The sequence below is a fragment of the Acinetobacter sp. AL9 genome (assembly GCF_041464035.1).
In the GTDB taxonomy this organism is placed as follows: domain Bacteria; phylum Pseudomonadota; class Gammaproteobacteria; order Pseudomonadales; family Moraxellaceae; genus Acinetobacter; species Acinetobacter towneri.
The window spans coordinates 1-57,671 of sequence record NZ_JAYFSK010000013.1; the positions used below are offsets into that span (position 1 = coordinate 1).

Below are 57,671 nucleotides of genomic sequence, written 5' to 3' on the forward strand. Positions count from 1 at the left end.
ATGCGCGTCGTAAATTCCATGAACTGCATGTGACCAAAAAAAGTCAGGTCGCTGAACAGGCATTAGTGCTGATTCAGAAACTGTATGCGATAGAAGCAGAACTCAGGAAAAAGACCGATGGTACAGCAGAACAGCGCCGCGAATACCGACAACAGCATAGTCAACCGGTGATGCAACAACTGTATGAATGGCTCAACCAACATCAACTGACTGTGCCATCGAGTTCTCCAACCGCCAAGGCGATCAATTACACTCTGAAGCGTTGGCCAGCTTTAAGCCGCTATCTGGATGATGGCAATCTACCGATTTGCAATAACTGGGTGGAAAACCAGATGCGCCCCTGGGCGTTGGGACGTAAGAACTGGTTATTTGCAGGTTCGCTGCGCAGCGGTCAGCGAGCAGCCAATATTATGACTTTAATCCAGTCAGCAAAGCTGAATGGGCTGGATCCCTATGCCTATTTAAGTGATGTGCTGAAAAGGTTGCCGACACATAAAGTGACTCAGATTGAAGAATTGCTACCACACCGCTGGAAACCTGAACCGAATTAAAAAATAGGCATGGGGTTCAGCGGACGCTTACTTTCTAAGTGACTTAGGCAACAATCCACAATCAAAATACCTAAGCAATAACTTGATTGATAAAAAAACGGAACCGAAGTTCCGTTTTCTATCTTAGATCATCTACAAGTTTTAAGCGGCTTGCACAGGCACACCACTATGAAAACGGAACAGATCATCTGGACTTAAAATAAGATTCTTTTCCACTTCACGTATATGCTGAATTCGCCCCTGAATATCTTCTTCAGGGTTTTTCAGTTTTGCTGTTTTTGCTACATCCAAAGCCAGTGCCAAATAATCTTCATAATGCCGTGATTCTGATTTCAGTAAATAACGGTAATACTTACCTAATTCTTCATCTACCAATGGCGCAAGCGCATAAAACCGCTCGCATGAACGTGCTTCTACAAAGGCACCTATCACCAAAACATCAATTAGTGCTTCAGGTTCATAGGTACGGATTTCTTTACGTAAACCGCCTGCATAACGCCCTGCACTTAAACCCTGCCACATTTGCCCACGCTTTGCCATGAACTCTAGCACCTGCTCATAATGCAGCATTTCTTCGCGTACCAACTGTGCCAGTTTGACCTGCAAATCGGTAAAAAAGCTGTAACGAAACATCAGATTCATGGCTGTGCCTGCTGCTTTTTTCTCACAGTTAGCATGATCTTGCATCAAAATATCTAAATTATTTAATGCTTCGTTCAACCATTCTTTGGGTGTTTCGCAGCCTAAAAATGCTATCACAGGCTGCATCAATTCATCATAATTTATGCTGGACATAACGTTTCAAATTTTATCTTTCAATTTTAAATATGCAGATTAACGCGCTGCATCAATCGCAGCTTTCATGCGTTTAACAGCCTGTTCCAAGCCGACAAATACAGCATCACCAATTAAAGCATGACCAATATTTAACTCATGGATGTGTTGAATAGCGGCAATTGCACCTACATTGTCCAAGTTCAAGCCATGCCCTGCATTAATCACTAAGCCACGGCTAGCTGCATATTCTACGCCCTGAACAATACGGGTCAATTCGGCTTGCTGTGCAGCTTCATTTTCTGCATTGGCATACGCGCCTGTATGAATTTCAATGGTCGGTGCACCACATGCAACGGCCGCATCAATTTGTGCAAGATCTGCATCAATAAACAGTGACACATCACAGCCAATTGCTGTTAATTCCTGAGTAGCGGCCTTAACTGCTGCAAAATTGCCTACTACATCCAAACCACCTTCAGTGGTTACTTCTTCACGGCGCTCAGGTACCAAACATACATGCTGTGGACGAATTTCTTTGGCAAACTCGATCATTTCTTCAGTAACTGCCATTTCCAAATTCATACGAGTTTTTAGCAACGGACGCATACGACGCACATCATCATCCTGAATATGACGACGGTCTTCACGCAAATGCAAAGTAATCCCCTCTGCACCCGCCTGTTCACAAACTAATGCGGCCTTCACAGGGTCTGGATAGTTCGTGCCACGCGCTTGTCTTAAAGTTGCCACATGGTCAATATTGACACCGAGTAAAGCCATAATAGGTTCCTACATTACGCTTGGGTTTGAGAATTCTGAATCCACAATTGGCGACTTTTTAAAGGTCGATCACCCAACAGTGAACTAATCATTTGTCGATACAGCCGAGACAGTAATTGTAACTGCTCTGGGTTAAAATCCCTACCTTTTTCATAGTCGCACATACTGAGGATCTGTGCGCCAAGCAAATTGGCTCGTGAAGCTTGTGTAGTAGGGATAAAACCATCATTCAGTTGAAAATGATAATGTAGATTGGGCTGAATCGGCTCTTGATTCGCATCGACTGAAAAATCAATCGCATAGCCTAATTCTTCCAATAATGCATGTTCAAACTGACGTAAAATTTGTCTTAAAAATAGATTAGGATTTTCTTGACTAGATAAATGTTGTAAATGCGCCAAAGTCTGGTGATATTGCACAAAAGTTTCAGGCATTTCCACTTCGGCAGAACACAAGCGCAACACAATTTCATTTAAATAAAAGCCTGAAAAAAATGCATCACCAAAGAAAAAAACGGGTTGATTGACAATTTCCAGCTTAGTGAAATTTTTAAGGTCTGATTTTCCCGAAGCTTGTATGCGAATCGGTTGATATTGTGGCGGTGGCATTTGTCTTAAAATACCATCGACCCGCCCATGTTCGCGGGTAAACAAATGCACAATATGGCTACGTTCGCGGTATTTTCGATGATGGATTAAATAACCATGCAAGATTTCATTACGCATGATTGCGTCAATTAATCCTATTCTTTAGAGGATTCTTGTTTGGATTTTTCTTCGTCATCACCATCTGGAATGACAGCACCAACTACAGCAGCAGTGCCTTTCACCACACCTTTTGTGGTTTTGTAGGCGACTTTTACGGGAACTGTCACAACTTTGTGAATACAACCTTGCAAGACAAACATACATGCCACAATGGCCAACACTTTCATCATCACAGTTCCCTTTTCGTCAAACTTAGATATCACTATATCCTAAGCTTTTTAATGCACGTTCGTCATCAGACCAACCACCTTTGACTTTCACCCAAAGCGTCAGCATGATTTTTTGCTCGAACATTTTTTCCATGTCGACCCGTGCATCCATACCAATTTTTTTCAGCTTCGCGCCTTTTTCACCAATCACAATGGCTTTTTGACCTGGGCGATCTACAAAAATAGTGGCATCAATATAGGTACATGGCGCTTTCATACGACCCGTTTTTTCATTTAAAACCGCATCTTCAGTTTTAAATGATTCGATTTGCACGGTTAAATCGTAAGGCAGTTCTTCGCCCAATTGGCGCATGATCTTTTCACGGATAATTTCAGATGCCAAGAAACGTTCTGAACGGTCTGTGATTTGATCTAGCGAGTACAACGGTGGCTGGAATGGCAAATAGCGTTCAATCGTGTCACGCAAATGATCTAGGTTCGCGCCGCGCAATGCCGATACAGGTACAATTTCGGCAAAGTTCATTAACTTGGCACGTTCTTGAATAATCGGCAAAGCCTGATTTTTATTCTCAAAAGTGTCGAGTTTGTTAATCACTAGAATCACTGGCATTTCTGCATTTTTCAGCTTTTCTAGGACTAACTCATCATTTTGCGTCCATTTTTGTGCATCCACCACAAACAAAACCAAGTTCACATCACGCAAAGCAGATGATGCAGCACGGTTCATCATTTTGTTGATGGCACGGACTTCTTTTTTATGCATCCCTGGTGTGTCTACAAACACAGCCTGAGATTTTTCACGTGAATCAATTCCCACAATTTTGTGACGTGTGGTTTGCGGTTTACGTGAAGTAATGGATAGTTTTTGACCCAATAAGTGGTTCATGAGGGTCGATTTACCCACATTCGGGCGACCAACAATCGCAACAAAACCACTGCGGAAATCAGATGGAATTTCAGTTCCCTGACCGCTAAAGAATTGGTTAATTAGGTCATTGGCGTCGTTATTCGACTCGTGATCAGCATCTACGTGATCGGAATGGATGGTCATTCAGACTTTTGCTCCAAGAATTTTAAAATATCTGCCGCAACTGCCTGCTCGGCAAAGCGACGGCTTGAACCTTCACCCTTCATTACAGGCAAACTATCGACTCGGCATTCCACAATGAAATGCTGATTCGGTGCATCGCCCTGAATATCTACAACCTCGTAAACCGGGAGAGGTTTTTTACGTGCTTGTAAATACTCTTGTAAGCGTGATTTAGGGTCTTTGAGTTGATCGGTTGGCTCAATATGATCTAAATAAGGGCTATACCATTTTAGCACAATCGTTTGCAGCAAATTCAAATCACCGCTATCGACATAAATGGCGCCAATAATCGCTTCTACGGTATCCGCCAGTATAGACTCACGATGATGACCACCAGATTTCAATTCACCTGTACTGAGAATTAAATTTTGGCTGAGCTTTAAATCATTGGCAATTTTACCTAAGGCTTCCTGACGCACCAGTGTTGCCCGCATGCGCGTTAAACGCCCTTCATTTTCATGTGGATAAGCCACATATAAATAATTGGCAACAATCATTCCCAACAACGAATCGCCTAGAAATTCCAGACGTTCGTAATTGTGTTTATGACTCACCGAGCGGTGAGTCAAAGCCAATTTAAGCAATTCAGGTTGCTTAAACTGATAACCGATTCGGCTGGCTAGACGGGTCTCATTTAGCTTGGACTGAGCTTTGATCAAAACTTTTCTCGAACTTCATTACAATATCAATATTCAATAAGAAAGGTTTTCTTATTTCATATTCTTTTTTCACTTCTAAACCATCGACGTTAGTCACTTGAGCCACATCTGCAAATTTAATATCGCGAATGTTGTTCATGCTTAAACGCTTGTCCATTTCACCAATAAACTGTTGTGGTGATAGATTTTTTGGCCCATTTAACAATTGTTCTTCAATTTGATTGTCCAACATTCGATCATCGAAATATGGTGCCCAAACTGCAACTGCTACTTTTGCCATAAATGCAAAACCAATAATTGCAATTAAAATTGCAATATAGGATGCCCCTTGTTGATGACGCATTTTTTATTTTCCTAATCTGCTTTATTAATCAATTTTGCCGTTACGACTAAATGACGGCAAATTAAACCCAGGTTCTTTATGCATCCAGACATAGAATGCACGGCCTGTTAGGTTTTCCTCTGGTACAAAGCCCCAAAAACGACTGTCAGCACTTTGATCGCGGTTATCCCCCATCGCGAAGTAATGACCTTCAGGTACTTTGACTTCCCAATATAAACCATTTTCTGCTGAATATTTACCATTGTCTACATAGTTCAGGAATGGTGCCTGACGCGCCACGTTTACACCTTCAAGCTCGCGCATGGTAAATGTATGCGCCCCTAAAGTTTCCTGATGGTAAATTGAAGTAGGTGTATCTAGACTGTCTTTTTCACGGCTAAACTGGATTGGGGTTTTCGTTACTTTCTCGCCATTAATGCTCAGCTGACCATGATCATAAACAATATGATCGCCTGGTAAACCGACAATACGCTTAATATAACTAATGCTTGGTTGTGGTGGATAACGGAACACCGCAACTTCGCCACGCTCAGGCGAACCCACATCTATAATTTTGCTGTTAATAATTGGCAAACGCACGCCATATTCAAACTTGTTCACCAAAATAAAATCGCCCGTTTCTAAGGTTGGCACCATAGAATCTGACGGAATATTAAATGGTTCATACAGGAATGAACGCAGTACCATCACCACTGCCAAAACAGGCCAAAAATCATAAGCCCATGTGATAATGAAGTTTTCATTGCCTCGCCCTTTCGTCGCTCTTTGTTTAAATACAAATTTATCGAGCAGCCACACCGCAATAAAAAATAATGTGGCAGGAACGAGAATCAAATTAAAATCAAAATCCATGGGCTTGTTATCCTTATAATTTTAGCGTTCGACTTTAAGTACGGCCAAGAAAGCTTCTTGCGGGATTTCAACACTTCCCACTTGCTTCATACGTTTCTTACCTTCTTTTTGCTTGGCAAGCAGTTTCTTCTTACGAGAAACGTCACCGCCATAACACTTCGCAAGTACGTTTTTACGCATCGCTTTCACGGTTGAGCGCGCAATAATTTGTGCACCAATGGCAGCCTGAATAGCCACATCAAACATTTGACGCGGAATCAAGTCTTTCATTTTTTCAACCAAGGCAATACCACGGTGACGTGCATCCTGACGGTGACAAATCATCGCTAAGGCATCAACTTTTTCACCGTTAATCAGTACATCTACTTTAACCAAAGATGAGCTTTCAAAACGGACAAAGTTATAATCTAACGATGCAAAACCACGTGAACATGACTTCAATTTATCAAAGAAGTCCATCACGACTTCTGCCATCGGAATTTCAAAAGTAATGGACACTTGGTTACCCAAGAATTTCATGTCTTTTTGCACACCACGACGCTCAATACATAGGGTCATGACGTTACCCAAGTATTCTTGCGGCACTAAAATATGACATTCCGCAATCGGTTCACGTAAATCTTCTACAGTTGAACCATCAGGCATTTTAGATGGACTGTCGATATACACCGTTTCGCCATTTTTCATCACGGCTTCATAAATAACCGTTGGTGCCGATGAAATTAGGTCTAAATCGTACTCACGCTCTAAACGCTCTTGTACGATTTCCATGTGCAACATGCCCAAGAAACCACAACGGAAACCAAAGCCTAAAGCATCTGAACTTTCAGGTTCAAAGAACAAAGCTGAGTCGTTAATTTGTAGTTTGTGCAAGGCTTCACGGAACGGTTCAAAGTCGCTGGCATCAATTGGGAATAAACCTGCATAAACCTGCGGCTTAACTTTTTTAAAGCCTGGTAAGGTTTCTACTTCTGGTGTAGTTGCGAGTGTGATGGTATCACCCACTGGCGCACCAAAAATATCTTTAATACCCGCAATAACAAAGCCAACTTCACCTGCTTCCAAAATACCTGTTTCGGTATGTTTTGGATTAAAAATACCAACTGAGGTAATAATGTGCGTTTGACCTGTCGATTTCATCAACATTTTATCGCCTTTACGCACGCGACCTTGCTTGATACGTACCAGCGACACAACGCCCAAATAGTTATCAAACCATGAGTCAATAATTAAGGCTTGCAATGGCGCATCACGATCACCTTGTGGTGCTGGAATGACATTCACCAAGGTTTCTAATACATTGTCGATGCCTAAACCAGTTTTAGCCGAACAGGTTGGTGCATCTTGCGCTTCGATACCAATAATTTCTTCAATTTCATGAATCACGCGCTCAGGTTCTGCCTGCGGTAAATCAATTTTATTCAGTACAGGTAAAACTTCTAAGCCTTGCTCAATTGCGGTATAGCAGTTTGCAACTGATTGCGCTTCTACCCCTTGTGCCGCATCGACTACCAATAGCGCACCTTCACAAGCTGCCAAAGAACGTGATACTTCATAGGAAAAGTCAACGTGTCCTGGGGTGTCAATGAAGTTTAACTGGTATTCCTGACCATTTGGATGGTTGTAGTATAAAGTCACTGAGGTGGCTTTAATGGTAATCCCACGCTCACGCTCAAGCTCCATAGAATCCAACACCTGAGCTTGCATCTCACGATCTTGTAAACCACCACAGGTTTGAATGAAACGATCTGCTAGAGTCGATTTACCATGGTCAATATGGGCAATGATCGAAAAGTTACGGATGTTTTTAATATCAACAGTTTTTTTAGCTTGCGCCATGGGTTACCTTGAAAAATAACACGCTCTGCACCTCAAAATTCATGCAGAGCAAAAGCCGAATAGAAATTGCGAAGGATTATAGCAGATGGATTTTTCAATGTATCCATAATAATGACTTCCTTTTGCAGCCTCACGCGTTTTTCTTTTTATTCGAGAGTTTCAGGCTTTTTATGCAGAGATGTGTGTCGTAATTAAAGTGAGAATTGAAGAATACTTCATGCTATTTGAAACAGGTGAATACCCTCTTTAACAACATCGACAGCAATAACATGCAGCAACTTTCAATGACGCTACACTTGGTGCTTCAACTCATCTTAATGAATCATACTCACTAAAATCCAACGGATTCACATCAGCAGCAAGGGGTTGATAGGCTTGCGTAAATGTCGGTGACATGCGTTTTGGACGACCTGTAGCAATTTCCACACAAGCCCATTGTGTATTGCCCATAAACAGCAGACTTTTATCTTGAGGGCGATAAAACGCATATTGGCGGAATGAATACAACGCATTCAAATCACTTAACCATGTACGCAAAATCAGCTCCTCACCTTCGAGTGCCGCTTTACGATATTGCACATGATGTTCCACCGCCACCATCGCATGTTTTAGTTTTAAGTATTCCAGCACCCCTAAACCTAATGTTTCGATATGCGCCGATGCTACATCCTGCATCCACTGCACATACACCACATTATTGACATGCCCTAAAATATCAATATGTTCTGGCTGTACGGTGATTTTTAAATCAAATATGCTGCTCATGTCATCCTTTTAACTAAAACGGCGATGTCGGTCTAGTCTAACAAAAATACCGAGTTACATAAAAAAGTCGCCCTAATTCAAGAGCGACTTCCTTAAAATAAGTGGCTATTTAAAGTTTAGCAAGATTCTAAATTTTAGATAGATTTACGATTTTATGCCACATCAACTTATTGAATACGCATGCCAATAATCGCACGTTGCCCTTGACGGATAATCACCACACGCGCAATTGTACCTTGTTTCAAGGTAGATACTGTTTCAACAAATTGGTTGGCATTTTGGATGGTGGTGTTATTCAGTTGCACAATCACATCACCTGGCATAATACGTGCCTGAGCTGCCGAACCACCACGACGCACTTCCTGAATCAGCACACCGCCTTTAATATCTAATTGGCGTTGTTCTGCAACGCTTAAATCACGAATCGACACCCCTAAAACAGGGCCTTTGGCTGCTGTGTCAGGGTTGTTTTTGGCAGGCGTGTCGTCAGGTGCTGTGCTCACCGTAGCGGTAATATTACGGCGTTTATCATCGCGTAATACTTCAAGCTGAATACTTTGATTTGGCACTGAACGGTTTAAATAGTTCAACAATTCAGACGTTCTGGAAATAGGTGTGCCGTTGTATTTAAGAATCACATCGCCCGCGCGCAAACCTGCACGTGCCGCAGGTGAGTTTGGTGCAACTTGAGTAATTAATGAACCTTCAGGCTTACTGAGTTTATAAGATTCTGCCAAATTGCGGTCAATATCTTGCAAACTCACCCCTAAATAAGAACGAGTCACTTTACCGTTACGCTTTAACTGATCGGCAACATCCATGGCAACATCAATAGGAATGGAGAATGACAAGCCCATATAACCACCCGTACCACTAAAAATACGGGAGTTCACGCCGACCACTTCACCGCGCTGGTTAAATAGTGGCCCGCCTGAGTTACCTGGGTTAAGCGCCACATCGGTCTGAATAAATGGCACTGAAGTTTCACCCATCATATTACGCATTTTGGCACTCACGATTCCTGCCGATGCAGAATAGTCAAAGCCAAATGGTGAACCAATCGCAAGTACAGGCTCACCTACACGTAATTGATCGACATTGCCTGTACGCAGTTCTGGATAACTGCTGCCCTGCACTTTTAATAACGCGACATCGGTACGTTCATCACTACCCACGACAGTTGCATCAAGTTCACGGCGGTCATTCAGTACAATGGTAACTTTAGAAGCATCTTCAACAACGTGGTGATTGGTTAAAAGGTATCCATCTTTACTGATAAAAAAGGCACTGCCGTAACCTGTTTTTTCTTGTGGAATTTGCTGTTGAGGAATAATCACTTGATTGCCAAAAAAACGGCGTAAAATTTCTGGAACTTGTTGTTGTAAGAGTTCTTCCTGACTCATTTTTTTGACAACATTGACACTCACCACCGCAGGACTAACCTGCTCAACCAAATTAGAAAAGTCTACTGGTGGTGCTGCTTGAGCCTGCACAGTTGCCATAGTAAAAACAGCCGCATATAAACCTTTTTTTAAGTTGCGATTTTTCATAAATAGCATTCACTCAATAATAATTATGACTTTGAACTCACCTTATTTAGCACAAAATAATAGGCTTTTGCGTAATAAAATGTTGAATCTTTTTCAATTACGGTTTGGCAGGCACTGTGGAGGATAGCTGAGATAGCATCTTATATTTGACCCATCAAAAATGATGCGCCAAAGTGCTATAAATGAAAAGCGTGGAATCGAATCACAATAAAAGTGGGATATTCCATAAAAGTTGCCAGTTTATTCTTTTTTTTCATTATTCAAATCCACTTCGCACTTGCCTTTTTCTGTAAAAAGGGGTGTCATTATCCAACTTTTTTCAAATTAGCTGATGGACATGCCTAATTTAAACACAACACATCAATTTGATGTGATTATTGTGGGAAGTGGTGGTGCAGGTTTGAGTTTAGCGCTCTCATTACCCCAGCATTTCAATATTGCCGTTTTGGCGAAATCTACCCTTACTGAAGCCAGCACTTTCTATGCGCAAGGCGGTGTCGCGGCAGTTCTTGATGAAACAGATTCAATTGAACAACACATAGATGACACTATGATTGCAGGTGCGCATTTATGTGAAATGGATGCCGTCAAGCAAACCGTAGAAGGCGGCAAACCTTCGGTAGATTTTCTGCTGAAACAAGGTGTGCAATTTACTTTAGATGAACAAGAACAGTTGCACTTAACCCGTGAAGGCGGTCACTCACAGCGACGTATCATTCACGCTGCCGATGCAACGGGACGCGCAATTTCGACCACTTTGGTACAACGTGCCCAAGAACAGCAAAACATCACCATTTTTGAAAATTATATTGCGATTGACCTAATTACCTCGCAAAAATTAGGTTTAAATGAAAGCAATCGCACTTTAGGCTTATATGCACTAGATGAAAAAACACAAAAAGTGCATAGCTTCCTTGCACCATTTACCGCACTTGCCTGCGGTGGTGCAATGAAAGCCTATCTGTATACATCTAACCCAGACATTGCCACAGGTGATGGTATGGCGATGGCATACCGTGCGGGTTGCCGTGTAGCAAATATGGAATTTAACCAATTCCATCCGACCTGTTTGTATCATCCTCAAGCACGTTCGTTTTTAATTACTGAAGCCATGCGTGGTGAAGGTGCATATTTGCGTTTACCCGATGGTGAGCGTTTTATGCTGCGTTTTGATGAGCGTGCAGAATTGGCGCCACGCGACATTGTAGCACGTGCGATTGACTATGAAATCAAACGCTTAGGTATTCGTCATGTGTGGTTAGACATCACCCATAAACCTGCAGAATTTGTGAAAGAACACTTCCCAACGCTGTATGCACGTTTACTGGAATTGGGCATTGATATCACTACCGATATGATTCCTGTTGTACCTGCTGCCCACTACACTTGTGGCGGAGTAATGGTGGATGAACATAGCCAAACCGATATTGCTGGTTTATATGCGATTGGTGAAACTTCTTATACAGGTTTACATGGTGCTAACCGTATGGCAAGTAACTCTCTTTTAGAATGTTTTGTCTATGGAATGGCTGCCGCCAAACATATTGAAGCCCATTACACTGCAGATTATAGCTCGCCTGAAGTTCCTGCTTGGGATGATTCGCAAGTGACGAATCCTGACGAAGATGTGGTGATTTTACAAAACTGGGATGAGCTACGTGCAACCATGTGGAACTATGTCGGCATTGTACGCACCACCAAGCGTTTAGAGCGTGCCTTGCACCGCATTGAAATGCTGAAACGTGAAATCACCGAGTATTATCAGGACTATCAAGTCAGTAAAAACTTAATTGAACTGCGTAATTTGGTTTTAGTTTCGGAAATGATTGTGCGCTGTGCCATGCAACGTAAGGAATCACGCGGTTTACACTTCACGCTAGATTATCCTGAACTTGCGCCTGAATTGCGTAAAACTGTGCTTATTCCACCAAACTTCCAAGTGGAAACCCCATTGGTGAATGAATAAAGTCGGTTGAATAGCGGTGATTGAAAGTTTGATATTTTCAATCATCGTTATTTTTATTTTGCAGTTATCTATTTCGTTTTACTTCTCTTTTTTGACCATCATTTCTACAAAAGTTTCCTGAACATCCCCTGCACTTTTATAAAAATAATATCTCGTTGATCATTTTTAAGCTGCCAAATATTAGTTTTGCTTAGGCTATTTTTCAATTCAATGGCATGGATGAAAACGATCAATGACAAAATAAGAATAAAAGATCAACCAAATTTACTTAGGCGATTGAACTGTAAACTTTAAGCGAAATGTTGATCTATTATTTTTCATATTGTAGCTTTAAACACTTACACTTGTGGAATCGAATACGTCCCTGTGACATGCGCCACGGCATCATCTACACCTTCGGAATATACCCAAACCTCACCGACCACGAGGTTTTTCCCTACTTTCATTAAGCGACATTCACCACGTAAATTACGCCCTGCTGCGGGCTTGCGTAAAAAGTTGATGTTTAAATTACTGGTCACCGCCAAAGCCACCAAACCCAACTCCCCTAAAATGGCGATATAAAGTGCATAGTCTGCAACAGTCATCATAGTCGGCCCTGATACCGTACCACCTGGGCGTAAATCACGTTCATCGATGTGATAATTCACCAATGCCCCACGTGGGGTGATGGACACAATTTCACATTTTTCCAAACTTTGCGGAAACTCAACTTTTAAAAATTCAATAATTTCGTCTTTGGTCATATTTACTATTCGCTATTATTTAAATAAAAAAATCTTCTAAAGCATTTCCACTATAGAAGATTTTTCCATTCAATCAAATGCATAACCATGACCCATTGGCTTGTTATACCTTTGTTTGTTATGCCTTAGCTTGCAAATAGTGCATCGCCTGTGCAAATACTTGATCGGGGCTTTGTGTTGCATCTAAGCGCTTCACTCGCTCAGGGTGTCGCTCCCACAAAGTTTGATAGCCACCTCTTACCTTCTCAAAGAAAGTTGCTTTCTCTTGTTCAAAACGATCAAGTTCACCACGTGCCCGTGCACGGGTCATACCCAGTTCAATCGGTGCATCCAGCCAGAAAGTTAAGTCAGGCATACGTGCCACAAAGTTATTATTTAAAGTCTGCAACTTGCTTTCACTCAAACCACGTCCTGCACACTGATAAGCAAAACTCGCATCACTAAAACGGTCACACAGTACAGTTTTTCCTGCAGCCAACGCAGGTAAAATCACCCGATCTAAATGCTGTGCACGCGCTGCATACATCAACAATAACTCAGTGTCTGAACACATTTTTTCTTCATGGTTGACCTCGAGCAACAAAGCACGAATTTGCTCTGCCATAGGGGTTCCACCCGGTTCACGGGTTAAAACCACCGACTGACCTTGTGCAGTAAAATAATCATGAATACGGCGAATAAGTGTAGTTTTGCCTACCCCTTCAGTACCTTCAAAACTGATAAACATGCTTATTCCCCTGATTTTTTCGTGCGTAGTACGTTTAAATATTCCTGTACGGCACGGTTATGATCTTGCAAATTGGTGCTAAATTTATGCCCACCGTTACCTGTCGCGACAAAATAAATATTGTCAGATTGGTCTGGATGCATCGCCGCTTCAATGGCTTTTTGACTTGGCAAAGCAATTGGTGTTGGCGTTAAGCCACTCATGGTATAGGTGTTGTATGGCGTTGGAGTGCGTAAATCCTGACGGGTGATATTGCCCTGATAACGGTCACCCATACCATAAATCACGGTTGGGTCAGTCTGTAAACGCATCCCCAGTTTTAAACGACGTACAAACACACCCGAAACCTGCTCTAATTCAGCATCAACATTGGTTTCTTTTTCAATAATAGATGCCATGATTAAAGCTTCATATTTATTTTTATAGGGCAAATCTGCTGCACGATTATTCCAAGCATCATCCAATGATTTCATTTGACGCTGATATAAATCGGTTAATATTTTACGGTCAGTTTCACCTTTGGCAAAGAAATAAGTATTCGGCGCAAATAAACCTTCGGGATGTGTAAAAGGAATATTTAAAGCTTTTAGCATTTGATCATATGGCAAATGCGACACTTCTTTGGTGACCAACTCATCTTTCTTTAACGCATCAATCAATTGTTTAAAAGTCGTGCCTTCGATCACCAAAATACGGTTCATTTGTGCATTTTCAGCATTGGCGATCATTTCCATAACCTGACGCACACTCATGCCCTGACGGACTTCATACACGCCTTTTTTCATGCTGTCGTGAATCATCACTCGTTGATAGAGCTTTAAAACAATTGGAAAATTCACATGATCTTGTTCTGCCAAACGATCAATAAAGCGTGAATAGGTATCACCATCATTAATGGCCAATAATTGTTTTTTGCCTTCAACAGGATAATCTTTGAATAAGCTTGACCATAAGATCATGCCAATGACCAAAAACAGTCCAAGTATAAAAATAAGCGTGCCCTGAATAGCACGCTTAGACCACATAGTTTTGGTTTTCTTTTTAGATTTTGATGGGCGCTTAGACATAAGAATGAATCTGATTCAGTTGAAGTTGCTTAAATAGTTCCACACACGGCTGCACATCTAAAACCTGCTGCCCTAAATGGCTGACAATTTTCATGGGCGTTAAGGCATTACAGAAAAACAGACTTTGAATCTGCGCAATTTCCGAAACATGAACATCACGCTGTTCACAATGCAAATTCTGTTGTTGCATGCGCGATAAAATTTCTGCCCGCATGACACCGTGCACGCCATTATAACCAAGTTGCGGGGTAATCCATGTATTGTTTATACGAATGAAACAATTACTACTCACACCTTCAACCACACTGCCCTGTACATCAGTAACCAAAGCTTCTGTCCAGCCTTTTTGATCGGCTTCTTGTTTGAGCAATACCTGTTCAAGTCTGTTTAGACTTTTCAGCCCAACTAAATTCGGCATGCTCAGCCCTATCGCTTGCGTCAAGACGCCACTTTGAATGATGTCATAATGATATGCTGCATCTAAAGATGCTTGCACTTGTGGATAGAAAAACACCCAAACATCGGCAGGTTGATCAGGCAAACTGTAACCTCGCTGCCCCACACCACGACTTAAAACAATCTTTAAAGTACCGTTTAATTCGCCATGCGCCTGCTTTAAAAGCGTCAATGTTTCAGTGATTAACTCAAGATTGGCATTTAAATAAAGTTGGTGATTGGCATATTGCAAACGCGCCAAATGACGGTCAAATAATTCAATTTGATTTTGGCGAATACGTGCAGTGCTAAAGCATCCATCGCCATAATGAAACGCGCGATCTAACACATGAATCTGCTCGGTAGGCTTGGCATTTTTATAACACTGCATGGAAGAAGTACTCGTTATTTATCTCTAAATATAGAAAACAATGAAGAAATTTATATTTATCATTTACTGATATTCACCGCATTTTAAATTATTTTTTCAGCAAATAGACTACCGATATGCTTGCCTCATTCAACAACAGATTTAATACCTGAGGTCAAACATGAACTTTACAAAACTGAAAATTGGACTACTGGCGGCAGTACTTTCGGCAACAACCTTGAGCGTTTCTGCAAAAGACTTTCTGAATGTTTCCTACGATCCAACCCGTGAATTATACGATAACTTTAACAAAGATTTTGGTGCGTACTGGAAAAAAGCCACCGGGCAAAACATTAACTTTAAACAATCACATGGCGGTTCGGGCAAACAGGCACGTGCGGTGATTGATGGTCTAGGTGCCGATGTCGTGACTTTGGCACTGGCTGCCGATATTGATGAAATTGCCAAACGCGGTCTATTACCCAAAGACTGGCAAAAGAAATTTCCGCACAACTCGACCCCTTATACATCCACAATTGTATTTTTAGTGCGTAAAGGCAATCCGAAAGCGATTCAAGATTGGGGCGATTTGGTCAAACCTGGTGTGGAAATCATTACTCCAAATCCAAAAACATCTGGCGGTGCACGCTGGAACTATTTGGCAGCGTGGGCATGGGCAAAACATCAACCTGCGGGCAATGATGCTAAAGCGCAAGAGTTTGTTCGCCAAATTTATAAACAAACCAAAGTATTGGATTCAGGCGCACGTGGCTCAACCACCACTTTTGCAGAACGTGGCATTGGTGATGTTTTGTTAGCTTGGGAAAATGAAGCCTATTTAGCCGTGCGTGAACAACCAGGCAAATTTGAAATCATCACCCCATCCTTATCCATTTTGGCTGAACCACCTGTGGCAATTGTAGAGAAAAATGTGCAAAAAGATGGTAATCAACACTTAGCCAAAGCTTATTTAAACTATCTCTATTCACCTGCGGGTCAAAATATTGCTGCAAAGCATTATTATCGACCACGTAATGCTAAGGTATTGGGACAATATAAGTCGCAATTTAAACCCTTAAAACTCGTGACCATTGATCAAGAGTTTGGTGGATGGAGCAAAGTTCAGAAACAACACTTTGAAAATGGCGGTATTTTTGATCAGATTGTCAAAGCCAACCAAACCAAATAATGCTGAAAGACAAATCATACTGAAGTGATAGTAAAAAACACTCTCATTGAGAAATGCGGGTGTTTTTATACATACAACCTTATATCTTTTTTATTCATATAAAATTCATTTTTAATTATTTTTTTTGCATAGAAACTCTAGTTATCCTTGTTGCAGATTATTTAAAACATGAATTTTACAGCATTATCTTACTGAGTTTTGAATCCAAGTGATTACATCCATAACTGGAATAGGATGGCTTCAATTCACATTTAAGCGTTATTTAGATCATCATTTTTAGTTTGAAATATGCGAAGGAGCATCGACATGATTCATACCGTAATTGTTCCAGGTGTAGGTGGCAGTGAATATGCGCACTGGCAATCTTGGTTACAACGACAACTCATGTCTTGCTCGCGTGTACAACAGTCAGACTGGAATAGCCCAATTTTACAGAACTGGGTTGCTGAATTTGTCAAAACAGTTGCCCCGATTCAGAACGATATTCAAATTGTGGCGCACAGCTTTGGTTGTCTGACCACAGTGGCAGCCTTAGCACAGCAACCTAAATTGCAGGCGAAAATTAAAAATGTGGTTTTGGTTGCACCTGCTAACCCTGCCCGTTTTGGTGAATCTGGTTTTGCACAACACAGCCAAAGCAATTATTCGGCTTATTTTCAGCAACTTAAATTGGCTGTACCGACACGCTTATTGATCAGTGAAAATGACCCGTGGCTAAGTTTTGCAGATGCACAGGCACTTGCCCAAGCATGGCAATTAACACCGATTAATTTAGGACAAATGGGTCATATTAATGTTGCATCAGGCTTTGGGGCATTTCCTGAAATTTATGATTATTTGATTGCAGAAAATATGCAATCACATATCAGTATTTCTGATAACAACAAGTATTTATTCAAATTTGCAATTTAATCTTCGCAAATTATGCTTGTGCCGAATTTATCTTTTACTTTTATCTGTTTGTTTTCAAACACTCATTCTCTCTTTTGAGGAGTCATCATGTCGCAGCGATCCAAAGTGCTGCCAGGATTTGGTCTTTCTCTAGGCTTTACCCTAGCGTATTTATCCTTAATTGTTCTTATTCCCTTATCGGCTGTATTTATTAAATCGCTGGGTATCGGTTGGGATGGTTTATGGGAAATTTTAAGTTCAGAACGTATCCAAAAATCTTTGCAACTCAGTTTTAGCGCTGCGCTCATTGCAGCCTTTATTAATGTCGTCTTCGGCTTATTATTGGCATGGTGTTTGGTCAGATACAGCTTTCCGGGCAAACGTATTATAGATTCTTTGGTCGATTTACCTTTTGCATTGCCTACTGCAGTTGCGGGTATTGCCCTGACTTCTTTATACGCACCGACTGGCTGGATTGGACAATATTTAGAACCATTAGGCATTAAAGTCGCGTATACCCCTATCGGGATTACCCTTGCCCTGATTTTTATTGGTATTCCATTTGTTGTGCGTACCGTGCAACCCGTACTCAGTGACTTAGAAACCGAGTTGGAAGAAGCAGCATCTGCGCTAGGGGCTAACCGCTTTCAAATTGTCACCAAAGTGATTTTCCCTATTTTATTGCCTGCACTGATTACAGGTTTTGCCCTCGCATTTGCGCGTGGCGTAGGTGAATATGGCTCGGTGATATTCATTGCAGGTAACCAACCATTTAAAACTGAAATTGCACCCTTAATGATTATTTCTCGTTTAGAAGAATATGACTACGCAGGTGCAACCACAATTGCTGTGGTGATGTTGCTGATTTCTTTTGTCATGCTGTTCTTAATTAACTTATTACAAGCATGGGCAAGTCGTCGCACAGGGAGAACTGCACGATGAGTTTAAATACCAACAGCAATGCTTTGGCTGAAAAACTACAATCACGCGATGCAACACGTGAACCGACTTGGGTACGCTATACCCTGATTGCAATTGCCTTCATTTTCTTCTTAAGCTGTCTGATTTTGCCGCTGATTTTGGTTTTTGTAGAAGCCTTTAAACAAGGCATTGGTGTCTATGCACAAGCATTGGTGCATCCTGACACTTTATCGGCAGTGAAATTAACCTTACTCACTGCAGCCATTGCCGTACCTTTAAACGTGGTATTTGGTATTGCCGCAGCGTGGTCAGTGGCGAAATTCAATTTCCGTGGTAAGTCGATTCTCACCACCTTAATTGATATGCCTTTTTCAGTTTCTCCTGTCATTGCAGGTTTAATGCTAGTCCTGATTTTTGGTACACAAGGTTGGATGGGCGGCTGGTTGATGGAACACGACATCAAAGTTTTATATGCCGTACCTGCAATTGTGATTGCCACCATCTTCATTACTGTACCTTTTGTGGCGCGTGAATTGATTCCTTTAATGGAAGCGCAAGGCACAGAGGAAGAAGAAGCTGCGATTGTATTAGGTGCATCGGGTTGGCAGACCTTCTGGAAAGTCACTTTGCCAAATATAAAATGGGGTTTAATTTACGGCGTGATTCTGTGTAATGCCCGCGCAATGGGTGAGTTTGGCGCGGTATCTGTGGTATCGGGGCATATTCGCGGAGAAACCAACACCCTACCGCTGCACGTCGAAATTCTCTATAACGAATATACCTTTAGTGCTGCGTTTGCGGTGTCCTCTCTCTTGGCACTTCTCGCGATTGTGACCCTGATTTTAAAAACTTGGGTTGAAATTCGCCAAGAAAAGCAAAACCAACGCAATGAAGATTCAACTGTTTCTTAAGGAATGACCGCATGAGTATTCAAGTTAAAAATATTGAAAAAAATTTTGGTGCATTCCATGCACTTAAAGACATCTCCCTCGATTTTCCAGATGGTCAATTGGTAGCACTGCTTGGGCCTTCAGGCTGTGGTAAAACCACCTTGTTGCGTATTATTGCGGGGCTAGAATCGGCAGATCGTGGGCAAGTGATTTTAGAAGGTCAGGACGCAACCAAAGTGCATGTACGCGAACGTCAAGTCGGTTTCGTTTTCCAGCACTATGCCCTATTCCGCCACATGACCGTATTTGACAATATCGCGTTTGGTTTACGGGTACGTCCACGTGCAACCCGACCTTCAGAAGCTGAGATTAAAAAACGTGTTATGCGTTTGCTCGACTTGGTACAGTTAAGCTTTTTAGCAGACCGTTATCCTGCGCAGTTATCGGGTGGACAACGTCAACGTATTGCTTTGGCACGTGCCTTAGCGGTAGAACCACGCGTATTGTTATTGGATGAACCTTTTGGTGCGCTTGATGCCAAAGTGCGTAAAGAATTACGTCGTTGGTTAAGAACTTTGCATGATGAATTACACATCACTTCAATTTTCGTGACCCACGATCAGGAAGAAGCACTCGAAGTTGCCGATCAAATTATTGTCATGAACAAAGGTAATGTCGAACAAATTGGTTCACCGCGTGAAGTGTATGAACAGCCTGCAACTCCGTTTGTATTTGACTTCTTAGGTCAAGCCAACCGTTTTGAAGGACAACATCATCAAGGGATTGTGCAAATTGGTGAAGATCGCGTACAACTTCTCAATCAACCGAATGCGCCTCAAGGCAAAGTGATTGCATTTGCACGTCCAGATGAGTTGCATATTCATGCCCAACCACAGGAAAATACCATTCAAGCGACCTTCTTACGTGAGGTTTGGATTGCTGGTAAAGTAGTTGCAGAATTGCAAGATCGTCAAGGGAATTTGATTGAAATTGCACTCACCGCAGATGAAGCGAAACTGCACCAATTCCGCCCAAATCAAACGGTTTGGTTAAGTGTAATCACTTTACATTTATTTGAAAATCAAGTCGCATAAGGACATCAAGATGGAGCCTAACCCGCTCCATCCTTTTTAGGGTTGCACCACTATGAATTTCCAACAACTTAGAATTATTAGAGAAACCGTTCGGCAAAACTTTAATTTAACCGAAGCGTCTGCAGCACTATACACCTCTCAATCGGGCGTGAGTAAGCACATTAAAGACCTTGAAGATGAGCTTGGTGTGCAGCTTTTTGTGCGCAAAGGCAAACGTCTACTAGGTTTAACCGAGCCAGGACAAGCTTTGCTGAGTATTGTCGAACGCATGTTGGTTGATGCAGATAACATTAAACGCCTTGCCGATGACTTTAATAAAGTCGATGAAGGCACGCTCACCATTGCGACTACACATACCCAAGCGCGTTATGTGCTGCCGCCTATTGTGAATTTGTTTAAAAAAGAATTCCCTAAAGTACATTTGATTTTGCAACAAGCCAGCCCTGTAGAAATTGCCGAAATGCTGCTGCAAGGTGAAGCCGATATTGGTATTGCAACTGAATCTCTAACCACTGAAGAGAACTTAGCAAGTGTGCCTTATTATGACTGGTGTCACAGCATTATTACCCCACAAGATCATCCTTTAGCCAGTAAAACTGAGATCAGCCTGACCGATTTGGCAGAATATCCAATCATCACTTATCACGGCGGCTTTACGGGACGTTCTAAAATTGACAAAGCATTTACCGATGCAGGAATTGATGTCAATATCGTCATGTCTGCACTTGATGCAGATGTCATTAAAACCTATGTTGAATTGGGCATGGGCGTAGGTGTGGTGAACAATGTGGCATACGATGCAGAACGTGATTACCGCCTAAAACAAATCCAGACTGATATTTTTGGGGTAAACACCACGTGGATTGCGGTTCGCAAAGGACACTTACTACGTGGTTACGGCTATGAGTTTATTTCTTTATGTGCACCGAATGCCGATATTAAAGCTTTAAAACGTATCGCCTATCCTGAAGAATAAAACAATAATGCATAAGAGAGCCTAGGCTCTCTTTTAGTTCTCTGGCAAAATTCTTGCTGATCTAAATGCCTAGAAATAATCAAAATAATGATTTTAATTTATCAGAAACATGAATAAAATATAATCAACAATAAAAAACGTAATTTGATTTTAAACACAATTCTATAATTTAGACCAAGGACGTAACATGAAATTTCACATTTTTGTTGGATTGCTGTGTGTCCTGCCGCTAGGTTATGCCTCTGCTGCCGCTTTAGAACGTAGCGGTCAATCGGTACATGCATTATTTGAAAAAGGAAATTATGCGGAAGTCGCTTTGCTACACGTGGATACCAATATTTCAGGTCAGGTACAGCATCAACAAAATATTGCCGAATTAGGCGTTCAAGATTTTTCAACAGGCAATTTAGTCAATAATCAACACTTCATCCAAGCTGCATTAAAATTACAACCACATCCACAAATTTCTGTGGCGTTATTATTTGACCAACCTTATTTTGTTGATGTGGATTATCACTATAGTCCTATTCTTTCAGGCGAACCTTTACCTATAGAAAATGCAGATATTAAGTTTGACTCAAGAAATATTACAGCGCTTATTGGCTATCAACCCACACAACATTGGAACCTCTTTACAGGTCTGAGTTACCAGTCATTTTCAGGTGATCTGAAAATTGGTACACAAGTTGACTATACCTTTTTTGATTATCACGTACATTTTCCAAAAGACCATGCGTGGGGTTGGTTGGCAGGTGTAAGCTACCAAATTCCTGAATATGCATTTAATACAGCAATTACCTATCGCTCTAAAATCAAGCACAGTACCAATGCAAGCGAAAGTATTTGGGGATTTCCTTTAGAGATTGCACCACAACAAGCAACTGAAATTCAGACACCTGAATCGGTGAATTTAGATTTTCACACAGGTTTACCTGCACAAAATTTTCTGTATGGATCATTGCGATGGGTCAATTGGCAATATTTTAAAATTCAACCCACTCAATTTGCAGCAATTCTGCAATCTGAAGGACTAGGTAATCAGTTCAACCTGATTGATTATCAAAAGAATCAATGGTCTACGCGTTTGGGTTTTGCCCATCAATGGTCACCCAAGTGGATCACTGCGGTGGAAGGATTATGGGATTCTGGTGCAGGTAATCCTGCCTCAAGTTTAAACCCTGTAGATGGTTATGTTGGTGTTGGTACGGGCGCAGTTTATCACTTTAACCCCAAAACGTTTATGATTGCAGGTCTGCATTATTTGCACTTTACCAAGCCAGACACGGTACAACCACAGTCATTGATCACTCAAATTTCAAGTTTTTCTTCACTCGAACAACGTGAGGCTTGGGTTTATCACTTGAAATTAGCACATCGCTTTTAAGACACAAAAACGAGCCGAAGCTCGTTTTTTAAGGTTTAGCTAAAACTAATGGATATTACCAGTGGTAACTTACACCTAGTTTCGCTACTGGCATCCATTCGTATTTGTCATCATTGGCAATTTTTCGCTCTTCAGCACGTAAGGCATCTTGGAAGTCTTGACCGCCAGTCAAAGCATCACCACTACCTGTTAAAGATACTTTTGGATTACCTGTATAATATGCACCAACCTCACCAAACACGCCCCAGTTATTGTTAATCTTTGGAGCAAAACCTAAACCTAAGTAAGGTGCGATGTCATTTTTATATTCCATATGACCTTTAATATCGACACCATTGCCATTTTGATCAGCGATAAAGTTAGTATTATTTACTTTAAAGGCCTCACCTGGTTGAACACGACGCTCAAGACCATAATCATTGTCTAAATAAGCTACACCCGCAGCTACATAAACACCTTGTGCCCAACGGTTAGCACTTGCACCCCATGGACGAAGTTCAGCATTTAAATAAACGTTGTTGTTATCCATATCTAGGTCATATTCAGAACCATCAATTTTGACATCATCCGACCAAGAAATATCACCACCGTTATAACCCAGTGCTAAACCCACATACGGGTTTGCAGTCCAAAGCAATGCACCACCATAACCAGTTGTACCTACTTCAGCACGTACACCTGTTGGAATTAATTGGTTACGATCAAACGCATAGCCATCTTTTACCACAGCTGTATCTGCCATTGCAGAACCTGCAACTGCTGCCAATACCGAAGCGGCTAAAATTGTATGTAAAGTTTTCATTGTGTTTCTCCTCAAACTAAAACTTTTTGAATTTTCATTCGTGTTTGTCATGAGAAAACTATAGAGCATGTTGCGGTCAGCTTTTATGCAAAATTTACCCCGTTTTTGTTATTTTTTGATACAAATTTATTCTTATTGTTTATTGCAAAAGCATTTATTTTCAAAACTTCAACAATTTAGCGCGCAACTTAACTTGTTTATCTTACTAAGGATAAATTCCAATCTGTTCCAATTTTTATCTATTCCTCACTCAATATAGTGTAAAATCTTTGGAAAATTTTTTTCTGGTAAGAACATCGATGTCTCAGCTTTCAACAATCATTGAACAAGCATTTGAAGACCGCGCTAATTTCAGCGCTGCAGATTGTCCCGCTGAAATTCGTCAGGCAGTTGAACAAGCAATTGCAGGTTTAGATAACGGCACATTACGCGTTGCTGAAAAAATTAATGGTGAGTGGATCGTTCACCAATGGTTAAAAAAGGCAGTTTTGTTATCTTTTAAACTCAATGATAACAAGCCAATTGAATCTTGCGATTTGCGTTTCTACGACAAAGTAGACACGAAATTTACAGGTTGGACTGACGAGCAATTCAAACAAGCAGGTGTGCGTGTTGTACCGCCAGCAGTTGCACGTAAAGGTTCATTCCAAGCCAAAAATGTGGTGTTAATGCCATCTTATGTCAATATTGGCGCTTATGTAGATGAAGGCACCATGGTTGATACATGGGCAACTGTAGGTTCATGTGCACAAATTGGTAAAAACGTGCATTTATCGGGTGGTGTAGGTATTGGTGGTGTACTTGAGCCACTTCAAGCAAACCCAACTATTATTGAAGACAACTGCTTCATTGGCGCACGTTCTGAAATTGTTGAAGGCGTGATTGTGGAAGAAGGTTCTGTCATTTCTATGGGCGTTTATATTGGTCAATCGACCAAAATTTATGACCGTGAAACTGGCGAAATCCATTATGGTCGTGTACCTGCAGGTTCGGTGGTAGTTTCTGGCAACCTGCCTTCTAAATGTGGCACTTATAGCTTGTATGCTGCTATCATTGTGAAGAAAGTAGATGCGAAAACCCGTGCAAAAACCAGTTTGAACGACTTATTACGCGAAGACTAAACTTTTTTTAGTTTTCTCCATCTCTACGGCCAGCAATGACCGTAGGGATTTTTGTTTTTTTACATACTGTGATGAATTTTATGAATACCCTCCGATCTTCCGCTATTCCTGTTTCTGATCCGTCTGCGGGTTTACGCATCACGGAGATTTTCTATTCATTGCAGGGCGAAGCCAATACATCGGGCTTGCCAACCGTGTTTATTCGTTTAACGGGTTGTCCATTGCGTTGCCATTACTGTGATACCACTTATTCTTTTGAAGGTGGCGAACGTCAATCTTTAGATGACATCATCCAAACCACGCTAGAATTTAAAACACCGTATGTATGTGTGACGGGCGGTGAACCTCTGGCTCAACCGAATGCACTGCCACTCATGCAACGCTTGGCAGATTTAGGTTGTGAAGTGTCTTTGGAAACCAGTGGAGCTTTAGATATTTCTAAAGTGGATAACCGTGTGTCGAAGGTGCTGGATTTAAAAACCCCTGCATCGGGTGAAATGTCACGCAACTTATTATCAAATTTAGATTTTTTAAACCCACATGATCAAATCAAATTTGTGATTTGCAATCATGACGATTATCTTTGGGCGAAGCAGCAAGTTGAGCAATATCAGTTGCATAAAAAAGTCGATACAGTGTGGTTCTCCCCTGCATTTGCTGTCGAAAAAGGTGCAGTCGCCTTGCCACAACTTGCACGTGATTTGGCACAGTGGATTTTAGCCGACCATCTCCCTGTTCGTTTCCAATTGCAATTACATAAATTGCTTTGGAATGATGAAACAGGTCGTTAATCTCCTCACGAATCCCCATTCGTATTGACGTCAATCTTCACACTTTTGCTCAAGTTCTATCGCTATATTTTAAAATTTGGAGTTCAATTATGCGCCCTCGTGCCATTGTATTGTTATCTGGTGGATTAGACTCAACCACGTGTTTGGCATGGGCACAAGCGCGTTATGAATGTATTGCACTTAGTTTTATGTATGGTCAACGCTCGACTACAGAGCTAGATGCTGCACGTGCCTTGACTAAAAATGCAGGCATTGAGCATCGTGTGATTAATATTGATTTAGGCAACTTGGGCGGTTCTGCCCTGACCGATCACAGCATTGAAGTACCTGATCATGAGCAAGAAGGTATTCCTGTGACTTATGTGCCTGCGCGTAATACCATCTTCCTGTCTTATGCTTTGGCAGCTGCCGAAGTTTTTGATGCAGAAGCAATTGTGATTGGTATTAATGCGGTAGATTATTCGGGCTATCCTGACTGTCGTCCTGAATTTATTGATGCTTTTGCCAATATGGCACGCTTGGCAACCAAAGTTGGCGTAGAAGGCAAACCGTTAAAATTTGAGACACCTTTGTTACATTTATCCAAAGCAAATATTATTCGCTTAGGTATTGAACATGGCGTAGACTATAGTCAAACGGTTTCTTGCTACCAAGCAGATGACCAAGGACGTGCTTGTGGTAAATGTGACAGCTGTCGCTTACGCAAACAAGGTTTTGCCGATGCCGGTGTTGCAGACCCAACGCGTTATATACCGTCATAACAAGGTAAAGTGTATGAAAAATTTAAAATCAAACATTATAGTTTCTGCGATTATGTCTGTTGCTGCATTATTCGCAACAACGACACACGCAAATAATGACAAGTTGCAACAAGCATATAAAAGCACCAATGTAAAAGCAGCTTTAATTAATGTTTGTAAAGAAGAAACTGCAAAAGGCAAAAAACTGACTACAGCTGAAGTAAGCAAATATTGTACTTGTGCAGTAGAAGCAGATGGTAAATTAACCAACGCTCAAAAATGGGAAATTCAAAGCGCAATTAACCAGAAAAAGAGCCCTGCGACTTTAGCTTTTGTACAAAAGCAAAATAAAGATTTGCAAACTTGTTTTGGTCCTCAGCTTACAGGTAAATTAAAAACCTTAACTGAAGAAGCAATGAAAGCGGCTGAGAAAAAATAATTTTTCTTAACAATTTCAACTAGCCACTTTATGTGGCTAGTTTTTTATGTGCATGATTTTGGAGAAAAATATGAGCACGACAATTCAATTACCAAATCAAGCTTTTCCTGCAACCACAGGCGAAGTCAATTTAACCGAACTTGGTACAGATTGGTTAGTGGTGTATTTTTACCCGAAAGATTCTACCCCAGGCTGCACCACACAAGCTGTCGATTTTACTGCGCTAAAGCCACAATTTGATGCGCTTAATACCACCATCATTGGCATTTCGCGCGACTCAGTCAAAGCCCATCAAAACTTTACCGAAAAACAATCTTTAGGCATCAACTTGATTAGCGATAAAGAAGAAGTATTGTGTCAGTTGTTTGATGTGATTAAAGAAAAAAATATGTATGGCAAAAAAGTTATGGGCATTGAACGCTCTACTTTTATTTTCCATCAAGGTCAATTACTGAAAGAATATCGTAAAGTCAAAGCTGCAGGACATGCCGAGCAAGTGCTTGCGGATTTAACCGCTTTACAGGCTTAATTTTCAGCCTCTAAAAAAACACAATGTTCTGGATGATTGAAAGCTTTTTCAATCATCCTTTTTCATTTAAAAACTGGATGATTCCGTCAAATTACTGCTGTCCTGCTGCTGGTATTTGTCTTGTAATTGACGATAAATTTCCGTGTTTTGAAATGCGGTTAAGAAATCAATTGTGCCTTGCGGGAAAAAATTAGGCTGTATTTCCCCACGATAATAAGCCTCACGTGCAGGCGTAGCAGACATGGCATCTTGCAAGCTGTCTAATTCTACCATCTCCCATTCAGGGAAAAACTTTAAATAATAAGACGAGTCATCTTTAAAATGCCCAATTAAACCAACACGATCTTGCGGTTGAATCAATTCACCGACTAAAGATTTGACTAGTTTTTGCCATTTTTCATCATTGTAGACATCTACGACATGCACAAACTTAATCCGTTCTTGCATCTCAGGTGAAAAGTTAGACAAAATCATCTGCTCACGTTCTTTGGCTAAAAACGGATTTTTTAAATTGCGCTCATTTTGTGCAGAACCTAATGCCAAAATCACATAATGACTACGTGCTAACGCAATTTGAATGGTTTGCAAATGCGCCAAATGAAATGGCTGAAAGCGGCCAATGAAAACCAAATAATCAAACGTATATTGCATAATAAATACGCCAATCCTAATTTTGATAACAACATGATGCTATCTGATACGCGGAAATGTCATCCACAACCTGCGTGGTATCAACTCATTATTGTTTTTGCAAGATAATAAATCAAAAACAATAATTGGGCAGGTTTCGTGGATGACAAATGGTTTTGCCTACTTTTGCCAAAACAAAAGTAGGTCGAACCGAAGGTTAATCCTAAAATAGAATTAATAGACGTTAAGATTCCGCCTTGCTTATTCATTTTTTAAATGAACAACCCCAAATTCTAAATATATTTCACATTGAATTAGGAACGCAAATCTCATCATTCACTAACTTTTTATGAACTCATGAGTTGTGCCAGCGCTGCGAATTTGCGACATAATGAGCCATAAATTCAAACCAATCAAAGCAAGGATAGTACGATGACACTGAGCTGTATTCAACAACCTCACCCACATTTGAATGCGAATTTAGACAATGGCGTACTGACTTTAGCCATCAACCGACCAGAAGCAAAAAACGCGCTGTATGGTGAATTGTATTTGTGGATTGCACAAGCCTTAGATGAAGCAGATCAGTCCAACGCAGTACGTTGTGTAATTTTACGTGGCACAGATGCAGATTTTAGTGCTGGCAATGACATGCAAGACTTTATGAAGTCTGCTGCACTTAAAGGACAACTACCTGCTGCCGAAGGCCCTCCATTCATCTTATTAAAATCTGCAGCTAAGTTTTCTAAACCGCTGATTGCAGCTGTACGTGGGGTGGCAATTGGCATTGGTGTCACAATTCTATTACATGCAGATTTGGTATATAGCGACAATACTGCCCTATTCCAAATTCCATTTGTGAGCTTGGGCTTATCGCCTGAAGGTGCATCAAGCAAACTTCTAGTAGAACAAGCAGGCTATCACAAAGCGGCTGAACTGTTGCTAACTGCACAAAAATTCAATAGCGAAACGGCATTATCGGCAAATTTAGTTAATAGCATTGAAACCGATGTCTATGCAACGGCGCAACAAAAAGCAGCACAATTGGCAGCTTTACCATTGGCATCACTTAAACAATCTAAAGCCCTCATGAAACATAATGTCAATGAAATTGTGGCGTGGATTGACCATGAAGCAGAGATTTTTATGCAACGTGTCGGCTCAGCAGAAATGATGGAAGCGGTGCAGGCCTTTATGCAAAAACGTAAACCTGATTTCAGCCAATTTAATTAAACGTTGTTTAACTGAAATGCGATTAAACTCATTTCAAGTAAACTAGACGTTTTAAACCACATTCATCTTGGCTGAATGTGGTTTTTTCTTTATTCGCCCCCATATTCTGCAATGAGCTGTCAATCATTAAAAAATTGAGGAAAATTGTAATGTCTAATCCAAATCCAGCCGATGTTAAAGCTGAAAAAAAAGAACGTTATTTTGAACCTGCACCACAAGATATTGATGTAGAAAACTTTAAAAAAGTCATTCAAAGCCGTCGTTCGGTGCGTAAATTTACCGACAAAACCATTCCTGCGGAAGTATTGGATGATTGTTTAGATATGGCTTTATTGGCACCAAACTCATCTAATTTACAACCATGGACTTTTGTCGTGGTGCAAAATCCTGCCAAGAAAAAACAACTGGTTAAAGCCTGCTTAGGACAACTCGCTGCTCGTACTGCAGCAGAGCTAATCGTGTGTATTGCACGTACAGACCGTGTTGATGAAATGGCAAAAAAGAATATCAGCGAGTTCCCTTTTCCTGAAGCACCTGCTTCAGTCAAAAAATATTACAAGTTTATTCCTTATAACTACATGACTGGCTACTTAAACGCATTAGGTAACTTTAAGAAAGTCGCTTTCAAAATTGCACGTAGTTTAGATAAACAATTACCTGTGACTGCATTTAACCCTGCAGATGCCAAACTTTGGGCAAGTAAAACTACAGCACTCGCCTGTGAAAATATGGTCTTGGCCCTTCGCGCACACGGTTTTGATAGCTGCATGATGGAAGGTTTTGATGAGCCGATGGTACGCAAACTCTTAAAACTGAATGATCAACAATTTCCAGTGATGGTGATTGCTGCAGGTGAACGTGCCGAAGATGGTGTCTTTTTCCCGCAATACCGTTTTGACCGTGACCTGTTTATTCAGAAAGTCTAGGGGCTGTTAACATTTCATAAATGGCTTGCACTGTAGGCTAAAACTGAGCAGATTAGGCATGAAACGCAAGGAATAGCGAGACTATTGCCAAGTTTCATAACGTAATCTGAGAAAGTTTTAGCCACATGAGCAAGAACAAAGCGCTGCTTTGTTTGCTGCGCAAGGGGACGAGCATATTTTTTGCTGCTATTGCGTTATGAGTCAGTCATTTAGAATAACTAAATTTCCTGCCCCATGCCTTATAGCAGCTAAAAAAACCTTGCGAGATATATCTCTCACGTCGCAAACATAGATGAAGTGTCAACAGACCCTAATATTTCAACTGTACTTTTAAAACCTAGCCACATTTCGACTCGTGACAAGGCGACAAGGATGTCGCCCGTTAGACTGTGGTACAGGACGTACCATCAGTCTAACAGAGGGCTTTTGTTACTTTTCGCCCGTGAAAAGTAAAATCTATCTACGCAACTTATATTTGCCCCAATCCATATATGAGTGATCGTACAATTCTATTTTTCTTTAAAAATTGGTATTTAAGTCTTTAAAAATTAATATCTAAAAGTTGCATAAACTCAAAGGCAGGCTCTTCGTAAGGATGACTTGCCTTGAGCGCTTTTGCGACTGCCTGAGCATTTTGCTCAGGTACAATAGTTTCCACGCGCCACTCGGCAACGTGTTCCAAAGCATCTAACTCGCCAACAAACGGATTTGCTCCTTTGACAGGCTTAAATTGCCCTGTGCCTAAAACCTGCCATGCACAATGTTCATAATTGCCAATTCCACCTGCACCCGCTGCAAAAACCGCCAGTTTAGTTTCTTCAAGATGAGATTCAGGCACATAGTAAATCAGTTTGAGCATATTTAAACTTCGCTATCCATTTCACAATTAATTAGAAATTAGCATAAAAATTTGAGCATTGTTGCTATTTTGGCAACCTATACGCATCATCCAATCCTCGATTTATATAGCCCCCAAAAAAAATTTAAAGTACGCTTCGCCACAAACTTATCCCCCATTTTGTATGAATTTAGATTTAAAAAGACAAGCCATGTCGCACGCCCCTAGAGCTTTTGTCATTTTTTTGGCATGATGCAAAACAAGCACATAGTGAATAATGATAAATGACTCAAATGCGTTGGTTAGAACTGCTTTCCACAGTTCGAATTGGTAGTAAAAAACAAAGTACAGAACAGGCGCGCAGCCCTTTTCATAAAGATTATGACCGTATTATTTTTTCGCAAAGTTTTAGACAGTTAAACCGTAAAACCCAAGTCCATCCATTGACTCAACACGATGGTATTCACACTCGCCTAACCCATTCTTTAGAAGTGTCTTGTATTGGACGTTCATTAGGGATGTTGGCTGCAGAAAAAATTAAAGACCACTTGCCTATGTGGATTTCCCCTGCCGATGTCGGTGCGATTATTCAAGCCGCATGCTTGGCACATGATATTGGCAATCCACCTTTCGGACATGCAGGCGAATACGCCATTCGTGAATGGTTTGATGATGCTTCACACGGCAATTTCCTCGCCAAACTTAGTGATGAAGAAGAAGCCGACGTACGTCAATTTGAAGGCAATGCGCAAGGTTTACGTCTACTCACCAAAATTGACTATCATCCAAATGATGGCGGCATGCGTTTAACCTATGCCACTTTAGGCGCTTATTTAAAATATCCGTGGCTCTCCAAAACCATTGCCGAACAAGGCAACCGCCCTGCCAATCAACGTGATAAATTTGGTTGTTACCAAGCTGAAAAAGAAATTCTCAAACAAATTGCAGAACAGCTTGGCCTGATTCAATTGGGCGATTATCACTATTGTCGTCATCCACTGACGTATTTATTGGAAGCGGCGGATGATATTTGCTATGCCTTAATTGATTTGGAAGATGGCATTATTTTAAACATGCTCAGCTATGAAGAAGTTGAACCGATCTTTTTAAACTTGATTGGTGACTACGGTATTCCAGCAGAACTGGCGATGGCACGTACCACATGGCAACAAAAAATTGCCGCTTTGCGTGGTCGGGTCATGAAGCGTTTGGTCGATGAAGTCACTACAGCATTTGCCAAACACCATTTGGAAATTCTGATGGGACAGCTCAAAGGCAGTCTTTTACAATATTGCTCGGCAGATATTGAAATTGGTATTAATTGCGCCAAAGACTTAGCCCGTGAGAAAATTTTCGAGCATCCACAAAAGGCAGGGCTGGAAATTATTGCGCATCAAAGTTTACAAAACATTTTGGATGCGTTTATTCCACTCACCACGCCACATAAAACCCTAAGTTTTAAAGAGCAGCGTTTAATGTCAATCTTGCAACGCTCAGGGGCAGATTTTGCGCATAATCACTATGACAATATTATGCAAGTCTTGGATATTATCTCTAAGTTTTCAGATCACCAAGCCTATAACTTATCGCAAGAATTACAAGGCAATAAGGTCGGCTTGCTGTAATGAATAATTTGCATATCAATACTTGTATATAAATAGTAGTAGGATTTAAGCGCAGATTTTGCCTTTTGTGAAAATGCGCTCTACTATGCGAACAGCAACTTATTTTAAATTAATCAGTGAATCACAAATATGATCGGATGTCTTATTGGCGAAGTATTGGCTTTAGAAGCACCAACCGTGTTACTGAATGTGAATGGTGTGGGCTATGAAATTGACACGCCACTCACCACATTTTGCCAATTACAAAAAGGGCAGAAAATTACCCTATGGACGCATTTAGCCGTGCGTGAAGATGCTCAATTGTTATATGGTTTTTTAGAAGCCCAAGAAAAAACCATTTTCCGAACCTTACTAAAAGTCAATGGTGTCGGCCCAAAAATGGCGCTAGGTATTTTATCAACCTTAAGCGTCGAGTTACTGATTCACACCGTAGAACATGAAGATATTAACACCCTGATTAAAGTGCCAGGTGTGGGCAAAAAAACCGCTGAACGCCTGATGATTGAATTGCGTGATCGCTTTAAAGCCATGTCCAACGAAGTCAGCAGCAGCAATTCCACTGCGACTCAAATCCAGTTTACAAGCAATTCTGCTGTTGCCGAAGCCGAAGCCGCTTTACAGTCTTTAGGTTATAAACCTGCCGAAGCACAAAAACTGATTAATGCAGTCAAGGCCGATTTTACCGAAGCCAGTGATATTATCCGTGCAGCATTAAAGTCGATGAATAAATAAAAGATGCCAACAAACCTAGCGTAAGTTCATCTTTCCAATATTGGATACATGACTGGCGACATGGATGTCGCCCGTTGAGTTGGGGTATAGGGATATACCCTCAACTCAATATAAGATTTTTGTTACTTTTGATCTTTCAAAAGTAAAATCATGCCTTCGCAAAGGCATTTAAACGCAACTCATACTTTGAGGCTGTGCATGCAGCATCAAAATGCCCAGCTCAAGAGATTAGTTAACACGATATGCAAGACCGTCTAATCAGTGGTTCTGAAAAACCCGAAGATCAAATTGATCGCGCCATTCGCCCCACTTCACTCGATGACTATATTGGGCAACCTGTAGTGCGTGAACAAATGGAAATTTTCATTGGTGCAGCCCGTGGACGCGCAGAAGCATTGGACCACACCCTGATTTTTGGACCACCAGGTTTAGGCAAAACCACACTCGCCAATATTATTGCCCGTGAAATGGGCGGCAACCTTAAATCTACTTCAGGGCCTGTCTTAGAACGCGCAGGCGATTTAGCCGCCATGCTGACCAATCTTGAAGAAGGTGATGTGTTATTTATTGATGAAATCCATCGTCTTTCACCTGTGATTGAAGAGATTTTGTATCCAGCGATGGAAGATTATCAACTGGACATCATGATTGGTGAAGGGCCTGCAGCACGCTCCATTAAACTGGACTTGCCACCATTTACCCTTGTCGCCGCTACCACACGTGCAGGCTTACTCACCTCACCGTTACGTGACCGTTTTGGTATTGTGCAGCGTTTGGAATTTTATTCGGTTGAAGATTTGACCCATATTGTCAAACGCTCGGCGAGTTTAATGGATGTGCCAATGACCGATGCAGGAGCTAATGAAGTCGCTCGTCGTTCGCGCGGTACACCACGTATTGCCAACCGATTATTGCGTCGCGTTCGTGACTATGCGCAGGTCAAAGGCACAGGTGAAGTCACGCAAGAGATGGCACAACGTGCGCTAGATATGCTGAATGTCGATAAAGATGGTTTAGATACCTTAGACCGTCGTTATTTATCAATGTTATTAGAGCGTTTTGATGGTGGGCCTACAGGTGTGGAAGCTTTGGCCGCTGCTATGGCTGAAGACTCTGGCACTTTGGAAGATGTAATTGAACCATACCTAATTCAACAAGGTTATGTAATGCGAACCGCTCGCGGGCGTATTGCCACCAATATGGCGTATTTACAATTTGGGATGACACCGCCAGAGCCAAAAGAAAAATAGCTCAAAGGAAAAAATAGCTTGAAGGGAGCTATCTCCCTTTAAGCTATTAAATATTTAGGTCAATTGGGTCTGTAGATAGACCCTAATTTTCAATAATACGCACATCTTCAACAAGCATTAATTCACACGCGCCCGCCCCTGTATCATGACGGCTTAAAGAACTGCGCCACTGCCACCCATCTGCGGCAGTAACTTCAACCAATTTACCTTTCAAATAAATCAAATCATCTTCATCAATCTGTTTTAACTGTGTCGCAATCGCGGGTGTGGCAGGAATTAAATGCGTATTAGCGCTCAAACTTGCAATCTCTTGCACAGGAATCGGTGGTGCTTGTTCATAACGCCAATGATACCAACGGTTGCTTTGACGAATAGACAACTGTTTATACACTTCAGGCTTGGCCATTTCGCCCCATCCCAAAGCAAAATCGACAGGGCTAAGTTCGGCTTCACGTCCAAAATTATAATTTTCACGTGACAATACCCGAAACTCACCTTCATAGGTTTCCAAAGCTTGAATGGTATAGTCTTTAAATTGATGCACTTGCTGCGATGACTGATAGGTTGTGCTATCCGCAATTCCTCCATCTGGCTGGAACAGCGTCATCCACAACAAATACAATATGGCAATTACCACAAAAAATTTAACTAAACGGCTCATGTGCTGCTCATTGGGGTGGATCATCTGCATGTATCAGGCAGGCAGCTAATTTTAACTTAAAAGCATGTTTGAAATCTTGTGCCATTGGACGAAGCGTTGAGAATGATAAACTGCCATGCTATACACAGCTTGACTTATAGCCCCGATTCACGTCAATTTCACAGACACGGCGTAAGCTATAAGTATTGCTTATCAAACAACTTTGCAACATTGAAGCGGAACATCATCATGGCGAATAAATTTGAATTTAAAATTCGTATCTATATGGAAGATACTGATGCAGGCGGCATTGTTTACCACGCCAACCATATTCGCTTTATGGAACGTACCCGTACCGAATGGCTTCGTGCATCGGGTGTTGATCATTATTGGCATCAACAAGATTACAACTTTGTCGTGCATAAAATTAATGTGAAATATTCACGTCCAATCTTAATGGATGACCTAATAACTGTTACAGCAAGTGTAGTTTCGTGTAAAGCGTCATCATTTGTATTGCAACAAAATATTTATCGTGGTGAAATCATGCTTGCATCTGGCGAGGTTGAATTGGCCTGTCTGGGTTCAGATATGAAACCACGTCGTCTACCAGATGAAATTCGTAGCCTTATTCTGAAAGAATTAGGACAAGATTAAAAAATGAATTGGCACATGTAGTAACTATGGCAACACAACTCGAATCATCTCTTCAAGTATCTGATCTTATTTTACAAGCAAGTCCTGTTGTTCAGCTGGTAATGCTCTCGCTGCTTTTAGCATCATTATACAGTTGGTATCTGATTGCCAAGTTACACATGAGCTATAAAAAAGCACAAGCAGATGATCAGCATTTCCAGAAAATCTTCTGGTCTGGTGCAGAACTGAATACGCTTTACAACAACGCACAGCTCAATTCAAAACGTGTCGGTTTGGAAGATATTTTCTATCAAGGCTTAGGGGAGTTTTTAAAACTCAAAAAACGCCAAGCACATGCTTCACAAACGATTGAAGGCACAGAGCGTATTTTACGTGTCGGTTTAAGCCGTGACCAAGCTCAACTTGAACAAGGCTTAGGTGCATTAGCCAGCATTGGTTCAGTTGCGCCATACGTGGGTTTATTTGGGACCGTCTGGGGTATTATGAATGCCTTTATTGGACTGGCAGATGTCGATCAAGTCACATTGGCAACAGTCGCACCTGGGATTGCCGAAGCCCTCATTGCCACAGCCATTGGTTTATTTGCTGCTATTCCTGCAGTACTTGCTTTTAACCATTACACCGCCAAAGGCGAAGCGATTTATTCTGATCGTGCTTTATTTGCCGAAGAAATGGTGGCTTTATTACAACGTCAATCTTTAGGCAATACTCAGGATCACGACTAATGGCCATTCAACGCTCAGGACGCTTCGAGCGCATTAAAAAACCCCTCAAAAGTGACATGAATGTAGTGCCTTATATTGATGTCATGTTGGTGTTATTGGTGATTTTTATGGTCACTGCACCAATGATTACCAGTGGGATTCAAGTCGATTTACCACAAGCCAATGGCAACCCAATTGAATCGAAAGATGCTTATGCTTTGGTAACTTTAAATAAAGATGGGCGATACTTCCTGAAATATAAAGATGTTGGTTCTAACCAACCTATTTCACTTGAAGAACTTACAACGATACTCACTCAAGCTCAGGAACAGGCTAAGACTGAAAACAAAGAGTTTAGAGTAATTATTGAAGGCGACAAATCACGCTCTTATGGTGAAGTTATGTCACTGATGAACACACTTCAAAACACAGGTTTAACCCAAGTTGGATTGCTGACCGAGCCTTTAAAGTAACTTATGAAAGATTTTAAAAAGCCACCTTTTCAACAAAAAGCCATCGCGATTGGGTTCACCGTAGGTATCCACCTTGTCGCAGTGGTTGGCTTGCTTTATTTGGGCATGAGTAAAGTACCTGAGCCACCTAAGCCCATTAAAACAGTACTGATTAAACCCGAAGATTTAAAACCTTTATTAGAAACTGAATCTGCTGAAACGACACATGAAAATGTAGCAGAGCAAATTACTCAAACTGCTGAACCTGCGCTTGAACCTGCACCTGTCATGCCGACACCTGCAGCAGCCCCTACACCGCCCGCGCCTCAAGTTGATACACAAAAAGCTGCACAAGCAGCAGAGGCTCAAGCACGTGCAGAACGACAAGCTACTGAAGCCAAACAAATTGCCGAGCGACAAAAATTAGAAGCAGAACGCTTAAAAGCTCAACAAGCACGCGCTGAAGAACGAGCTCAACGAGAAGCTGACGCCAAAGCAAAAGCCCAAGCCGATGCCAAAGCACGTGCTGAAGCAGATACTGTACGTCGTAAAGAAGCCGAAGCCCTGAAAAAAGCAGAAGCTGCAGAGAGACGTCAACTCGAAGCCAATGCAGCAGTAAAACGCAAAGCTGAAGCAGATGCAAAAGCTAAGGCAGATGCTGAGGCAAAGCGTAAAGCTGATGCCGATGCAAAACGTAAAGCTGCAGCTGATGCTAAAGCCAAAGCTGATGCCGACGCAAAACGTAAGGCTGACGCAGATGCAAAAGCCAAAGCTGATGCCGACGCAAAACGTAAGGCTGACGCAGATGCAAAAGCCAAAGCTGATGCCGATGCAAAACGTAAAGCTGCAGCTGATGCTAAAGCCAAAGCTGATGCCGACGCAAAACGTAAAGCTGACGCAGATGCAAAAGCCAAGGCAGATGCCGATGCAAAACGTAAAGCTGCTGCAGACGCGAAAGCCAAGGCAGATGCTGATGCAAAACGTAAAGCTGACGCAGATGCAAAAGCCAAAGCTGATGCCGAAGCGAAGGCGCGTGCCGACGCTGAAGCCAAAGCTTCAGCTGCCAAAAAAGCTGCAGAAGAAGCCGCTCAGAAAAAGGCCGAAGTAAGACGCATTGCATCCACCGCTAAACGTGATTTTGAAAATAAAATTAGACGAGCATGGGATACCCCAGCAGGTTCTTCAGGTCAACGTGCAACTGCTCGTGTGACTTTAAGTGACAGTGGCGCAGTTCAGTCTGTCGTGGTTAACTCTAGCGACCCTGATATGAAAGCAAGTGTAGAGGCTGCTGTTCGTGCTGCAGCACCTTATCCGATGCCATCAGACCCAGAGGCACGACGTGAAGCACGTAGCTTCACCTCTACCTTTACAGCGCAATAAGTTACAAGTTAGCCGAATAACATCTATTCGGCTAACTCCTTCTCAAAATATTCGTGAGTATAAATAAATTTAAATTTTCACAGTGTTATAACAGTTTTATTATAAATTAATGCTTTCATTCCTACCAAAGCATGCCATTATGTACCACAATTACATCCAAAAAAGTTATGTTGATTTGAGAAAATAGCGAATGATGGAAACAACGCGTAAACACTTACTTTGTCTTGCTACTTTAACTGCGCTTAGTCCAGTTTTAAGCACACAATCTTTTGCACAATTGCATTTAGAAATTGCCAAAGCGCCAGAAGAAGCACCTAAAATTGCAATTGTACCGTTTGGCAATGATCAAAGTATTTATCCTATTGTAGAAAACGATTTAAACCGTTCAGGTAAATTCACCAGTTCATCTAAAAACCTTGCTGTAACTGCAAGCATGAACCATCCCAATGCAGCTGCATGGCAAGCTGCAGGTGTACCTTATGTCGTGACAGGAAATGTTAAAGCCACTGCAGAAGGCGGTTATGAAGTTCATTACCAACTTTATGATGTGCAAAAACAGCAATATTTGTTGAATGAATTATTGAGCGTGCCTGCGTCACGCGTGCGTTCTGCTGCACACATGATCAGTGATGCCATTTATGAAGCGCTTACGGGTATTAAAGGTGATTTTAGCGGACGCATTGCCTATGTACTGCGTAATCCTGCAACACCTGAACAACGCTATACCCTGCAAATTGCCGATACTGACGGTGAACAGCCTAAAACCATTTTGACTTCCCGTGATCCAATTTTATCGCCTGCATGGACACCAGATGCAAAAAAAATTGCCTATGTGTCGTTTGAAACCAAACGTCCTGCTATTTATGTGCAAGATTTAGCGACAGGTCAGCGTGAAAAATTAGCCAGTTTCCGTGGTTTAAATGGTGCACCTAGCTTCTCACCAGATGGGCAAAGCATGTTGTTTACCGCGTCCATGCATGGCAATCCAGAAATTTATCAAATGAATTTAAGTACCCGTGAACTGCGACGCATGACCAATGACAGTGCGATTGATACCGAAGCACGCTATGCACCAGATGGTAAATCATTTATTTACACTTCAGATCGTGGTGGTTCCGCACAAATTTATCGTTATGACTTTGCCACAGGTAGCAGCAAACGCCTAACCTTCCGTGGCGCATTTAACGCACGTGGTACGCTCAGTGTCGATGGTCGTAAACTGGCATTGGTGCATCGTCCAAGTGGCAGTAACTACAAAGTCGCAATTCAAGACATCAACACCAATATCACCAACATTTTAACCCCAACCAGTTTAGATGAGTCCCCGAGCTTCTCACCAAATGGGCAAATGGTAGTGTACGCGACACGCGAAGGCGCACGTGGCTTATTGTCGATTATGTCTTTAGATGGTCGCTTCCGCATGAACTTACCAAGTGAGCAAGGCGAAGTGCGTGAACCTGCGTGGGCACCAAAATAATGAGTACCCGCAAAGTAAATACGTTTTCAGTTCTGTTTTAAAACCAAAAATCAAGCTTCATGGAGATGAGGATGAACGCAGTGAAATTATTGGTACTCCCTGTTTTGGCATCGGCTTTAGTGATGACAGGTTGTGCAAACCGCAAACCAACGACTGACTTACAAGCAGGTCAAATGCCAAGTGGTGCAACTACAGTCAACACTCAAGGTTTGAGTGAAGATGCAGCTTTAAATGCACAAAACCTTGCAGGTGCATCTGCCAAAGGTGTAACCGAAGCCAACAAAGCTTTCTTGGCAAAGCGCGTGGTGCATTTTGACTACGACAGCAGCGAATTATCTAATGATGATTACCAGACCCTACAAGCACATGCACAGTTTCTAATGGCGAATGCCAACTCTAAAGTAGCGCTTACAGGTCATACCGATGAACGCGGTACACGCGAATACAACATGGCTTTAGGCGAGCGTCGTGCCAAAGCGGTTGAGAGCTTCTTAATCACCAGCGGCGTTAACGCAGGTCAGCTTGAAGCAGTGAGCTATGGTAAAGAAATGCCAGTCAACCCTGGACATGATGAAAATGCATGGAAAGAAAACCGTCGCGTAGAAATTAACTACGAAGCTGTTCCACCATTATTGAAATAATAATTTGCTGTTTGGGAAAAACTCGTTTAGAACGTGTTTCCCCAATACGAAAAAAGCGCTCTTTATTACAAGGGCGCTTTTTTATGACATAAAAAACTGGGCAAACGAATATTTTAAAAACTAACAGATAAGTGCAGAAATACAGCTTTGCTTCAGTTATTCCGACTCGGCATCAGCTTTTGCAGTTTGCATAGATTCAATCAAATCATGCTTGTTAAACTTTTTATATTCAGGTTTAGACTCGTAATCTTTCCAAGCGGCTTTCATCTTGTCCTCAGAAATATCGTCTAAACTAATCCCTTCGCTTGGCGTTGGAGTCGCATCAAACTTTAACGTTGTCATATCTGTGCTCCTATCTCAAATTAAATCCTTCACATCAACATAGCACTTTCTGCAGGACTTGCAAGGGTAAAATCACAGCAAATAGTCGAGTTTAATTTTTCTTTTAACGCGTTCTCATCTAAACTATTGCAGCATATTGTTATCCTCATTTTTGCAGTCATTCGGAGTTTTCCAGTCATGTCATACCGCACCCTTTCCCAATTTCTACAACAACAAACTGGAAATTTAACACCCGAACTTGCTCAAGTGATTGAAACTATAGCCAATACTTGCAAAACAATTGACCAAACATTACAAAAAGGTGCATTGGCGGGCGTATTAGGCAGTGCACAAAATGAAAACGTACAAGGCGAAGAACAAAAGAAATTAGATGTTATTTCAAATGATTATTTAATTGATGCGTTACAAAAACATCCTAATGTGGGTGGTTTGGCGTCGGAAGAATTAGACGAATTCACTCCTGCTCAGGAAAATGGTCAATATTTAGTGTTATTTGACCCACTGGATGGTTCAAGCAACATCGACATCAATATGTGTGTGGGTACCATTTTCTCAATTTTACCTGCAAAACATGCCGTGACCCAAGCTGCAGACTTTATGCAAGCAGGTACACAACAAGTTGCTGCAGGTTATGTCCTGTATGGCCCATCTACCATGATGGCGCTCACTGTTGGTGCAGGCGTGGTATTCTTTACCTTTGACCCAGAAAGCCAAGAGTTCTTGGTGACTGCAGACAACATTCAAGTTGCTGCCGATACAAAAGAATACGCGATCAATGCTTCAAACCAACGCCATTGGGAAGCACCTGTAAAACGCTATATTGATGAACTTTTGGCTGGTAAAACTGGGCCACGCGAAAAAGACTTTAACATGCGTTGGGTTGCATGTATGGTGGGCGATATTCACCGTATCCTTTGCCGTAGCGGGGTTTTCATGTATCCATACGACTTAAAAGACCCGAAAAAAGCAGGTCGTTTACGTTTAATGTATGAAGCCAATCCAATGAGTATGCTCATGGAACAAGCAGGCGGTGCGGCAACCACAGGTCGTGTGCGTATTTTAGACATCCAACCCACAGACCTACATCAACGTGTGCCTGTCATCATTGGCTCAAAAAATGAAGTCGATTTGGTCAGCAGCTACCATCAATAATTTTTAACAACAGCAGTCGGCCATTCGCTGACTGCTGTGGATTTTATCGCATGCCTACGATTTTTTTAGAATCAAAAGATAACCCGAAAATTAAACACTTACGTGGTTTAATTGAACAAAATAACTATCGCAAAAAACAGGGACAAACGGTACTTGAAGGTACACATTTGTGTCTGGCGTGGTTACATGAAAATAAAAAAATCAATTCGATTTTTACCACCGAACATGCACTAAGCCATCCTGACTATGAGCGTATTTTGGCTAAATACACAGGCGTGGTCTTTGTCATTGGCGAATCTTTATATAAAGATTTAAGCACTTTAGGCACTTCCCTTGCCTGTTTAGCCATTGTCGACGTGCCAAGTTCAAGCCAAGCTTTAGACTTTAAAGCAGACACACTGATTTTAGAAAATGTGCAAGATCCGGGTAATGTCGGCACCTTATTGCGCTCTGCAGCAGCAGCAGGTATTGAACAAATTATTTGTACCAAAGGTTCTGCCTCACTTTGGTCGCCACGGGTGTTACGTGCAGGCATGGGCGCACACTTTAGCTTGCATACCTTTGAAAATATTGAACTCGAAGATGTCTTAGCACAATTTCAGATTCCTGTATATGTGACCAGTTCACACCATGCAGAAAGTCTCTATTCCAAAAATCTGCGTAAGGCTTGCGTCTGGATTCTAGGCAATGAAGGTCAAGGTGTGTCCGATTATGCCTTACAGCATGCAGAAGCGGTAAGTATTCCACAACCAGGTGGACAGGAATCTTTGAATGTGGCAATTGCAGGCTCAATCTGTTTCTTTGAAATGGTACGCCAACGTCTGTAAATGGTTAATTTATTTTAAAAAGACTAGCCCTGCAAAAAAAATAGATTAGACTGAAAATAATAACTTGCAATGTCAACCAAACCATTGTTTTTAGCGTTATAAAAATATGATGTTAAAAATAATGGTGGGTATCCAATGACAGGATTTTCCATCTCTATGGATTTAAACCCGAAGTCGTCACACTCGGAAAATTTGAGTGCTCTTAAGAGTACGGCTGAGCAACGTCTGAAGAATTTCATGCAAGACGTAACGGGGCGTGCCTTAGTGATGATGGAAAGTGCAACGCAAGGACAGCACGGCATTGCTATGGATTTGGTGCAAGAAGCCTTTATTTCCTTGCATAAATCTTATGCTGACAAAGCCACAGAGGAATGGTATCCCCTGTTTTACACCATTTTAAATAACAAATTACAAGATTGGCGTCGTAAAGAAGCTCGCCGCGCTCAACCGTTTTCATGGTTCAAAAAAATCAGTTTAGATGATGACGATGTTGAACAACTTGATATTGTCGATGAGCAAGCACTCAATCCTGCAGAGTTTTTAGATCAAGCTGTGACTGTAGAAGAAATTCAGGCAGCAATTGCGGGGCTTCCTGTGCGGCAACAACAAGCTTTTATGTTACGTGCTTGGGAAGGTTTTGATACGCAAACCACCGCACAAATTATGAACTGCACTGAAGGCAGTGTAAAAACGCATTATCACCGTGCTATTCAAGCTTTACGCAACAGTTTGGCACATATGAATCCGTATCTGGGAGGATCATCAGAATGAAACAAGATGATTTCTTAAAACAAGTGACATCTAAACTTGATGGATTGGCTCGCCACCATCAAGACAAAGCCGCGGTCATGAATCATGTCTTGGACAATATTCAAGACAAGAAAACATCGCGCTATGGGCTTTGGAAAATGTCAGGTTTTGCATTGGCTGCGGCAATTGCAGGTTTTGTGGTCTTGCCAAATTCAATGGAAATGACCACACAGCCGCAGAATCAAGCTGTATCTGTTCCTAAACTTTCTCCACAAATGGTGGAAGATTTAGAAATGTTAATGGTGTTGGGTGAGGACAAAGTTCCACATGGCAGCTAAACGAATTGTGATTGCGTGTTGTGCGCTCAGTTTTTTACAAACCAGTTTTGCAGGGTTTGAGCGTTTTTGGATTTTTTCCAAAGATGCAGATACGCAAATTTCAGAAACCTGGGAAACTCTTTCTGAAGAAGAACAATTGGCCTTAATTAAGCGCTATCAAAACTTAAAAGAAATTCCTGCAGAAAAAAGCGTAGCTTTACAGCAGCGGATGGATTGGTTTACTCAACTGCCTGATAGCGAAAAACAAAAAATGCGTGAAACTTGGCAAAAAATGAGCACGCAAGAACGTCGTGAATTAGGACAACGCTTGCAACAAGCAACACCTGAACAACGACCTTTAATTCGTCAGGAATACATTCTTAAATATCAGCAGCCTGCAATGAGTCACTAATTTTATCTGTTCATGGATAATAGAAAGTACTTGAAGTCACCAATAACAAAAGCCTCATCGTGTAAAACAGATGAGGCTTTTGCAATAAAGAGTCGGTAGATTACGATTTTCTTGGACGTTGACGATAGAACGCCAATCCGATTAAACCAAACATACCCCAGAAACCTAAGCTTCCCCCACCGCCACCACTGGCTTCATAATTGGTATTTTTCGCTGTATTTTCTAAAGTAATGGTCGCTTCAGGCGATAATTCCAGTTCATGATCGAAAATCGTGTATTTCAGCTCATAATCAAATGGGCTAAAGCTATTTCGTACTTGAACCTGAATATTGCCACCATAACAAATTTCACGTGCATAATCCCCAGGACAAGGTGCTTGACGATCTGCCGTAAGTACCACACCTGAAGGTACTTGTGTAAAACGAATTGCCAGTTCTTGTCCTGTACTATCTTTATAGAATGCAGGCTTATTGGTATTTTCTTTCAAAGTGCTGATAGAACCATCGCCTGCATCGCTATCATTCAGCAATGGATTAAAACTCACTTTGAGGTCTGTACCATATTCAAGTCGTACACGATCATCTTTTGCAATTGGGGCAATATTGCTAAATTTACCTTCAAGTAAGCCCGAAGAATGCAAATTACTGTCCAATTTTGAGGTAATGGTGTATTTACAATACGCTGAATCGGTTGCTTCTGTGACTTTATCATTCAGTCGATACATCACAATCCGTTGCAACTGTGCATCCCATTCACATTTGAATAGTGGATCTTGGGTCAATTTATCGGTACTAAATGTGGTACCTGAACCCGAAATTGCACCAATCCCCAATACTTCAGTGCTAATGCTAAAGTTGTCAGAATTAAGCTGTCTTAACTGAACAAATTTCCCATCTGCAGTTGGTTCATCTTGCTTTAATGCCATCGCAAATGGATCAACATAAATGGCACGATATTGCTGCTTAGCTTTGGTATTCGCCAACAAATCCTGCATCGTTTTCAAATCAGTACGCGATTGAGAAACGACCGAAGATGCAGCATCTTTACTTTGATCTATCGCAGACTGAATACGGTCAATTTGTTGCTGATAATTGGCAAATAAACTTTCATAAGAGACATTACGCAAGCTTTGAATATCGGCTGCATTTAAGCGCATCACTTCTACAGAGCCAATTTCACAGGTATTTTTTGCATCAGGATTTAAAGTTAAAGTTGCATTACTCACCCGCGCTAAACCACGTTGTTCATAATCACTACACCCCATGCTGTTTACATCAATCAAATCTTTCGCAGGGTCTGAACCAAGTTTTGGATAATACAACGGCAGGAATAAATTATAAGCAGATGGTTCTTGCAAGGGCTGCAATACTTGATCAAAGCTAAGCCCTGTCAAATCCAAATTTTTAGCACCATCATAAGAACTATTTGCTGTTTCAGGCAAATCACACTCGCCTTGCTCTGTCGCTGATCCCATTGCGAATAAGGCATTGCGAATTGTGTTGATGTTGCGCGCCTGCTCTAAGCTCGCAGGGAATGCATAACGACAAGATTTACCTTGGTTAAAGGCCAACATATTAAAAGAGAGGACAATACGTGGATAATTGTCATAAAACAAAGTACTCAATGCTTTATTTTCAACAATGGTATTACTTTGCAAATACACCTGTGACAAAGTGCTAAGCGGATGATTTTCTGCATTACTTAAGTTAAAGATATGACCTTTGCTGGTATCAGCTTGGTTTTGTGCAATCGTACTGGCAGTCAACGCAAGATCTGGTTGGCCGCAAAGATCAAAAGTACTAAGACTATTTGCAGCACCATTTTTCACAATACTGCTGCGGTCAATTTTCACCATAGAGCGTGTATTGACCAAGTTAGCACTACAATCCATTGCCAACACACTGCCTACTTTGGCTTGGTTCGCATGGATATAAGCATTCTCTAAATTGACTTGACGCTCCGCTTGATGAGCAACAACGTAAATTGCACCACCTTGTTCTGCATGCGAATTTTGAATTTCGACATTGTTCGCAGCTAATGGGCCTGCCACAAATAATGCACCACCCTTGCCTGCATCTGCAGGGTTTGCATTACCACCACCATGGGCATTCCCATTTTTTAGAATGACATCGTATAGCGCCACGCTGGCTTGGGTATCTGAAGTATTGATAATGCGGCTATTGCCATGTGCATTAATAGTGGTTTTTAACGGTGCAATTGAAGGATAACGATGTGTAATTGGATCTACTTGGTTATAGTCGACCGCTGTCGCCCCATAAATACGCACCATAGATTGCGGGCGTAATTCTGAGTTTAAGATATATTCCCCAGCCTGCAACTGAATCATATCGGTTGCACCACGGTTGGTATTGCCTGCACTACATCCACCGAACGCAATATTCTGCTTGGCCGCAACTAACGCTTCACGTAATGAACATTTGCTTAAGTCTTCACCATTTTGATCTTCAAAGGTCGTGACCTGAATCACACGATTATCTGCTGCCATAAGCGACATAGCAGACAGCACCATTATCCCTAATAGTGTTTTTTTATTATTTTTCATATTCATCCTTTATGCTTTTCTACGGCGTAAACCCAACAAACCCAATAAAGTCATTAATCCGTAAGCGCTCCATGCACCACCAGAAACTTTTATTTTATCGCTTTCCATACGATTTTCATGTTCTTGAATAACTTGGACTTTCACTTCCATATAAGGTGTTGTGCTGTTAAAGCGTGTGGTGCTGGTAACTAATTTAATTTTAAAGACATCTGCACCATGCCAAGCAGAATCTGGGGTATATACCAAATTCCCCAACTCATCTACGGTCAATTTTCCTTTAGAACGTGTATCGAGTTGCTCAATTTGCACACAACCTGCTTGCCATGCTTGGCCTGTCGGATTGTTTGGATAGACTTGATCACAAAATTCTTTAGGCACCAAATCACTATCACCCAACAAATCACTCACCGACATTTTAGCAATTTGACCCGCCAAAATATCTTGACCTATAAGCCCCATAGTTTCAGGAACCATCACCTCTATTGCACCACGGTCACATAAGGTAATATCTGACTGACGGTTTTTACCGCGCTGATCTGAAGCAGCACAACCGACTACCGTATTATCCCCCAGTTGTAATTGCCCCTGATTCAACACCACAGAATCTTTCAGGCTGTTATAACTGAGCAATACGCGTGGGCGCATAAAGCCCAAGAATGAGTTTTCAGGAACTTGATATGGACAAAAGAGTGCCGTTTTATCTTGACTGAGGGTTTGGCATGCACCTTCAAGCAGATTACCTGCAAGCACCGAATTTGCAGTCCATAGCGTATTTGGATAGTTGCTATCGCCTGCTCCACAGCCTGCGCCGACTAAGTTATTTTGCAATCTTGTTGCATCTGAACCTGCTTGCACACAGTTTGCTGCAGTATTGACACTGACAGGATGTGGATTACCCAAAATCACACTATTGGCAATATAGGCTTTACCCAAAGGTGCGTTGAGATACACACCACGGCTGTTACCAATCAAGCTAATGTTATTGACACCAATATCATCCAGCACATTCATGACATAGCCTTCATTTGCAGTAAAAGTACTGCTCACGATCATATTCCCCATACTAGGAAAGGCTTTGATTTCTTCATCTGCCAAACTTGCTGCAGAATAGAGATTGGCTGAAGCAACTGATATGGTTTTGTTGCCTTTAAATACTGAAGTTGTAATCACAAAGCGTGGGAATTGCGTATAAATGACGCCACCTTCCTGCGCTTGGTTAGCTTCAAGCAAGCTATTTTTGATCTCAATAAAACCTGCAGGGATCTTCTCGTCAGTCATTTGTGCGAGGTTATAAATTGCCCCACCTTGATTGGCTACACCCTGACTCAGTTTCACATAGTCTAAAATTAAATGTTCATTATTATAAATCAGACCACCTTGTTGCTGACGACAGCGTTCCTCACCGCAGCCCTGTAAAGTTAATTCTTTTAAAGAAACTTTTAAGAAACGATCCTTGCTATCTTCAATGTGGAAAATTCGCTCATTGCCGCGCATCTGAATCGTGGCATTATTCAAACCTGGGGCAGTTTTATCATTCAGACTACTGTCATAGGTGGTTTTAATTTCAAGGTTTTCTGTAATTTTAAGTTGAGTATCAATTTGATAGACGGCTTTCTTTTCTAATAAAATCACACTTGAGGCATTTTTGCCGCCACAGCCCAAATAGCCTTCTTCAGGCATGCCTAAATTAATATACTCAATGGCTTCACGCAAAGAACATTGTTGATCATCTGCTTTGGTGTCAGCAGTGGTGGTGACAATGATATTACTACTATATGCATGACCTGCGATAAACAGCATACCAATGCCGATGCTCTGCTTGAGCATAAGCGTACTCCTTGTAATTTTCTTTGTTTTTTTTCTTCTTTAGTTGCAAATTCCCTGCAACTTCGAATTATTTTCCGAATAATTTGGCATAGCTTGCGCAAATTCTCAAGTAATTTTAATTTTTACCGATATTCGTCAATTAAAGCATAAATCTGACGCAGGTTTGCGCCACTTAATTTCGTTTTCTCTCCTTTAAGTAATTGCACCAACTGTTCAAGGCTTTGCAGCAAAATCGAGGTCTGCTGTGGGCCATGTAACAATAAGTAATCAATAATTTGTGGGTCGATGATAATCCCGCGACGCTCTAACACGGAACTCACTAAAGCTTGTCGGTCTGCATACAAACTGCCTGAAGGCACTTTAACACTCACTGCCTGCGTCAAACGTGATTGCAAATCGGGCAATTCAAGCTTTAATTCAATCGGTGCAAAACGTGATGAAAACACCAACTGACCACCAACCTCATTGCTGTAATTGATTAAGTGAAACACCGCACGTTGCCAATGTGGTACACCACTAATCGCTTCAATATCGTCTAAAGCAACCAAATCATAACGGTCTAAAGAGGTAATTGCTTCTGTTGGGGCATCCAATAATTCAAGTAAGGATACTTTAATAGCTGATTTGCCAATTTCTAAATAGGAATCGCAAATTGCAGACAATAAATGACTTTTGCCTGTGCCCGCACCACCATAGACATAAAAGCGATTGACCAATCCTGCATGAAGCTGTCGAACTGCATCAATCACATGCCCCCAACCTGGACCAGAAAAATCACTGATCCGTGCATCTAATTGAGGCTCGATATCTAACTGCAGTTGACGCATAGAATTGTAATCACCTAGGAGTTTTGCTGATCTGAGGGCTTTATCTTACTTGATTTTTCAGTCTGTTGCAGTGAATTTGCTGACTGAGGATCAAGCTCAATATCAATATGAACTTGTGCTGTATCAATACTGATGTCACCCGATGCACCATCTTCCGACACCACCACAGGTTGCCCATACAAATAACTTTTTTCGTAAAAATCACGTAAATGACGCAGTAAAACCACAATCACTGCTGCTACTGGTAAAGCAATCAACATCCCCATGAATCCAGCCAGTTGTGCACCTGCTAAAACAGCAAACACCACCGCGACTGGCGAAAGCCCGATTTTATCACCCAATAAAAACGGTTGTAGAATATAGCCTTCCACCGCCTGTCCAATCATAAAGACCACAAGGACTAAAACCAATTGCATCCAGTCAATGCCAAATTGTAGGAAAGTGGCAATAATGGCTGCAACAATCCCTACAGCGAAACCTAAATACGGAATAATACTAGCAAGTCCCGCAACCATCCCAATAATCAAACCGACTTCTAAACCAATCAGTTGCAATCCAGTCGCATAAACGACGCCCAACAAGATCATCACCAAAAACTGACCTTTAACGAAAGCACCTAATACACTGTGACATTCTTGCACCACAGCTAAAGTGCTTTGCTCATAAGGACGCGGAATTAAGCGACGCAGGCTGTCGAGCATACGCTGCCAGTCGAGTAGAAAATAGAAAGCAATAATTGGAATCAGCACTACGGTACCACCAATTTGAATAAAATTCAGACCAGACTGTGCAACACTCAATAACATGGCTTGAATACTATCGGCACTATAATTGGTTTGCACATAATCCATGACGATGCTGCTCATGTGCGAGGTATCAATTTCCATTTCTTCAATATGAAAAGTCGAAGACACCCACGGCAAGAAGGTCGAATTGATCCAGTTAATACCGACAGGAATACTGTCACGCGCAATCATCAACTGCGTCCAAACCAAAGGAATGATGTACCAAACTGCCAAAGTCAGCGCGATGCCAATCCCAATAAAAACCAAACTGATAGATAGCCAACGTGGCAAACCGACTTTGCAAAATTGTTCAACCAATGGGCTAAATAAATAAGCCATGAAAAATGCAACAACAAAAGGAATGACAACCGGTTTTAATAAGTACAGCACCCAAAGGAGCAGAACTATCCCAGACAGGATAAAAATGCGACGCAAGGTACGATCGACCATAGAAATTCGCCTTTTTTCAGTTTATTCGTTATAGAAGTTAAAATATTTGAATAAAGATAGCATTTTAGCGCATAAATAACATAAGAGTTTCGTATATTCAGGTATAATCGCCCCGCGAATGCGGAGACTTCATTATGAGCAACTCAACTTCTAACCCAACCACTGGTTTAAGCTATAAAGATGCTGGTGTCGATATTGAAGCGGGCGACGCGTTAGTCGATCGTATCAAATCTGTCGCTAAGCGCACGACTCGTCCTGAAGTGATGGGTGGATTAGGCGGCTTTGGCGCACTTTGTAAAATTCCGAAAGGTTATGAAGAACCTGTGCTCGTATCTGGCACAGATGGTGTAGGAACTAAATTACGTTTAGCGTTGAACCTAAACCGCCATGACACAATTGGTCAAGATTTGGTGGCAATGTGTGCAAATGACTTGCTGGTGTGCGGTGCTGAACCTTTATTCTTCTTAGACTACTATGCAACAGGTCACTTAAATGTAGACGTTGCAGCCAATGTTGTTACAGGAATTGGTAAAGGCTGTGAGCTTGCAGGCTGTGCGCTTGTAGGTGGTGAAACTGCTGAAATGCCAGGCATGTATGAAGGTGAAGATTACGATCTTGCAGGCTTCTGTGTGGGCGTGGTTGAGCAAAGCAAAATTATTGATGGCTCTAAAGTAAAAGCTGGTGACGTTCTGATTGGTGTCGCTTCTTCAGGTGCACACTCAAACGGTTACTCTTTACTTCGTAAAATTTTAGACGTAAAAAATGTTGATTTAACTCAACTGGTTGATGGTCGTCCACTGGCTGACGTTGCCATGGAACCAACACGCATTTATGTCAAATCAATGCTTGAACTGTGCAAACAAGTTGATGTGCATGCTATGGCGCACATTACGGGTGGCGGTTTACCAGGTAACTTACCACGTGTATTGCCAAATGGTGCGCAAGCAGTGATTGACGAATCATCTTGGGAATGGCCAGAACTGTTCAAATTGTTACAACGTGAAGGCGGTGTAGAACAGTTTGAAATGTATCGCACCTTTAACTGTGGTGTAGGTATGGTTGTTGTTGTAGATGCCAACGATGCAGACAAAACAGTTGAGCTTCTCAACAGCCTTGGCGAAAAAGCTTGGGTGATGGGTCGTATTCAAGACAACGCCGAATCCGTTGAAGGCGCAAATGAAAAAATTCGCGTAATTTTTGCGTGATTTGACTCAGATGATCAAAATAGCTGTCCTCGTTTCAGGCAGCGGAAGTAACTTACAAGCCCTGATAGATGCCAATCTTTCAGGGCAAATTGTTGGGGTTATTTCCAATAAGCCTGATGCTTATGCTTTACAACGCGCTCAACAAGCAGGGATTCAAACTGCAGTGATTGAGCACAAACAATATCCGAGTCGTGAATTATTTGATGATGTCATGCATCAACAATTACTTGATTGGGATGTTGATTTGGTTGTTCTCGCAGGCTTTATGCGTATTTTAAGTGCCAAATTTGTGCATGCTTGGGAAGGTAAAATGCTCAACATTCATCCTTCACTCTTGCCGCATTATAAAGGCATGCACACCCATCAACGTGTACTCAATACAGGCGATACTTTACATGGTTGTACCGTGCATTATGTCACTGCTGAATTAGATGCAGGTCAAGCACTGGCACAAGGTGTGTTGCAAGTAAACATCCGCGATGATGCCGAAAGCTTGGCGAACCGTGTGCATGTGTTGGAGCATTTGATTTATCCGCAAGTGGTTGAATGGATTTGTAACGGAACCATTCAGCACACTGCGCAAGGTGTGATGTATCGCCAACAACTGTTACAACAACCTGTGCAGTTTTGCAATTTTTAAATATTCTTTAAGTCTGTAGCTTTTGATATATACGAAAAAACGCCTGTTGATCAGGCGTTTTTTATGGTTCGTATTTGGTTCAGACTGAATTAAACAGAAGCAGCTTTACTCTGCTGTGCTTGAATCAAATCTTTAATCAACTGCACCGTCGCTTCAGGTTTTTCTAAAGGGAACATATGTCCACCTTCAACCACCTGATAAGCAATGTTGAATTTCTTGGCGGTAATTTGTGGGAAACCTGCTTTTAAGAACGGCCCTTTTTTTGCAATCACCAATTCTGTCGGCACTTGCAGTTTTGCTTGCGGTAACCACCACAGTGATGGATTGGTTCTAAAAATATTGACCTCGTCCATTTTTGGAATGGTCAATTGTACCCCGCCTCGTACATGGTCATCAGTCAAAGCATGCTCGATATAAGCCTGAAAACAGTCGGCATCAAAATCTTGATAAAAACCTTTCGGACGCAATAAGTCTGCTGCTTGCTCACGACTTTCCCAATGATCACGACGGCGCAAAGACAAAGATGCAGGCGACAGTTGATCTACTGCTTTAAGCTTAAACATTTTGGCAAAATGTAAAAACACCGATGCTTTACCCATAATTAAAGGTGGATCAAGCATGATCACTTGTTCAAATAATTCAGGGCGTTGTAAAGAGGCTTGAAACGACAACACTGCACCTAAAGAATGCCCCAACGCAATCACTTTACGTCCCTGAGCTTGACGTACAACACTGTCAATCACTTGTTGGGTTAAGCTTTGCCAATGATTATCAATCGGATAACGCTTATCTGGCCCCAACAAAGGGACGTAAATCACATCGTAATCATCTTTAAGTAAATCAAACAGTTTTTGATAAACCTTCGATGGCACGCCATTGGCATGCGCAAAATGAATCAGTGGTTTCATTGTAATTTCGCGTTTTGCTCAGTCTGAATATGTTGAGATAAAGAAGTGGCAAAGCCCTCTCCCACTGCTGCCCCCATACGACCCAACACAGAGTCTAAAGGACTGTGTTCAATGGTATAGTTCACTGTTTTATCTAGGTTTAAATCACGCTTCAGGCTATTTAAACTGCCAATCTTATCGGCAATGCCTAAAGTCACGGCTTGCTCACCTGTCCAGAACAGACCTGAGAAAATCGCAGGATCTTGTGATTTCAGTTTCGCGCCGCGTCCATCTTTCACTGCTTGAATAAAGTGGCCATGCACATTATCTAATACGGCTTGCACATGTTTTTTCTGTTCAGGATCAACAGGTTGTGTCATCGACAATAAGGCTTTATTTTCACCTGAGGTCATAGTACGATCTTCCACACCCATCTTCTGCATTAAACCGCTCAGCCCATAATTTGGCATAATCACGCCAATTGAACCCACCAAACTTGATGGATTGACAATAATTTCATCTGCAGCGGAAGCAATGTAATACGCACCTGAAGCGCCAGTATCGCCAATCACGGCATAGAGTTTTTTCCCTTGATGCTGTTTTTTCAGATATTGAATTTCTTGCCAGATTTCATCTGACTGCACAGGTGAACCGCCAGGTGAATTAATGTTCAGCACTACGGCTTTACTGTTGCTATTTTCATAGGCTTTTTTCAGCGACTTAATGGTGTCGTTGCTGTTCACACTTTGCTTATCTGATGCAATCGTTCCAACAATATCGACTACTGCTATGTGTGGACTCGCCGCAGATGGATTCGTTGTCGCAGTACTGCAGCCTTTGCCCATAATCACCAAGAGCAAAAAAACATAGGCAAAAGTTAAAAACTTAAAGAAAATTCCCCAACGGCGTGCACGACGTTGTTCTTCAACTGAGGCTAAAACTGCTTTTTCTAATAGTTTCCACTCATTGCCTGTTGGCTGCTGCGCATGTGATGGGATTTGCTGTGATTCATTTTGTGGTTTTGGTGGCCAATCGGACATGAAACAATCCAAAAAATAGTAAATTTGCTCCATTATATACACGGAATTGGCAAAAACTGTCTAAAGCCTGTATTTTCTCCTATAATATTTTACATCTTTATCCTTTCTATCAATTGATGCTGTCGTTATGACCGAACCTGCACCGACAACGGCTTTATCGCGCCTGCTTGATTTTGTCAGTCGACAACCTTTAACAGTTGCGCGTTTTTTTGCAAAATCTTTGGCTTTTTTGGTCAATACACTGCGTTTGAGTAAAACCTCTCAAACTATTCAACTCAATCTACAAATTGCGCTTCCTGAGCTGAACTCACAACAACGCGAACAGATTACCCAGCAAGCAATTCGTAACGAACTGACCTCTTATTTTGAGTTTTTTCATATTTGGGGATCAAGCAATCAAAAAAATATTCAAAGAATCCATCAGGTACATGGTTTAGAACTATTACAAGATGCACTGGCTGCACAAAAGGGTTTGGTCTTAATTGTGCCGCATTTTGGCACTTGGGAAATTATGAATGCGTGGATCGCTCAATATACGCAAATGACCATCATGTATAAACCTGTCAAAAACCCTGCGGCAGATGATTTTGTGCGCCAAGCACGTAGCCGTGAACAGGCACATTTAGTCCCAACAGATGAATCTGGGGTACGTCAAATTTTTAAAGCACTCAAACAAGGCGGAACCACTGTCATTTTGCCAGACCATACCCCAAATATAGGTGGTGAGATGATTCCTTTTTTTGGTATTCCGTTGGAATCGAGTAATTTAAGCGCCAAATTGATTCAGAAAACTAAAGCAAAAGCTTTGTTCTTATATGCGTTAAGAAATGCAGATCAAGGCTTTGATATGTATATCGAAGCGATAGATGAGCACATTTATCAGTGTGATGCCAATGCAGGGACAGCTATTATTCACCGTGCAATTGAAGATTTGATCCGTCGTTATCCTACACATTATCACTGGAGTTATAAACGCTATAAAGCCCATCCAGATTTACGCGGGGTCTATCATAAACCTGTGCAAGAAGCCTTGGCAGATGTGCAGGCTGTACGTGCCCAGACACAGAACCAAACTAACGCTGCAACCACAATTTCTGCTGCCGATACGGCTGTATAAGCATACGCTGTTGTGCATCTACAGAAAAACGTACGCTGCCCTGTTGTATGGTGTTCATGAACGGAATATTGAGCGCAGCCAAGCGTTGCTGAACTAAAGAACTAGGATGTCCATAACGATTATCAAAACCTGCAGATGCCACGGCCAATTTGGGTTTAAAATGTGCTAAAAAATCATAGGCAGAACTGTGCTTACTCCCATGATGACCCAAAATTAACACATCTACTTTTAAATCAGGATATTCCTGCAACAATTGATATTCAGTTGCCCAACCTGCATCGCCCATCACTAAAAAATGCTGATATGGCTGTGCGGATGGCACTGAAATATACAACACACATGACAACTCATTTTGTTGCTGTGCGGCATAGGGTAATTGACTCGGTTTAGGAGATAAAACTTGTATCTGTACCTGATGTGGTAAAGACCACTGTTGCCCTTGCTGACACAAATTAAACTTGCTATTTACTGCCACATCTACGGTCTGATTGGCAAAGACATGCTGAATATTGACTTCATTTTGCAAATAAGAAAATGCACCGCTATGGTCTTGATCTAAATGGCTTAAAATCACCAAATCCAGTTGCTTGACGCCATGTACCGCTAAAAATGGACGTAAAATTTGCTGTCCAATACTAAACTTACTTTCATCATAAGAACCGCCCACATCAATCATCATATTGTAATGACCTGAACGTAAAAATAAAGCTTGTCCCTGCCCCACATCGAGTACTGTTAATTCAAATGGTTGCCGCTGGCTATCTACTACAACCAACGGAACAAAACACAAGATTGCCCAAGTTTTAGGTAATACCGATTGTGGTAAAAATAGCAGAAATAAGCCTAGACAAAGACAGACATATACCACCACAGACATCGACAAAGTATGCAACTGTGGTGCAAAAATGGTTTCCATCCCCTGAAAAATCAAGCGCAACAAAGCCATAGCTAGATCATTCAATTGAAACAGTATTGACGCCAAGGGTTCAAAAATAAAAAAGCAAATTCCTGCCAAAACATCTAAAGGCACGATCAGCATACCAATCAATGGAATTGCGATGATATTAATAAGCGGTGCAATCCACGCCACTTGTTTAAAAAACACAATCACCAAAGGAAATAAGGCAATAAAAATTTTCCATTGCGACTCGATTAGAATTTTGCTGGCATGTTTCAGTTGCTGCCAACGATTCAGCTCTATACGTGGTTGCGCACTCAAGCTCTGATAAATACGCAGTAGAATAAAACAGGCCCCGTAAGACAGCCAAAAAGCAGCAGACAGTACACTTAAAGGATCAAACCATAATAATAAGGCAGCACTATAAATCAGCAAGGCAAAGCCTTGAAGCTTCTGCTTCAGCACTAACATTACTGTCACTAGACTGCACATCAGCAAGGTTCTTAATGCAGGAATTTCAAAACCGACAAAGGCGGTGTACAGCAATACACAACTTAAAAATGGCAATATGAGCAAGTATTGTTTAGGCATCCACAAATACCAATGCGGACGGTAATACCTAATCAGCTGACGTAATGCCCAACATAGCATGCCTGCAAAAATCAGCACATGTGGCCCTGAAATAGCCAATAAGTGGCTAATTCCAAAACGCTGAAACTGTGCTTCAGTTTCTGCATCTAATAGGCTTTTATCTCCTGTGAGTAATGCAAGAATTAAACCTTGATGATGCAAAGGTTGCTGCTGAATAAACAGTCGAATTTGATAACGCTGCTGTTCAATCCATAATCGAAATTTTGCCCATAGCGTCTGTTGGGCACGCCAATGTTGTGTAAACCCCATGGCATAAATTTGTTCAGCCGAGATAGGCTGAATCTGCTCAACCCGAAAACCACTCATAATATTTTGCTGTAAATACCACCGCTCTACATCAAATGCACCTGCTGTGGCATAACTATGCGCAGGGCGAATTTTTCCACTTAATTTGTAATAGTGTCCAAGTTCTAAATTTTGCTCTTGATCTACCTGAGTTTGTGCTAAAGTTGCTAACCATGTCACTGTTTGAGGATGTCGGTTTAACACCTCAACCCTTTGTGAAATGCTGTTGTCATTTAGCTGATTTAACTGTCTGACATAAACCACGACTTCAGCAAATTCAGGTTGTAGTT

General features: G+C 41.5%; 60 protein-coding genes (1 of these 60 running past the window's edge). 33 read left to right on the plus strand and 27 right to left on the minus strand.

All coding sequences use genetic code 11. The features are described from left to right. Positions 1–551, plus strand: a 551-nt coding sequence (locus ACEO2X_RS04660; protein WP_371971139.1) for an IS66 family transposase, incomplete at its 5' end; no start/stop codon positions are given. A 141-nt stretch (positions 552–692) separates the two neighbouring features. Here the strand turns inward: ACEO2X_RS04660 and ACEO2X_RS04665 are convergent. From ACEO2X_RS04665 to ACEO2X_RS04715, 11 genes are all read right to left on the minus strand, one after another. Beyond that, a complete protein-coding gene (locus ACEO2X_RS04665; protein WP_004971715.1) occupies positions 693–1,346 on the minus strand; it encodes a tRNA-(ms[2]io[6]A)-hydroxylase in 654 nt (217 codons plus the stop codon). Positions 1,347–1,385: 39 nt separating this feature from the next. Continuing rightward, positions 1,386–2,111, minus strand: a complete 726-nt coding sequence (pdxJ, locus tag ACEO2X_RS04670) for a pyridoxine 5'-phosphate synthase (RefSeq protein WP_026438307.1) — start codon at positions 2,109–2,111, stop codon at positions 1,386–1,388. 11 nt (positions 2,112–2,122) lie between these two features. Then, on the minus strand, positions 2,123–2,836 hold the full coding sequence (gene recO / locus ACEO2X_RS04675; protein WP_026438188.1) for a DNA repair protein RecO: 714 nt from the start codon (positions 2,834–2,836) through the stop codon (positions 2,123–2,125). A gap of 14 nt (positions 2,837–2,850) precedes the next feature. After that, complete coding sequence (locus tag ACEO2X_RS04680; RefSeq protein ID WP_154320888.1) at positions 2,851–3,045, minus strand: NF038104 family lipoprotein; 195 nt, start codon at positions 3,043–3,045, stop codon at positions 2,851–2,853. A 22-nt stretch (positions 3,046–3,067) separates the two neighbouring features. Beyond that, on the minus strand, positions 3,068–4,096 hold the full coding sequence (gene era, locus ACEO2X_RS04685; protein WP_218618915.1) for a GTPase Era: 1,029 nt from the start codon (positions 4,094–4,096) through the stop codon (positions 3,068–3,070). Beyond that, positions 4,093–4,794: a ribonuclease III gene (gene rnc / locus ACEO2X_RS04690; protein WP_004971722.1), complete on the minus strand. Its 702-nt coding sequence runs from the start codon at positions 4,792–4,794 to the stop codon at positions 4,093–4,095. Before rnc ends, era begins: the two co-directional genes overlap by 4 nt. After that, entirely contained in the window at positions 4,766–5,137 is a 372-nt protein-coding gene (locus ACEO2X_RS04695; protein ID WP_178865619.1) for a DUF4845 domain-containing protein, read from the minus strand. The genes rnc and ACEO2X_RS04695 overlap by 29 nt, the downstream gene beginning before the upstream one ends. 24 nt (positions 5,138–5,161) lie before the next feature. Next, positions 5,162–5,989: a signal peptidase I gene (gene lepB / locus ACEO2X_RS04700; protein ID WP_004971724.1), complete on the minus strand. Its 828-nt coding sequence runs from the start codon at positions 5,987–5,989 to the stop codon at positions 5,162–5,164. 21 nt (positions 5,990–6,010) lie between these two features. Further along, positions 6,011–7,828, minus strand: coding sequence for a translation elongation factor 4 (gene lepA / locus ACEO2X_RS04705; protein ID WP_004971725.1), 1,818 nt, complete (start codon positions 7,826–7,828; stop codon positions 6,011–6,013). A gap of 309 nt (positions 7,829–8,137) precedes the next feature. Continuing rightward, entirely contained in the window at positions 8,138–8,593 is a 456-nt protein-coding gene (locus ACEO2X_RS04710) for a thioesterase family protein (RefSeq protein ID WP_004971726.1), read from the minus strand. A 167-nt stretch (positions 8,594–8,760) separates the two neighbouring features. Beyond that, a complete protein-coding gene (locus tag ACEO2X_RS04715) occupies positions 8,761–10,143 on the minus strand; it encodes a Do family serine endopeptidase (RefSeq protein WP_180050404.1) in 1,383 nt (460 codons plus the stop codon). A gap of 331 nt (positions 10,144–10,474) precedes the next feature. Here ACEO2X_RS04715 and nadB point away from each other — a divergent pair, with 331 nt between their 5' ends. Next, positions 10,475–12,109: an L-aspartate oxidase gene (nadB, locus tag ACEO2X_RS04720; RefSeq protein WP_167845907.1), complete on the plus strand. Its 1,635-nt coding sequence runs from the start codon at positions 10,475–10,477 to the stop codon at positions 12,107–12,109. Between the two features lie 338 nt (positions 12,110–12,447). On the opposite strand, the gene ACEO2X_RS04725 is transcribed toward nadB, so the two are convergent. The 4 genes from ACEO2X_RS04725 to pabC form a co-directional block, all read right to left on the minus strand. Next, complete coding sequence (locus tag ACEO2X_RS04725; protein WP_167845906.1) at positions 12,448–12,855, minus strand: PaaI family thioesterase; 408 nt, start codon at positions 12,853–12,855, stop codon at positions 12,448–12,450. 118 nt (positions 12,856–12,973) lie between these two features. Beyond that, entirely contained in the window at positions 12,974–13,582 is a 609-nt protein-coding gene (gene tmk / locus ACEO2X_RS04730) for a dTMP kinase (protein ID WP_131261157.1), read from the minus strand. Between the two features lie 2 nt (positions 13,583–13,584). After that, positions 13,585–14,649 carry an endolytic transglycosylase MltG gene (gene mltG, locus ACEO2X_RS04735; protein ID WP_104851755.1) on the minus strand — a complete coding sequence of 355 codons (1,065 nt, stop codon included), beginning with the start codon at positions 14,647–14,649 and terminating at the stop codon, positions 13,585–13,587. After that, complete coding sequence (pabC, locus tag ACEO2X_RS04740; protein WP_371971140.1) at positions 14,642–15,475, minus strand: aminodeoxychorismate lyase; 834 nt, start codon at positions 15,473–15,475, stop codon at positions 14,642–14,644. Before pabC ends, mltG begins: the two co-directional genes overlap by 8 nt. Before the next feature lie 160 nt (positions 15,476–15,635). Between pabC and ACEO2X_RS04745 the strand changes: the two genes are divergently transcribed. From ACEO2X_RS04745 to ACEO2X_RS04775, 7 genes are all read left to right on the plus strand, one after another. Next, positions 15,636–16,643 carry a sulfate ABC transporter substrate-binding protein gene (locus ACEO2X_RS04745; protein ID WP_371971141.1) on the plus strand — a complete coding sequence of 336 codons (1,008 nt, stop codon included), beginning with the start codon at positions 15,636–15,638 and terminating at the stop codon, positions 16,641–16,643. Between the two features lie 306 nt (positions 16,644–16,949). Further along, positions 16,950–17,555: an alpha/beta hydrolase gene (locus ACEO2X_RS04750; RefSeq protein ID WP_371971142.1), complete on the plus strand. Its 606-nt coding sequence runs from the start codon at positions 16,950–16,952 to the stop codon at positions 17,553–17,555. Between the two features lie 87 nt (positions 17,556–17,642). Continuing rightward, positions 17,643–18,476, plus strand: a complete 834-nt coding sequence (gene cysT / locus ACEO2X_RS04755) for a sulfate ABC transporter permease subunit CysT (RefSeq protein WP_004971748.1) — start codon at positions 17,643–17,645, stop codon at positions 18,474–18,476. After that, entirely contained in the window at positions 18,473–19,366 is an 894-nt protein-coding gene (gene cysW, locus ACEO2X_RS04760) for a sulfate ABC transporter permease subunit CysW (protein ID WP_096901108.1), read from the plus strand. The genes cysT and cysW overlap by 4 nt, the downstream gene beginning before the upstream one ends. Positions 19,367–19,377: 11 nt before the next feature. Further along, complete coding sequence (locus tag ACEO2X_RS04765) at positions 19,378–20,439, plus strand: sulfate/molybdate ABC transporter ATP-binding protein (protein ID WP_154320896.1); 1,062 nt, start codon at positions 19,378–19,380, stop codon at positions 20,437–20,439. A gap of 52 nt (positions 20,440–20,491) precedes the next feature. Then, complete coding sequence (locus tag ACEO2X_RS04770) at positions 20,492–21,415, plus strand: CysB family HTH-type transcriptional regulator (protein ID WP_178318841.1); 924 nt, start codon at positions 20,492–20,494, stop codon at positions 21,413–21,415. 187 nt (positions 21,416–21,602) lie between these two features. Beyond that, positions 21,603–22,799, plus strand: a complete 1,197-nt coding sequence (locus ACEO2X_RS04775) for an outer membrane protein transport protein (RefSeq protein ID WP_179989037.1) — start codon at positions 21,603–21,605, stop codon at positions 22,797–22,799. A 55-nt stretch (positions 22,800–22,854) separates the two neighbouring features. Here the strand turns inward: ACEO2X_RS04775 and carO are convergent, their stop codons facing one another. Continuing rightward, positions 22,855–23,601 carry an ornithine uptake porin CarO gene (carO, locus tag ACEO2X_RS04780; protein ID WP_179989038.1) on the minus strand — a complete coding sequence of 249 codons (747 nt, stop codon included), beginning with the start codon at positions 23,599–23,601 and terminating at the stop codon, positions 22,855–22,857. Positions 23,602–23,900: 299 nt separating this feature from the next. Here carO and dapD point away from each other — a divergent pair, with 299 nt between their 5' ends. The 5 genes from dapD (at position 23,901) to ACEO2X_RS04805 (ending at position 27,221) form a co-directional block, all read left to right on the plus strand. Then, positions 23,901–24,722 carry a 2,3,4,5-tetrahydropyridine-2,6-dicarboxylate N-succinyltransferase gene (gene dapD, locus ACEO2X_RS04785; RefSeq protein WP_004971762.1) on the plus strand — a complete coding sequence of 274 codons (822 nt, stop codon included), beginning with the start codon at positions 23,901–23,903 and terminating at the stop codon, positions 24,720–24,722. An 80-nt stretch (positions 24,723–24,802) separates the two neighbouring features. Continuing rightward, positions 24,803–25,513: a 7-carboxy-7-deazaguanine synthase QueE gene (gene queE, locus ACEO2X_RS04790; protein WP_136144777.1), complete on the plus strand. Its 711-nt coding sequence runs from the start codon at positions 24,803–24,805 to the stop codon at positions 25,511–25,513. An 89-nt stretch (positions 25,514–25,602) separates the two neighbouring features. Then, positions 25,603–26,274: a 7-cyano-7-deazaguanine synthase QueC gene (gene queC / locus ACEO2X_RS04795; protein WP_136144778.1), complete on the plus strand. Its 672-nt coding sequence runs from the start codon at positions 25,603–25,605 to the stop codon at positions 26,272–26,274. Positions 26,275–26,287: 13 nt separating this feature from the next. Continuing rightward, positions 26,288–26,692 (plus strand): hypothetical protein, encoded by a 405-nt coding sequence (locus ACEO2X_RS04800; RefSeq protein ID WP_004971768.1) that lies wholly within the window; start codon positions 26,288–26,290, stop codon positions 26,690–26,692. A gap of 70 nt (positions 26,693–26,762) precedes the next feature. After that, positions 26,763–27,221 (plus strand): peroxiredoxin, encoded by a 459-nt coding sequence (locus tag ACEO2X_RS04805; protein WP_096901114.1) that lies wholly within the window; start codon positions 26,763–26,765, stop codon positions 27,219–27,221. Positions 27,222–27,287: 66 nt separating this feature from the next. Here ACEO2X_RS04805 and ACEO2X_RS04810 read toward each other — a convergent pair whose 3' ends face one another. After that, positions 27,288–27,872, minus strand: a complete 585-nt coding sequence (locus ACEO2X_RS04810; RefSeq protein ID WP_371971143.1) for a nicotinate-nicotinamide nucleotide adenylyltransferase — start codon at positions 27,870–27,872, stop codon at positions 27,288–27,290. Between the two features lie 411 nt (positions 27,873–28,283). On the opposite strand from ACEO2X_RS04810, the gene ACEO2X_RS04815 reads away from it, so the two are divergent. After that, on the plus strand, positions 28,284–29,084 hold the full coding sequence (locus tag ACEO2X_RS04815; protein WP_096901116.1) for an enoyl-CoA hydratase-related protein: 801 nt from the start codon (positions 28,284–28,286) through the stop codon (positions 29,082–29,084). A 149-nt stretch (positions 29,085–29,233) separates the two neighbouring features. Next, entirely contained in the window at positions 29,234–30,010 is a 777-nt protein-coding gene (locus ACEO2X_RS04820) for a nitroreductase family protein (RefSeq protein WP_371971144.1), read from the plus strand. A 541-nt stretch (positions 30,011–30,551) separates the two neighbouring features. On the opposite strand, the gene ACEO2X_RS04825 is transcribed toward ACEO2X_RS04820, so the two are convergent. Beyond that, positions 30,552–30,869 (minus strand): NGG1p interacting factor NIF3, encoded by a 318-nt coding sequence (locus ACEO2X_RS04825; protein WP_167845893.1) that lies wholly within the window; start codon positions 30,867–30,869, stop codon positions 30,552–30,554. A gap of 263 nt (positions 30,870–31,132) precedes the next feature. On the opposite strand from ACEO2X_RS04825, the gene ACEO2X_RS04830 reads away from it, so the two are divergent. The 3 genes from ACEO2X_RS04830 (at position 31,133) to ruvB (ending at position 34,455) form a co-directional block, all read left to right on the plus strand. Beyond that, complete coding sequence (locus ACEO2X_RS04830; protein ID WP_096901119.1) at positions 31,133–32,473, plus strand: deoxyguanosinetriphosphate triphosphohydrolase; 1,341 nt, start codon at positions 31,133–31,135, stop codon at positions 32,471–32,473. 129 nt (positions 32,474–32,602) lie between these two features. Next, a complete protein-coding gene (gene ruvA, locus ACEO2X_RS04835) occupies positions 32,603–33,205 on the plus strand; it encodes a Holliday junction branch migration protein RuvA (protein ID WP_371971145.1) in 603 nt (200 codons plus the stop codon). Positions 33,206–33,447: 242 nt separating this feature from the next. Beyond that, entirely contained in the window at positions 33,448–34,455 is a 1,008-nt protein-coding gene (ruvB, locus tag ACEO2X_RS04840; protein ID WP_096901121.1) for a Holliday junction branch migration DNA helicase RuvB, read from the plus strand. Between the two features lie 82 nt (positions 34,456–34,537). Here the strand turns inward: ruvB and ACEO2X_RS04845 are convergent, their stop codons facing one another. Further along, complete coding sequence (locus ACEO2X_RS04845; RefSeq protein ID WP_004971789.1) at positions 34,538–35,116, minus strand: hypothetical protein; 579 nt, start codon at positions 35,114–35,116, stop codon at positions 34,538–34,540. A 228-nt stretch (positions 35,117–35,344) separates the two neighbouring features. Between ACEO2X_RS04845 and ybgC the strand changes: the two genes are divergently transcribed. The 6 genes from ybgC to pal all read left to right on the plus strand — a co-directional run bounded on the left by ybgC (position 35,345) and on the right by pal (position 40,406). Further along, positions 35,345–35,752, plus strand: a complete 408-nt coding sequence (gene ybgC / locus ACEO2X_RS04850; RefSeq protein WP_004971791.1) for a tol-pal system-associated acyl-CoA thioesterase — start codon at positions 35,345–35,347, stop codon at positions 35,750–35,752. A gap of 26 nt (positions 35,753–35,778) precedes the next feature. Then, a complete protein-coding gene (tolQ, locus tag ACEO2X_RS04855) occupies positions 35,779–36,477 on the plus strand; it encodes a protein TolQ (RefSeq protein ID WP_096901122.1) in 699 nt (232 codons plus the stop codon). Continuing rightward, a complete protein-coding gene (tolR, locus tag ACEO2X_RS04860; RefSeq protein ID WP_096901123.1) occupies positions 36,477–36,929 on the plus strand; it encodes a protein TolR in 453 nt (150 codons plus the stop codon). Before tolQ ends, tolR begins: the two co-directional genes overlap by 1 nt. A gap of 3 nt (positions 36,930–36,932) precedes the next feature. Next, positions 36,933–38,288, plus strand: coding sequence for a cell envelope integrity protein TolA (tolA, locus tag ACEO2X_RS04865; RefSeq protein ID WP_096901124.1), 1,356 nt, complete (start codon positions 36,933–36,935; stop codon positions 38,286–38,288). 193 nt (positions 38,289–38,481) lie between these two features. Next, complete coding sequence (tolB, locus tag ACEO2X_RS04870; protein ID WP_371971151.1) at positions 38,482–39,765, plus strand: Tol-Pal system beta propeller repeat protein TolB; 1,284 nt, start codon at positions 38,482–38,484, stop codon at positions 39,763–39,765. A 71-nt stretch (positions 39,766–39,836) separates the two neighbouring features. Beyond that, positions 39,837–40,406 (plus strand): peptidoglycan-associated lipoprotein Pal, encoded by a 570-nt coding sequence (gene pal / locus ACEO2X_RS04875; RefSeq protein ID WP_096901126.1) that lies wholly within the window; start codon positions 39,837–39,839, stop codon positions 40,404–40,406. A gap of 156 nt (positions 40,407–40,562) precedes the next feature. Here pal and ACEO2X_RS04880 read toward each other — a convergent pair whose 3' ends face one another. Further along, complete coding sequence (locus ACEO2X_RS04880; protein WP_004971800.1) at positions 40,563–40,748, minus strand: NF038105 family protein; 186 nt, start codon at positions 40,746–40,748, stop codon at positions 40,563–40,565. Positions 40,749–40,925: 177 nt separating this feature from the next. On the opposite strand from ACEO2X_RS04880, the gene ACEO2X_RS04885 reads away from it, so the two are divergent. The 5 genes from ACEO2X_RS04885 to ACEO2X_RS04905 all read left to right on the plus strand — a co-directional run bounded on the left by ACEO2X_RS04885 (position 40,926) and on the right by ACEO2X_RS04905 (position 44,206). Then, positions 40,926–41,900, plus strand: a complete 975-nt coding sequence (locus ACEO2X_RS04885) for a class 1 fructose-bisphosphatase (protein WP_096901127.1) — start codon at positions 40,926–40,928, stop codon at positions 41,898–41,900. Between the two features lie 50 nt (positions 41,901–41,950). Next, on the plus strand, positions 41,951–42,727 hold the full coding sequence (locus ACEO2X_RS04890) for an RNA methyltransferase (protein ID WP_004971802.1): 777 nt from the start codon (positions 41,951–41,953) through the stop codon (positions 42,725–42,727). A gap of 156 nt (positions 42,728–42,883) precedes the next feature. Further along, the gene (locus tag ACEO2X_RS04895; RefSeq protein ID WP_004971803.1) at positions 42,884–43,498 is read left to right on the plus strand and encodes an RNA polymerase sigma factor; all 615 of its coding nucleotides are present in this window, start codon (positions 42,884–42,886) and stop codon (positions 43,496–43,498) included. Further along, positions 43,495–43,815, plus strand: coding sequence for a hypothetical protein (locus tag ACEO2X_RS04900; RefSeq protein ID WP_004971804.1), 321 nt, complete (start codon positions 43,495–43,497; stop codon positions 43,813–43,815). The genes ACEO2X_RS04895 and ACEO2X_RS04900 overlap by 4 nt, the downstream gene beginning before the upstream one ends. Then, entirely contained in the window at positions 43,805–44,206 is a 402-nt protein-coding gene (locus tag ACEO2X_RS04905) for a DUF3106 domain-containing protein (protein ID WP_004971806.1), read from the plus strand. Before ACEO2X_RS04900 ends, ACEO2X_RS04905 begins: the two co-directional genes overlap by 11 nt. A 100-nt stretch (positions 44,207–44,306) precedes the next feature. Here the strand turns inward: ACEO2X_RS04905 and ACEO2X_RS04910 are convergent, their stop codons facing one another. From ACEO2X_RS04910 to cxpE, 4 genes are all read right to left on the minus strand, one after another. Continuing rightward, the gene (locus ACEO2X_RS04910; RefSeq protein ID WP_228153770.1) at positions 44,307–46,721 is read right to left on the minus strand and encodes a CSLREA domain-containing protein; all 2,415 of its coding nucleotides are present in this window, start codon (positions 46,719–46,721) and stop codon (positions 44,307–44,309) included. A 57-nt stretch (positions 46,722–46,778) separates the two neighbouring features. After that, positions 46,779–48,596 carry a rhombotarget A gene (gene rbtA, locus ACEO2X_RS04915; protein ID WP_104851732.1) on the minus strand — a complete coding sequence of 606 codons (1,818 nt, stop codon included), beginning with the start codon at positions 48,594–48,596 and terminating at the stop codon, positions 46,779–46,781. Between the two features lie 122 nt (positions 48,597–48,718). Then, entirely contained in the window at positions 48,719–49,423 is a 705-nt protein-coding gene (gene hda / locus ACEO2X_RS04920) for a DnaA regulatory inactivator Hda (protein ID WP_004971812.1), read from the minus strand. Between the two features lie 14 nt (positions 49,424–49,437). Beyond that, positions 49,438–50,658, minus strand: a complete 1,221-nt coding sequence (cxpE, locus tag ACEO2X_RS04925; RefSeq protein WP_371971146.1) for a chloramphenicol efflux transporter CxpE — start codon at positions 50,656–50,658, stop codon at positions 49,438–49,440. 134 nt (positions 50,659–50,792) lie between these two features. On the opposite strand from cxpE, the gene purM reads away from it, so the two are divergent. Both purM and purN read left to right on the plus strand, forming a co-directional pair. Beyond that, positions 50,793–51,863: a phosphoribosylformylglycinamidine cyclo-ligase gene (gene purM / locus ACEO2X_RS04930; protein WP_371971147.1), complete on the plus strand. Its 1,071-nt coding sequence runs from the start codon at positions 50,793–50,795 to the stop codon at positions 51,861–51,863. A gap of 10 nt (positions 51,864–51,873) precedes the next feature. Beyond that, positions 51,874–52,503: a phosphoribosylglycinamide formyltransferase gene (gene purN / locus ACEO2X_RS04935; RefSeq protein ID WP_371971148.1), complete on the plus strand. Its 630-nt coding sequence runs from the start codon at positions 51,874–51,876 to the stop codon at positions 52,501–52,503. Positions 52,504–52,592: 89 nt separating this feature from the next. Here the strand turns inward: purN and ACEO2X_RS04940 are convergent, their stop codons facing one another. Both ACEO2X_RS04940 and sppA read right to left on the minus strand, forming a co-directional pair. Beyond that, positions 52,593–53,411 carry an alpha/beta fold hydrolase gene (locus tag ACEO2X_RS04940; protein ID WP_004971819.1) on the minus strand — a complete coding sequence of 273 codons (819 nt, stop codon included), beginning with the start codon at positions 53,409–53,411 and terminating at the stop codon, positions 52,593–52,595. Further along, complete coding sequence (gene sppA / locus ACEO2X_RS04945) at positions 53,408–54,430, minus strand: signal peptide peptidase SppA (RefSeq protein ID WP_371971149.1); 1,023 nt, start codon at positions 54,428–54,430, stop codon at positions 53,408–53,410. The genes ACEO2X_RS04940 and sppA overlap by 4 nt, the downstream gene beginning before the upstream one ends. Before the next feature lie 127 nt (positions 54,431–54,557). On the opposite strand from sppA, the gene ACEO2X_RS04950 reads away from it, so the two are divergent. Continuing rightward, the gene (locus tag ACEO2X_RS04950; protein WP_004971822.1) at positions 54,558–55,547 is read left to right on the plus strand and encodes a lysophospholipid acyltransferase family protein; all 990 of its coding nucleotides are present in this window, start codon (positions 54,558–54,560) and stop codon (positions 55,545–55,547) included. Here the strand turns inward: ACEO2X_RS04950 and ACEO2X_RS04955 are convergent. After that, on the minus strand, positions 55,504–57,671 hold the 3' portion of the coding sequence (locus ACEO2X_RS04955; RefSeq protein ID WP_371971150.1) for a DNA internalization-related competence protein ComEC/Rec2. Its footprint extends 178 nt past the window's final position; 2,168 of the gene's 2,346 nt are visible here — the last part of the coding sequence; the start codon falls outside the window, past its right edge; the stop codon is at positions 55,504–55,506. The genes ACEO2X_RS04950 and ACEO2X_RS04955 overlap by 44 nt on opposite strands.

What these genes read in the sequence shown, in the direction of transcription:
- ACEO2X_RS04665 (WP_004971715.1), bottom strand. Translation starts at nt 1,346, where the DNA reads ATGTCCAGCATAAATTATGATGAATTGATGCAGCCTGTGATAGCATTT.
- ACEO2X_RS04680 (WP_154320888.1), bottom strand. Translation starts at nt 3,045, where the DNA reads ATGATGAAAGTGTTGGCCATTGTGGCATGTATGTTTGTCTTGCAAGGT.
- era (WP_218618915.1), bottom strand. Translation starts at nt 4,096, where the DNA reads ATGACCATCCATTCCGATCACGTAGATGCTGATCACGAGTCGAATAAC.
- ACEO2X_RS04695 (WP_178865619.1), bottom strand. Translation starts at nt 5,137, where the DNA reads ATGCGTCATCAACAAGGGGCATCCTATATTGCAATTTTAATTGCAATT.
- lepB (WP_004971724.1), bottom strand. Translation starts at nt 5,989, where the DNA reads ATGGATTTTGATTTTAATTTGATTCTCGTTCCTGCCACATTATTTTTT.
- lepA (WP_004971725.1), bottom strand. Translation starts at nt 7,828, where the DNA reads ATGGCGCAAGCTAAAAAAACTGTTGATATTAAAAACATCCGTAACTTT.
- ACEO2X_RS04710 (WP_004971726.1), bottom strand. Translation starts at nt 8,593, where the DNA reads ATGAGCAGCATATTTGATTTAAAAATCACCGTACAGCCAGAACATATT.
- ACEO2X_RS04715 (WP_180050404.1), bottom strand. Translation starts at nt 10,143, where the DNA reads ATGAAAAATCGCAACTTAAAAAAAGGTTTATATGCGGCTGTTTTTACT.
- nadB (WP_167845907.1), top strand. Translation starts at nt 10,475, where the DNA reads ATGGACATGCCTAATTTAAACACAACACATCAATTTGATGTGATTATT.
- ACEO2X_RS04725 (WP_167845906.1), bottom strand. Translation starts at nt 12,855, where the DNA reads ATGACCAAAGACGAAATTATTGAATTTTTAAAAGTTGAGTTTCCGCAA.
- tmk (WP_131261157.1), bottom strand. Translation starts at nt 13,582, where the DNA reads ATGTTTATCAGTTTTGAAGGTACTGAAGGGGTAGGCAAAACTACACTT.
- mltG (WP_104851755.1), bottom strand. Translation starts at nt 14,649, where the DNA reads ATGTCTAAGCGCCCATCAAAATCTAAAAAGAAAACCAAAACTATGTGG.
- pabC (WP_371971140.1), bottom strand. Translation starts at nt 15,475, where the DNA reads ATGCAGTGTTATAAAAATGCCAAGCCTACCGAGCAGATTCATGTGTTA.
- ACEO2X_RS04745 (WP_371971141.1), top strand. Translation starts at nt 15,636, where the DNA reads ATGAACTTTACAAAACTGAAAATTGGACTACTGGCGGCAGTACTTTCG.
- ACEO2X_RS04750 (WP_371971142.1), top strand. Translation starts at nt 16,950, where the DNA reads ATGATTCATACCGTAATTGTTCCAGGTGTAGGTGGCAGTGAATATGCG.
- cysT (WP_004971748.1), top strand. Translation starts at nt 17,643, where the DNA reads ATGTCGCAGCGATCCAAAGTGCTGCCAGGATTTGGTCTTTCTCTAGGC.
- cysW (WP_096901108.1), top strand. Translation starts at nt 18,473, where the DNA reads ATGAGTTTAAATACCAACAGCAATGCTTTGGCTGAAAAACTACAATCA.
- ACEO2X_RS04765 (WP_154320896.1), top strand. Translation starts at nt 19,378, where the DNA reads ATGAGTATTCAAGTTAAAAATATTGAAAAAAATTTTGGTGCATTCCAT.
- ACEO2X_RS04770 (WP_178318841.1), top strand. Translation starts at nt 20,492, where the DNA reads ATGAATTTCCAACAACTTAGAATTATTAGAGAAACCGTTCGGCAAAAC.
- ACEO2X_RS04775 (WP_179989037.1), top strand. Translation starts at nt 21,603, where the DNA reads ATGAAATTTCACATTTTTGTTGGATTGCTGTGTGTCCTGCCGCTAGGT.
- carO (WP_179989038.1), bottom strand. Translation starts at nt 23,601, where the DNA reads ATGAAAACTTTACATACAATTTTAGCCGCTTCGGTATTGGCAGCAGTT.
- dapD (WP_004971762.1), top strand. Translation starts at nt 23,901, where the DNA reads ATGTCTCAGCTTTCAACAATCATTGAACAAGCATTTGAAGACCGCGCT.
- queE (WP_136144777.1), top strand. Translation starts at nt 24,803, where the DNA reads ATGAATACCCTCCGATCTTCCGCTATTCCTGTTTCTGATCCGTCTGCG.
- queC (WP_136144778.1), top strand. Translation starts at nt 25,603, where the DNA reads ATGCGCCCTCGTGCCATTGTATTGTTATCTGGTGGATTAGACTCAACC.
- ACEO2X_RS04800 (WP_004971768.1), top strand. Translation starts at nt 26,288, where the DNA reads ATGAAAAATTTAAAATCAAACATTATAGTTTCTGCGATTATGTCTGTT.
- ACEO2X_RS04805 (WP_096901114.1), top strand. Translation starts at nt 26,763, where the DNA reads ATGAGCACGACAATTCAATTACCAAATCAAGCTTTTCCTGCAACCACA.
- ACEO2X_RS04810 (WP_371971143.1), bottom strand. Translation starts at nt 27,872, where the DNA reads ATGCAATATACGTTTGATTATTTGGTTTTCATTGGCCGCTTTCAGCCA.
- ACEO2X_RS04815 (WP_096901116.1), top strand. Translation starts at nt 28,284, where the DNA reads ATGACACTGAGCTGTATTCAACAACCTCACCCACATTTGAATGCGAAT.
- ACEO2X_RS04820 (WP_371971144.1), top strand. Translation starts at nt 29,234, where the DNA reads ATGTCTAATCCAAATCCAGCCGATGTTAAAGCTGAAAAAAAAGAACGT.
- ACEO2X_RS04825 (WP_167845893.1), bottom strand. Translation starts at nt 30,869, where the DNA reads ATGCTCAAACTGATTTACTATGTGCCTGAATCTCATCTTGAAGAAACT.
- ACEO2X_RS04830 (WP_096901119.1), top strand. Translation starts at nt 31,133, where the DNA reads ATGACTCAAATGCGTTGGTTAGAACTGCTTTCCACAGTTCGAATTGGT.
- ruvA (WP_371971145.1), top strand. Translation starts at nt 32,603, where the DNA reads ATGATCGGATGTCTTATTGGCGAAGTATTGGCTTTAGAAGCACCAACC.
- ruvB (WP_096901121.1), top strand. Translation starts at nt 33,448, where the DNA reads ATGCAAGACCGTCTAATCAGTGGTTCTGAAAAACCCGAAGATCAAATT.
- ACEO2X_RS04845 (WP_004971789.1), bottom strand. Translation starts at nt 35,116, where the DNA reads ATGAGCCGTTTAGTTAAATTTTTTGTGGTAATTGCCATATTGTATTTG.
- ybgC (WP_004971791.1), top strand. Translation starts at nt 35,345, where the DNA reads ATGGCGAATAAATTTGAATTTAAAATTCGTATCTATATGGAAGATACT.
- tolQ (WP_096901122.1), top strand. Translation starts at nt 35,779, where the DNA reads ATGGCAACACAACTCGAATCATCTCTTCAAGTATCTGATCTTATTTTA.
- tolR (WP_096901123.1), top strand. Translation starts at nt 36,477, where the DNA reads ATGGCCATTCAACGCTCAGGACGCTTCGAGCGCATTAAAAAACCCCTC.
- tolA (WP_096901124.1), top strand. Translation starts at nt 36,933, where the DNA reads ATGAAAGATTTTAAAAAGCCACCTTTTCAACAAAAAGCCATCGCGATT.
- tolB (WP_371971151.1), top strand. Translation starts at nt 38,482, where the DNA reads ATGGAAACAACGCGTAAACACTTACTTTGTCTTGCTACTTTAACTGCG.
- pal (WP_096901126.1), top strand. Translation starts at nt 39,837, where the DNA reads ATGAACGCAGTGAAATTATTGGTACTCCCTGTTTTGGCATCGGCTTTA.
- ACEO2X_RS04880 (WP_004971800.1), bottom strand. Translation starts at nt 40,748, where the DNA reads ATGACAACGTTAAAGTTTGATGCGACTCCAACGCCAAGCGAAGGGATT.
- ACEO2X_RS04885 (WP_096901127.1), top strand. Translation starts at nt 40,926, where the DNA reads ATGTCATACCGCACCCTTTCCCAATTTCTACAACAACAAACTGGAAAT.
- ACEO2X_RS04890 (WP_004971802.1), top strand. Translation starts at nt 41,951, where the DNA reads ATGCCTACGATTTTTTTAGAATCAAAAGATAACCCGAAAATTAAACAC.
- ACEO2X_RS04895 (WP_004971803.1), top strand. Translation starts at nt 42,884, where the DNA reads ATGGATTTAAACCCGAAGTCGTCACACTCGGAAAATTTGAGTGCTCTT.
- ACEO2X_RS04900 (WP_004971804.1), top strand. Translation starts at nt 43,495, where the DNA reads ATGAAACAAGATGATTTCTTAAAACAAGTGACATCTAAACTTGATGGA.
- ACEO2X_RS04905 (WP_004971806.1), top strand. Translation starts at nt 43,805, where the DNA reads ATGGCAGCTAAACGAATTGTGATTGCGTGTTGTGCGCTCAGTTTTTTA.
- ACEO2X_RS04910 (WP_228153770.1), bottom strand. Translation starts at nt 46,721, where the DNA reads ATGTCGCTTATGGCAGCAGATAATCGTGTGATTCAGGTCACGACCTTT.
- rbtA (WP_104851732.1), bottom strand. Translation starts at nt 48,596, where the DNA reads ATGCTCAAGCAGAGCATCGGCATTGGTATGCTGTTTATCGCAGGTCAT.
- hda (WP_004971812.1), bottom strand. Translation starts at nt 49,423, where the DNA reads ATGCGTCAACTGCAGTTAGATATCGAGCCTCAATTAGATGCACGGATC.
- cxpE (WP_371971146.1), bottom strand. Translation starts at nt 50,658, where the DNA reads ATGGTCGATCGTACCTTGCGTCGCATTTTTATCCTGTCTGGGATAGTT.
- purM (WP_371971147.1), top strand. Translation starts at nt 50,793, where the DNA reads ATGAGCAACTCAACTTCTAACCCAACCACTGGTTTAAGCTATAAAGAT.
- purN (WP_371971148.1), top strand. Translation starts at nt 51,874, where the DNA reads ATGATCAAAATAGCTGTCCTCGTTTCAGGCAGCGGAAGTAACTTACAA.
- ACEO2X_RS04940 (WP_004971819.1), bottom strand. Translation starts at nt 53,411, where the DNA reads ATGAAACCACTGATTCATTTTGCGCATGCCAATGGCGTGCCATCGAAG.
- sppA (WP_371971149.1), bottom strand. Translation starts at nt 54,430, where the DNA reads ATGTCCGATTGGCCACCAAAACCACAAAATGAATCACAGCAAATCCCA.
- ACEO2X_RS04950 (WP_004971822.1), top strand. Translation starts at nt 54,558, where the DNA reads ATGACCGAACCTGCACCGACAACGGCTTTATCGCGCCTGCTTGATTTT.